Genomic DNA, 56203 nt, shown 5'->3' on the forward strand with positions numbered 1-56203 from the left:
CGGTCGTGGAACTCGCCCATGTCGATCTGCACCAGCGCGTCGTCGTCCCCGAACAGGAACTCCGCCAGCGCCTTCGACAGCTCGGTCTTGCCGACTCCCGACGGCCCGGCGAAGATGAACGACCCCGACGGCCGCTTCGGGTCCTTCAGGCCCGCGCGGGTGCGGCGGATCGCCTGCGACACGGCCTTGACCGCGTCGTCCTGGCCGATGATCCGCTTGTGGAGCTCGTCCTCCATGCGCAGCAGGCGGGTCGTCTCCTCCTCGGTGAGCTTGAACACCGGGATGCCCGTCCAGTTCGCCAGCACCTCGGCGATCTGCTCGTCATCGACCTGGTTCGCGGCCCCGGCGCGCACGCGCAGGCGGGCGGCCGCTTCGTCGATGAGATCCACGGCCTTGTCCGGCAGGAAGCGGTCGTTGAGGTAGCGATCCGCCAGGCTCGCCGCCGCCACGAGAGCGGTGTCCATGATGGACACCTGGTGGTGATCCTCGTAGCGCGAGCGCAATCCCTTGAGGATGGCCACGGTCTGAGCCACCGATGGTTCGTCGACCTGGATCGGCTGGAAGCGGCGATCCAGGGCCGGGTCCTTCTCCATGTGCTTGCGGTAGTCCGCAATGGTCGTCGTGCCGATCGTCTGCACCTCGCCGCGCGCCAGCATCGGTTTGAGCATGCCGGACGCGTCGATCGAGCCCTCCGCCGCACCGGCGCCGACGAGCGTGTGGATCTCGTCGATGAACAGGATGATGTCGCCGCGGGTCTCGATCTCCTTGAGCACCTTCTTCAGGCGTTCTTCGAAGTCGCCGCGGTACCGCGCGCCGGCGACCAGCGAACCCAGGTCCAGGATGTAGAGCTGCTTGTCCGTCAGCGTTTCCGGCACCTCGCCCGCGACGATCTTCTGCGCCAGCCCCTCCACGACCGCCGTCTTGCCGACGCCTGCCTCGCCGATGAGCACCGGGTTGTTCTTGGTGCGCCGGCAGAGGACCTGCATGACCCGCTCGATCTCCTTCTCCCGGCCGATCACCGGGTCGAGCTTGCCCTCGCGGGCGCTCTGCGTCAGGTTGCGCCCGTAGTCGTTGAGCCGGGCGGGGAGCTGCGGCCCTTCACCGGGGTGGTCCGGCGCGGCATCGGGCTGGTTGCGGTCGAGAAGACTCTCGACCTGCCGGCGAACCCGGTCGAGGTCTGCGCCGAGGCTGACGAGCACCCGGGCCGCTGGGCATTCGCCCTCGTCGATCAACCCGAGCAGGATGTGCTCGGCATCGATGCGGTCGTGGCCGCGGCGCCGCGCTTCCCGAAGCGACAGCTCCAGCACCTCCTTCGCCTGCACCGTGAACGGGATGTGCCCGCTGGGCGCGATGTGCCCCCGGCCGAAGAGGTGTTCCACCTGGCGGCGCACGCCATCGAGCGTGATCCCGAGCGACTCCAACGCCTCGGCGACGACGGGATCGCCCTGGTCGACCAATCCCAGGAGGATGTGCTCGGTGCCGATGCAGTTGTGGTCGAGCGTCCGGGCCTCTTCCTGGGCTAGGACGATCACCTGCCTCGCGCGGTCGGTGAACCTCTCGAACATCGGGCACCCCCGGCCTTCCGGTACCGAGCTAGTACGAGGGTGCCCGCTGCGGAGCGACCTCACGCAGCGGCCGCGGGAGTCGTGCTCGCGAGTCTCCGGGTGCGTTGACCGAAACCCGGGCGGGTACCCCTACCGATGTGCGCAGGCGATGACGTCGGAATGACATGTTCCCCGCTGGGGAAGGCCGTGCTCGGCGCCGCACGGACTGGCCGGAGTTCGGCGACCTGGACTGGTCGCGGCCGGCGGAACTCGCCGAGCAGTCGGAGCTGATCGACACTCGCAACCAGCTCACCCCTGGCGTTCTCCGGCGGGCAGGCCTGCAATGGCGCGGCACCGGCCGCGCGGCACGGGCATAGCAACGCGTTCTCGCGCGCCGACCGGTCCGGCGCATCGAACTCCGTTTAGAGACCGGCTGCGGGGGAAGGACGAGAGGAGGACAACGACCGATTTCTCTTGGAAGGACTGCACGATGACGCGCGCAACGAGGCATTCCGGGGGCATGGTCGACGTTTTGGTGACGGATCATCGCGAGGTGGAGCAGGCGTTCGCCGACTACGAGCGCGGTGGTCTGTCCGACGAACAGCGCCGCGAACTCGTGGATCACATCATCACGGAACTGGTGCGGCACTCGGTGGCGGAGGAGCAGTACCTCTACCCCACGGCGCGGGAAACGCTGCCGAACGGTGACGAGGTGGCCGACAAGGAGATCGCCGAGCACGCCGAGGCCGAAGAGGTGATGAAGCGGTTGGAGAGCATGGACGTCGCCGACGCCGGGTTCGACGACCTGATGGCGCAGTTGATCCGCGACATCCGCCAGCACGTCGAGGAGGAGGAGCGAGACCTCTTCCCACGCTTGGAGCAGGCTTGCAACGCCGACGAGCTGATGGACCTCGGGAAGAAGATCCAGGCGGCGAAGAAGACCGCCCCGACCAGGCCGCACCCCTCGGCGCCGGACCGCCCGCCGGCCAACATGATCCTGGACCCGGGCGTCGGGATGATCGACCGGATGAGGGACGCACTGTCCGGTCGGAATCGTTGATCGCGGCTGCGGCGGCTGCCGTTCAGGCGGCGTTGGAGGTGTCGACGTCCAACGCTTCGAGGAGCACGCCGCGGTGCAGGTCCGCCACTGGGGCCAGCAGGTCCGGGTGGCGGAGGAGGGTCGCAGCGCCCAGTTCCCGGTCGCCAGGGCCGGTGAGGCGGCGGAACTGGTCCGGCGAGGCGGAGCGGTGGCGGTCGACCAGCACGTCGACCGCCGCCGCGGCCAGTGCAAGGTCCCCGAGCAGGCAGGCGGCCCAGCTGGCGACCACCTCGTCGACCCAGGTCCGCCACGCCTGGTCCGCGTCGTCGTGCGCCGTTGCAACGCCGCCGACCAGCGCGTCCAGGCGGCCCGCCCCGCCGGGGCCGGCGATCAGGACGAGGTCGGCATCCACGGTGGTCGGATAGCGAAGCAGGGCAGCCACGGTTACGGCCTGCACGGCCTGGGCCTCCACCAGCGCGCGGCTGAAGGCGCCTCCGCTGGACGCGGGGTAGGCGGTGGTCAGCCAGCGGGCGGTGGCCGTGATCATCGGGGCAAGGGCCGAGGACAAGTCGGGGTCTCGCTTCCTCGCTGCTCGGGACGGCTGCCACCACGGTATCCCTCGCGCGGGGCCGGCTGAAGGCCTCGCGCGCAGGTGAGGCGTAGCGCACGGCAGTAGTCGACCCGACCGGAGCGAGGTCCGAAACTCACCAACCATCGCCCAGTTCAGCTCCCTGACGGGGAGTTACGGCGCTTCTGCGCTCGTCGAGTGCCGACTACGGCTACGGCGGTTGCTGGTCGGCCGGGGGCAGGAGAGAACGCTCGTCGTTGGCCCATCGGTCGAGCAGCAGCGTTTCGAGTTTGCTGCCCAGGTGGGTGCTGGCGCGGATGCCGAACACGACATCGGAGGCGAGTTCTGGCTCGGCTGCCAGCAGGGGGGTGAGGACGCTCCGCCTCACCAGTTGTTCGTGGACAGCGTCGGCTTCGACGTGCTCGGCGTAGAACTCGATGGCGTCCGGGCCGCAGCCGAGCCGTCGCATCGCCTGGACGAGCCGGTCGGAACCGGGCGAGGAGGTGAGCTCGACGGTGGCGAACTGCCCCAGCAACGCGCCTCGAAGACCGCGGTGCAGCCCGCACATCGACATCAGGTTGACTTCGGCGAGCGCTTCCGCCGGGGCGGAATCGAGGTAGGCCCCGTACCGGTCGTCCAAGCCGAGAGCGCGCATCATCCTGGCGAACAGGTGGGAATGCATGCGTTCGGGGTTACCGGCACCGTATTCGTCGTGTTCGATCGTGACGAAAGCGGATTTGGCCGCCCCGGAGAGCCGGGGGATCACCCAGGCCTGTGGGTCCGCTTCCTTGAGGTGGTACAGCGACCGGTGCGCTACGTACTCGCGCAACTGCCACAACTGCCCGTCGCGGCGGAGGTGGTGCGTGACCCCCCACGCATCGGCGGGCTCGACGAGGACCCTTCGCAGTTCGGCCTCCACGTCATCGCCGGCCGGGACGTCATCGCGCAGGGCGGTCAGGAACACTCGTTCAAGCCCGTGGCGGAGCACCAACAGCGTGGGGTCCCATTCCCGCTCCGGTTCGACACTGCGGAAGCCGCGGTAGTGCAGTTCGTAAAGGCAGTAGAGGGCGAGTTGCAGGTCTTGCCCGTAGGGGTCGGTCTCGTTCGGGGGCGCAGGCGGGGCCGGGTTGCCGCGGAGCGTTTCGAGGACTGCGGATGACAGCGGGCCACGTGGGGACGGTAACTCTGCTTCCTCAGTGCTGCCGATCATCTCTGGAGGTCCCGTTCTGGTCGTCATCGGTCTTCCTCCGGCGGTTTGGGGCGCAGCGGCGGTGGCTGGTGTCGCACATCGGGTAGCGGCGACTCCGGCGGCACGTGCACAGGGCGGTCACCGCACGTTCGGAACACACGCGACGTCCGTCTGGCATGATCATTTCGACCGGGTCGTGGATGAGCACGGGCCCCTCGCCGGTGATCTCGATGCGGGTGGGAGAGCGGTCAGCCACGGCAACCCTCCACGACGACGAGTTCCTCGTCGCGGCGGCCTGACTTCAACAGACCACGAGATTCGAGAAGCTCGGCACGAGTTCGCATCACCGGGCCGAACGGCACGATCGATCGCGCGATCACCTGTGACCGAATGCCGACTCCCTCCAGGCGCTTCAGGGTCGCGCGCTCGTCGCACACCTCGGATTGCACGATCAAGACCGTGCCGCCGCTCCTGAGCGCTTTGGCAGACCCCGAACAGATCCGGTCGAGGACTTGCCTGCCGTCGATGCCGGCGTCCCAGCAGCGAGCAATCCGGTGGCGGGGGAGCATCGATGTGGGCGCGGGCATGTAGGGCGGATTGGCCAGCACGAGATCGAACCGTTCGCCCCGCACCGGCTCGAAGAGGTCACCGCGACGAACATCGACCGAGGCTCGATGGGCCCGGGCGTTGAGCCACGTTGCGACTGCGGACCGCAGAGATAGGTCGACCGCCATGACCGATGCCGCCCCGGCCCGGGCCGCCTCAAGGGCGAGCGCACCTGTACCGCAGCCAACGTCCAGCACGCGCCGTCCGCGGGCGTACCCGCCTTGGTGCATGACATCCGCCAGCAGCGAAGTGTCGTGAGCTACCCGGTAGACGCCGGGAGGCCGGATGAGGGGCACTCCGCCCTGATACCCCTTGTCCGGCGGTCGAAACATGGGCCCCTGGATGTTTCCGGTGACGCTGGCCTTCAGCGACGGCAGAAGAGGAAGAGGCCGTACTGCCAGCGCTCGTCCACCCAATGAGTGCGGGGGACGAGGCCGAAGGCGCGCATCTCATCGATGAAGCGCCCGGGTTCGAACTTCGCGGAGAATCCGACGTTGATCGAATCGCCTGCCCGGAACTTCAGCCGGATGTCCAGTGCTCGCAGTTCCGCCACGTGCTCCGCGGTGGCGTAGAGGTGGCCTTCGACCGTGCGGGTGTGCTCGTTGTAATGGGCCCGCGCCTGGAAGCGGTCTAGCAGGAAATCACCGTCGAAGCGACGGTTGAGGTGGGCCAGGTGGTTCAGGCGGAACCGCACGAACGCGGAGCCGCCCGGCGGATCGTTGTAGCAGGTTTCGAGGACGTGCTTGGGTTTGACCAGGTCTGCCGAAACGAGAAAGCGGTCGCCAGGTGCGAGTGTGCGCTCGATCTCCGCGAGCAGCGCGTGGCGTTCTGCGACGGTCGCGTTTCCCAACGTGCTCCCCAAGAACATCATCGTGACCGGCGCGCGACGTTGCCGGCGGATCCAGCGAAGCCCCGCTTCGTACCGGCCCCACAACCCGCGCACGGTCACCTCGCGGCAATCGGCGGCCAGCGCGTCACCGCTGGAGACGAGCATTTCGCGGCTGACATCGATGGGAAGGAACGTCGTTCGACGCCGAGCAGCGCACGCGGCGAGCAGTACTCGTGTCTTCTTGGCGCTGCCGCTGCCCAGTTCGGCGACCCACGGTGTTCCGAGCTCGTCCGCGATCGCCCCGGCATGCCGCTGCAGCAAACCGTCTTCCACGCGGGTCAGGTAGTAGTCCGGTAGCTCGGTGATCTCCTCGAAGAGTTCTGACCCGAGCGCGTCGTAGCCGAAGTGCGGCGGAACCCGGGGCGGTTTCTCGCGCAGAGCGGCCTCCAGCGCGTTGCCATCATTCCAAAATCCGGTGTCGCCATCTATGGCTTCGACCTTGGCCCGGCCTTCCAACTCCGTCCACCAACGTTCATCGCTCGGCGTCTGGAACGTGTCTCGCTCTCGTTCGACCAACATTCGCGGGGCGGCCGCAAGGTCTCTCGTACAATCGAGCGTTGCTGACGTCGGCGCACACAGCCCGCGTTTCGTGCCGCGTACTTCTGCCTGTCAGTCGGAGGAGAGCGTGTCCACCAGCTCGCCCACCTCCGTGTGGGGTAGCGATCGTGCGACGTCCTCGATTCTGACCGTCTGGACGCGGCAGAACGTTGGGAAGATTTTAGTTCCTGGGCCATCGAAGCCTGTCGCCTCCTGAGAGGGACGACCTCTGCCAAGGAATCCGTGGATGACCAGTTCGCCGCCGCCGTCGCGGACGAGTAGTTGCTCGTGTGCCGTCGAGACCGCTTCGTCCTGGGTGGTGGTGCGCGTCGGCGAGTCACGCCCGACCGGATCGGTCACCTGCCAGCCACCGTCCGGGTGCGGAGCCACATGGCGGGTCGCCATCACTGATCCCTCCCGTTCGCATGCGGAAGCCTGTTTTCGGCTACCCGGTCGTGGTGGCGGTAGAAACGCGGCCGATCGGACGTGGGGCCTGCCCGCGGGGCGGGTCGTCGTCCGTTGTCGGTGGACTGACGGGCCAACCGCGCAGCCCACTGGTGGCCCTTCCACCCACGCGAGCTTGGCAGGACCGCCGCTTTCGGTAGCCCTCCGCACATCGCGGGCATCTCACCCCAGGCTTACGCTGAATCGCGTGCGGGAAGCTTTTCACAATGAGCTAATACAGCTGGGAAATCAGCTGTCCGGCATGTGCGAGCTCGCCGCCGACACCATGCGGCGCGCCACCGCGGCCCTGCTCAACGGCGATGTGGGACTCGCCGAGCAGGTGATCGAGGAGGATGCCACGTTGGACCAAGCGGGCAAGGCCTGCGAAGGGCTCGCCCAGTCGCTGCTGGCCCTGCAGACACCAGTGGCCAGCGACCTGCGCACCGTTCTGGCCGCGCTCTACTGCGCGGTGAAGGTCGAGCGGATGGGTGGTCTCGCCGTCAACATCGCGAAACTCGTTCGCCGCAACCATCCGGCCAGGGTCGTGCCACCGGACTTGGAAGATCAGTTCAGGGAAATGGGAGAACTCGACGTGCGCATGTGCGAGCACTCTGCGACCTCGTCACCGGCAGTGCGGAAGGCCGGTTCGCCGAGCTCAACCACACCGACGACGCCGTCGACGCCCTGCACGCGAGAATTCTCGAGACCGTTACCGATGGGGACTGGCCGCACGGGATCCCCGCGGCGGTGAACGTGGCGTTGCTGGCCCGGTTCTACGAGCGCTTTGCCGATCAGGCGGTCTCCGTGGCCCGACGCCTGGAGTTCGCCGCCACCGGCACTCTCCCCACCCAGCCCAGTTAGCAAGATCATGGAGCAGTCCACACGGCCCCGAACACGGGCCTCGGTAGCGGCCGCGACTCTTCCGTGCGAACTCCGCGGATGCACGCTGCTGACCGAGCAGTCCGGGTCTCGGGAACTGGTCGCGCACTACGGGTCCGGACTCTGATGATCTCAGGAAAGCTGACCCAACGTGCGACCGATGTTCTGCTCCACGATGCCGAGCATTGCCGCTCGATGCGGGAAGTCACCGTCGAGCAACCTCAAGGGGCCTGCCACGAGTGACAAGTACATGGCAAGGCGATAGAACCGCATGCGGTCGTCGTCCAGGTCGTCACCGCGGAGATGGTGATAGTTGTCGCCGAAGCGCAATTCCAGAAAGACGTGCTCCCATTGAGCCTTTTTCATCCTGGTCGGTCCGCAGCCGCGGGTCGCAAAGCCACACGTCGATGAGGTGTCGCATGCGCCGCAGGCGCATAGCCCACCTACGACGCCGGCACCGCCGCGGGTTCTCAGAGGCTTCCTGGCGAGGACGGCCCCTCCGCCGTGTATTGGACATACATCAGGAGGGGCACCCACAGTCCAGGGAGCCTCTGAGGTTCCGCTACCCGCACCGCCACGCAAATCGAGGTTGGAAAAACCTCATTCGATGTCGAAGAGCATCGCACTCTCGATATCGATGAGCACCGGCTGGTCGTGATCATCGATGAGGACGTGGTCGGCGCCCAGCTCGCCATGGATCAACCCGTATTCTGCGCGTGTTGCCACGGCAGCGTGTCGCTCGTCAAGAAGATCCGCGAGGCGACGTTCGACGGCCGCGATCGCCTCGACGCGAGCGGCGGCTTGGGCGAGGTGGTCCAGCGCACGGCGCAGCACGACGTGTTCCACCGGGTCGGTGCCACCGGGCCGGTCGGCGCCCAAGCGGCCGTATTGATCACGTTGAGTGTGGTGCATCGTCCGGACGACATCACCGAGACGAGCCAGCACGTGTTGAGCACGGTGCGGGTCGTGTTCCCACAGGGCTTCGAGCGTGCCACCGCGTACGTCCTCCACCACGGCCACGTCACCGGCGAGGAGCCTCTTGCTGCTGTCCAGCATGATCACCTGGGGGACTCGGACTCCGGTAGCGGAGAGCGCGGCGTGAGCGGCCTCGAACAGCCCGAGGCCAGTAGCATGACCGAACGGGTCGTTGTGGTCCTGCGGCGCTGCGTCCGGCCAGTAGTCCTCATCGGCGCTCCACACATAGGCGATGCTTGTCGTGCGGTCGTCCGGCATCAGCCGATAGACGCCCTTTTTCGAGCCGCCGCGCAGTCGTTCCACCGAGACCAACTCGCGCGAGCCGAACGCCGCTCGCACGACACTTGCCAACTCTTGACTGCCGAGCCGCCCCCGAGCAACGGTCATTTTCGCACCCTACCAACCGAACTCGCCCCCAACGCGTGACCGGAGATCAGCTCCGGGCGGCGCTGAAACCTGTTTCGCGCTCACCGACCGAGGGCGCTTGCCGATCCGTCGTGGACGTGGCGGTGCAAGGTGCGCAACACTGCCTCGGTGCCCCAGCACCCGACGGTTTTCGTCTCATATGCCTCGCACGACCGTGCCGACGCTCTTGCGCTTCGCAGCCTGCTCGCTGGGCGCGGCTGCGAGGTCTGGCTCGACGTCTTCGACATCAATCCCGCAGGGCGGTTGCATGCCGAACTCGTCGACGCGCTTCATCGGGCCGACCTGATCTGCGTGCTGCTGTCCCCGTCGTCGGTTGCCTCGAAGTGGGTACGGCTCGAACTGGATGAGGCGATCGCGGGTGGGCAGCGGCTGTTACCGATCCTCCTCCGTCCGTGCGATCTTCCTGACCGGCTCGACGGACTGGTGTGCATCGACGCGGAGGACGGCATCGACACCGAGCACGTGGGTCTGCAGATCCTCCGGGCGGTCCTCGGCAACGAGGCCGCGTCCGGCCGGGAAATCGACGAAGCCTTCCGCCGGATGCTCGCCGGGCGTGAGCAGGTGCTCGCCGCGTCGGAGGCGATGCGGGACATCGCCGAGCAGCTCAGGCGGTTCCGCACGGAGCCGATCCGGAAGGTCGGCATCGCGCTGAATCCGTGGGCTATCCCGGCGTCACAGACACTGGAGATCCGGTTCGTCGTGGAGCAGGACAACCTCTTCACCCCGCCGATGTCCTTCTTCTTCGCGCACTTTCGGGAGGACGCTGCGACCTGGCCGGCCGAGTTGGCGTTCGAGCAGCCTTCGCGCCGTGACTTCCGCACCGGCCAGGCCGAGGTTGACGGGAAAATGCGCTGGATGGAACGCGTCGCGCCGCTCAGCCAGGCGATCAGGGCGCCGGCCTTCGCGGGTGACCCGGCCCAGTTTCACCTCGAGTTCGACGGGGCCGACTGGACGCCCGGAGGACTCAACCTGCGCCGGAACTTCGAGCTCCCGGCCCTGGCCGAGCTGGCGGGGAACCGGGCGTGCTTCCAGGTAGTCCTGCACGATCAAGCGCGACGTGCCAGTGAATTGGTCGATTCGGAGAAGACCGACCTCGACATCGAGATCACGGCGACGCTGCCCGGCGAGGCCCGTCATCAGCACATGCATCTGCGGCTGTTCAAGACCGGCCATGACGCGCTGGAGCGGCTGTTGCTCGGCTCCGGCTACTTGTCCATGCGCGAAAGCCCGGTGGAGCGCGAGGTTCTGCTCGGGTGCTACCCGCCTGTTCGCGGACGCCCGCGACATGGCGAGGAAGAGCGCGGCGCACGTGAAGGACGGCTGCGTGCAGGGGCGGTGTACGACGAGGCCGACCTTCGCGATGCCGCTCGTGTCGCGTTGCTCGACGCCAAAATTTTCCGCAACCGCGGAGACGTTGCGGCTGCGGACACGGAGTTGTCCAAGGCCATCGACCGCATCTCGCCGTTCGTGCTGGACGGCGCGGAGCCGGGCCCTGATGACGCCGAGCTGGTCTGCGAGGCTTACTTCGGCAAGGCCGAGCTCATGGCGAGCATTCGGCGGTACGACCAAGCGCAGGTCTGGGGTGAGCGGGTCATGGAGGTCCGCAGGCGTCAGGCGGAGAGGCACCCGTACGACTCGGCCAATCACAGCCGGCTTGCCTTCATGCTGGGGCTGCACGCGGAGGAGAAGCTGAATTCGGGCGACTCTGCCGACGCGGCCCCACTGCTGGTGGAGATGGCCGGCCATGCGCGGCAGGCATTCGCGGTGACGCGAGATCCGCGCGACGCGCGCGAGCTCGTGGAGATCCTCGGGCACGCGATCAGGCTGGCGGAGCGTGCGTCGATCGTTGGTCTGCCGGTCGCCGAGTGGAAGGCCGAGATCGAGCGCTTGCGCGTGGAGGGGCCCTGAACGGCGTCAGCCGCGCTTGGCACGCACGCCGCATGGTGTGCTTGCGGAAGATGGCCTCCTCGGCGGCAGCGATGAAGTCGGCCACCGAACGCATCACCACCGGCTACGGCTATGACGCGGCGGGCAGCATCACCCGTGCCACCGACGGAAACCGCTGCGCCGCACGGTGATTCCCCGGGGTCTGGCGGAATCGACGAGCGAACCCGCCACCGCACCAACCCCCAACCCAGCCGACCGCACCTGCCTTGCGGCCTATGCGGCCAGCTCGGGTGTGGCTGCGAGGATCTGATTGCCCTGCGTGCCGTCGATGCTGATGTTGAGGGTGTTGGGCAGGCGTTGTGCCGGGTGGCCGTTGAGGTGCACGCGGCAGGGGAGTCGCTGGTCGAGCTCATCGTGGAGCATGTCGCGCAGTTGTTCCAGCCGCACGAACACGATCTCCTCGGGCGTGGTGTCGAGCAGCCGCGCGGGCGCTGCGGCCGTAGTGGTGGCCGCTGGAGGGGGTGCCGAAGTGCTCGGTCAAGTACGGCCGGCACGCCTCGGCTACGCGGGGGTCGATGGCTGTGGTGGCGTTGTAGTCCAGGTAGATCGGGTTGTCGTGGAGTCCGGCGGGGATGTTCATGGGGTGTCCTCGGCAGCGCGGTGGGTTCGGGGGTGGGTTTCGTACATGCGGATCGCGATGCTGACCGCGGAGGCGAGGCTGAGGACGGCGGCGGCCCAGACGGCGGCGCGCAGGTCCCAGAGGTCGGCGACGATGCCGCCGAGGACGGCTCCGGCGGCGTAGCCGCTGTCGCGCCAGAGTCGGTAGACACCGACGGCGCGGGCTCGCCAGCTGGGGTGGGCGACGTCGCCGACGGCCGCCAGCAGTGTCGGGTAGACCATCGCGGTGCCGGCCCCCAGCAGGACAGCGGCGATCGCCCACGCGGGGAAGCTGTTGGCTGCGGCGATGAGGGCCAGCGCGGCTGCTTGGGTGAGCATGCCGGTGGCGATGAGGTGTTTGCGGCCCCATCGGTCGGACAGTGCTCCGGTGGCGAGTTGCCCGATTCCCCAGACCGCGGGGTAGAGGGCTACCAGGAGTCCGACGCGGTCCACGGCCAAGCCGGCGCTGGCGAATAGCAGCGGGAACAGCCCCCAGGACAGGCCGAAGTTGAGGTTGTTGACCAGGCCGGCCTGGCTGGCCGAGGACAGGGCCGGGTCGGTGAACGTGGTGCGGGCGAAGACCTGCCGGTTGGTCAGGTTGGTGTGCCCCGTGGTGGGGCTGGTGGTGGCGTGCTGGGCGGCTTCCAGGTGGGCGTGATCGCGGGTTTCGCGAACTGCCAGGGCCGAGAGGCCGAGGCCGAGCGCGACGTAGAACGCCCCGAGCAGGAACGGTGTGGGGCGGAGCCCGTATTGCTCGGCGAGATGGCCCGCGAGTGCGGAGGTGATGGCGACTGCCCCGTATCCGGCGGCTTCGTTGAAGCCCATGGCCAGCCCTCGTTGCCGGGGACCGACGAGATCGACCTTCATGATCACGGTCGTCGACCAGGTCAAGCCCTGGTTGATGCCCAGGAGGAAGTTCGCGGCCACGATCCAGGCCCAGTCTGGTGCCCAGATCAGCACCAGGGGCACGGGGATCGCGATCAACCACCCGGCGACCAGGACGGGTTTGCGGCCGAAGCGGTCGGACAAGGTGCCGGCGAAGTAATTCGTCGCAGCTTTGCTGAGTCCGAACACGAGCACGTAGGTCAGCAGGAAGGTGTAGCCGACCAGGTGGAATTCCTGCTTTGCCAGGAGCGGGAGCACGGTCTGCTCTTGGCCCACCATCCCGCCCACCAGGGCGTTGACCGCCACGAGCAGGCTGAACTGCGCGAGGTTGGCGCGCAGGCCCAGCCGCAAGCCGGTGGTGCTCATGCTCAGACCTCCAGCGACCGGCCGGTGACCTCGCCCCAGTCCTCCGGGCCGCCCTGCAGAACCGCCAGATCGCGGTGCCCGGCCCGTTCCAGGAGGCTGGCCCCTCCCATCGCCCGCTCGCCGTGCCCGCACATCACCACGGTCGGCGAGGCGGGCAGTGCCTCAGCATGATCGGCGAGCGTGCCGAGTTCGATGTGGGTGGCACCGGGCAGGTGTCCGGCGGCGAACGCCAGCGTCAGGCCGCGCCGCTGTGCGGCCCGACGCACGCCCCGCAGGTCCAGGCTCACATCGACGAGCGGAACCAACTCCACCGTGCTCATCGCGGTACCTCTCCCAGGCAGTGCTTCATCGCCCTGACCTTGTTATACACTATTCCACGGAAGATTGGAGTACCGATGGGTGATCGAGACGCGAAGACGGCCCTGTTCGATCAGTTCGCCCGCGTCGGCAAGGCACTGGCCAGCGGGAAGCGGCTGGAGCTGCTCGACCTGCTCGCCCAGGGCGAGCGCACGGTCGAAGCGTTGGCGCGCGCGGCGCAGCTGGGGATGACCACCGCCTCCGCGCACCTGCAGACCCTCAAGCAGGCGAACCTGGTCGCCACCCGCCGGGAAGGCACCAAGATCTACTACCGCCTCGCCGGCACGGACGTCGCAGCCCTGTACGCGCTGGTGCGCACCGTCGCTCATGCTCACCTGCCCGACGTGGAAGCGGCCCGCGCCGCCTACCTCGGCCCCGATGATGCCGAGCACGTCAGCCGCGAGGAGCTGCTCCGCCGGGCCCAGCTCGGCGACGTGGTCGTGCTCGACGTGCGTCCGAGCGAGGAGTACGAAGCCGGGCACATCCCGGGCGCGGTGTCGATCCCGGTGGACGAACTGGCCGACAAACTCGGCGACATCCCGGCCGATCAAGAGATCGTCGCCTACTGCCGCGGCAGCTACTGCGTGCTCGCCCACGATGCCGTGCGTCTGCTGACCGCCCACGGCCGCAACGCCCGAAGGCTCACCGACGGGATGCTCGAATGGCAACTCGCCGAGCTGCCCGTGGAAACGGAGGCGCGGTGACCGTCGCTCTACTGGTCCACCCACGTCCACATCGGACCGTGAGCGGTTCGGGGCGCTATAGCACCCCGAACCGCTCACGGGCCTGACCTCCAGGCGGGAGTGCCGGCGCGCCCGGCCCGGCGGCACCGGGTCAAGGGCGTTGGTCCGCTGGCCACGGCTGCTCGACGAGCCGCGTCGCGTCCGCATCGTCGAGGTCGATGTCGAAGGTCTCGGACAGGATCTCCGGCAGGTCGGCTCGGTCCACGCCGCGGGTTTCACCGGTTCCGTCCGGATACTGGGTGTTCAAGGTGACGCCGTCGAGCAGGTGGTGGACCTCCGGGTGGAATTTCTGGGCGATGGGTCGCGTGGTGAACGGCGAATGGGAGGACGTCGACACGTAGTGGCTGCCGACCTCGTAGTCGATCCGGTACTGCGGGGTCATCGTGAACGTGCGCCGGTTCAGCCAGCCGTTGCGGGAGAAGTGGTGCAGCGCCCCCACCTGCGCGCCGAGTTCGTCCGCGCCGAGTTCGAGCCGGAACCGCCATCCGCCGATGGTGAGTTCGCCATCGCTCGGGGTCAGCTCGACCGGTTCCGCCGGGCCCGAGCCGAAGCCGACGTCGCAGAGCCAGGCTCGATCGTCCTCGGCGGTGGTCACGCGCAGCACCGCGTGCGTGGCGGGCAGCGGCCCGTTGTCCGGGCCGATGGAGATCCGCCCGCCCATGCCGATGACACCGAAGCCGAGCCTTTCCAGCACGGCCGCGAACAAGGCGCTGTTCTCGTAGCAGTATCCGTCCGACGGCGGCAGCCTGGCCAACCGAGTCCGGCTGGCACTGCGCATCGTGGGCGCGGTGAACGCCGTCGGCGACCGGATCGCCATCCTGGTCACGCTCTACCTGGATGACGGTGTCCCCGGCGGTTTCTGGCTGGACGAGGCGATGACCGTTGCACGCGAAACGGGGATGGCAAATCCTCAGTGGACGGATTTCAGCGTGGAATGGCGGCCAGGAGTGGCGTGGGGTCGAACACTGGTGCGTCCGGTGTGTACTCGCCGTCGAGCTGCAGCCGGAGGTAGCGCCCGGCGTTGCCGAGGTACTCGCCTCCCGACTCGGCCGCCGCGTCGATAACAGCGCGGTACGGGCGCACCCGGTCGAGGTCGAGGTGGGTGAGAGCGTTGATCGCCTCGAGGCGCGCCCACGGTGCGCTTTCCAAAGCGGCGACGCGGGCGAGAGCGGCGTACGCGTCTTCGTCGCCGGCGATCCGGGCAAACGCTTCCGCGGCGGGGACGACGACGGACGGCTCGGAATCGGTGAGCGCGATGCGCAGTCCGGCTGCTGCGCCGGGAGCGGCGGGCGCGAGCCAGAGGATGCCGATAGCGGCCCAGCGGCGAACGGTCGCGTCGTCGTCGGTCAGGGCGGTCAGGAAGTCCGGGAGCGCAGCGGAGTCGCGGTCCAGCCCTCGGTCGGCGAGGGACAGGATCCGGTCCAAGGGGTAGGCGCCGGGCTCGCGGGTCGCGTCCCAGCCCAGGAGGGGCGAGTCCTCCGGCAGGAAGCCGTTGTCGTTGCCGGCGAGGATGCGTTCGCGCAGTGCTTCCCGCAGTTCGGCCTCGACCGCGGCGAACTCGGGGCGTCCGGCCAGGTTCTCGACCTCATCCGGGTCGGCATCCACGTCGTAGAGCTCGACCGGGTCGGCGGGCAGCCACCAGCGCTCCTGCTCGGGTGTCAGCCGCCCGGCGGTGTGCTCCTGCTCCCACGAGCGGAAGCCGGCCGCGTTCCAGGCGAAGGCCTGGTGCTGGATCACCGGGCGGTGCGGCGTGTAATTGCGCAGGTAGCGGAAGCGGCGGCTGCGGACCGTGCGAACGAGGCTGAAGCGCTCGTCCATCCGGCCGCGTTCGCCGAACGCGAGCGCTGGGGCAGTCGGCGCCGTGAGCGCGGGCTCCCGCATCTGATCGGGGACCGGTAGGCCCGCGAGTTCGAGCAGGGTCGGGGGGATGGCCAGCGTCGAGACCGGGTCGGGGTGCCGGGATCCGGCGGCCGTCAGGCGCTCGGCCAAGTGCGGCGGTGCGGACACCAGGAGCGGCACGTGCAGGCCTTCTTCGTAGAGGTACCGCTTGCTCCTCGGGGTGACGCCGCCGTGGTCCGAGGTGAGGAGCACGACGGTGTTCTCGATGAGGTCGTCCTCGGCCAGCTGGTCGAGCAAGTTGGCGACGAACGCGTCCAGCCGGGCGACGATGGAGTAGTAGCGGACGAAGTCCGCGCGCACCTCGGGGGTGTCCGGCAGGTAGCGCGGGACGCGGATCGCTTCGGGCGGCACGGTCGGACCCGGCGGCTCGGGGTTCGGCTTCCCAACGAGCTGCGCGATAGCCCGAGCGAGGCTGGAGTTCTCGTCGAAGATCGACGACTCGTGCGTCGGGTCGTAGTTGAACACGGCGAAGAACGGCGACTCGGCGGGCCGGTCCCGCCAGTGCGCGGTGCGGGACGACTCGTCCCAGACGGCGTTCGCGTCGACGTCGAGGTTGTAGTCGGTCTTCGCGTTGTTGGTGCAGTAGTAGCCAGCGCTGCGGAAGAGCTCCGGGCAAGTTGCCATCCAGTCCGGGCGAGCCGCGGCGGCGCGCATCCGGTCGGCGGGGGAGTGGCTCTCGGGCGCGACACCGGTCAGCAGGGCGAAGCGCGATGGTGCGCACACCGGGGCGGGGGAGTAGGCGCGTTCGTAGAGCACACCGCGGGCGGCGAGGGCGTCGATGGCCGGGGTCGATGCCCTCGGGTCGCCGTAGCAGCCATACCAGGGCGGGCAGTCCTCCGCGACGATCCAGAGAACGTTCGGCCGTTCTGGGGCAGTGCGCACGCCGCACCTCCTATATTTACCGAGTACTCGGTAGATATAGCAGAGCGGTAGCGGGACGCGCTATGCCTGGGCTTGCAGCGGGGCGATGGCCTGCTCGAACGCGTCGAGCAAGTCCATCTCGGGCCGGAAGAGGAACTGGAGCTGGAGCCCGTCCATCAGCGCGATCAGCTTCGCGGCGGCGGCGTCCGGATCAACGTCCTCGACGAGCAGGCCCTTCGCCGCGTCTGCCCGCACGTGCTGCGCGAACCTGGCGTGCACGGTCTTGTAGCGACGGATGAAGTACTCGTGTGCGGGATGGTCGGGATCGGTTGCTTCTGCGGAGAGTGTGACGAAAAGCCGCATGAATCCGGGGTTTTCCAGGTTTCGCCGCAGTATGGACCGGCAAGCCGCGAGTCCGCCGTCCGTCAGCGCTTCTTCTTCGAGTGCGCGCTGCATGAGCCCGTTGCGGTGCTCCAGCGCCGCGAGGAGGAGCTCTTCCTTGGTGGGGAAGTAGTGCAGCAGGCCCTGGATGGTCAGGCCGACCTCGTCGGCGACGGTCTTGAGCGAACCCTGCCGGTAGCCCTGCTGGCCGAAGACGGCGACGGCCGCCTCGATGATCTGGGCTCGGCGCTGTTCGGGTGAGGTGCGTCGCGCGCGTGGCCTCGGGCGAGCAGTGGGAGCGGCATCGGTCATACCTGGATCGTATCGCCGCCGACCGTTGCGTTACTTACCGAGTACTCGGTATATATGCGGTTGCTCCTCGTCCCCTCGAGGACGACGCCGGAGAAAGGCCACGCCGTCGTGGACCACCAAAGCTCCTCCCAGCCAGTGCAAGCGCCGCTCGACGAGCGTGCCCGGCCCGTCGGCGCTGCCGAACCCGGGCAGCGCCCGGACAAGCCCGTATCGGCCGGCTTTCAGACGTCGCTGTTCTTGGCCTTCCTCGGAGCCTGGACCGCGCTGCTGCCGGCGACCGGCATCACGCTGGCCCTCAAGGTGAACCAGATCGATCCTGGCGGGAAGGCGACCAGCCTTTCTCTCGTGCTCGGGGTCGGTGCATTCGTGGCCCTCGTCGCGCAGAACGTGTTCGGTGCGCTCAGCGACCGCACCACCAGCCGGTTCGGGATGCGCAAGCCGTGGATCTTCGGCGGCATGATCGCCGGCGCGGCCAGCCTGCTGCTGCTCGCTGCGGCCGGCAACATCCCGCTGCTCGTGTTCGCCTGGGCGCTGACCCAGTTGACCTTCAACATCCTGCTCGCCGGGCTCAACCCGGTCCTCCCCGACCAGGTGCCGAGGCGGCAGCTAGGCAGCGTCTCCGGCCTGATCGGCATCACCCAGGTGCTCGCCGGCGTCGGCGGCGCCTTCCTGGCGCAACTGTTCCTGCCCGACCTGACGACCGCCATCCTCATCCCCGGGGTCTTCCTGCTGGTCTTCGGGACGGTGTTCCTGTTCGTCCTGAAAGACCGGCGTCTCAGGCGCGAGGACGTGCCGTCGTTCAGCCTGCTGACCTTCCTCAAGGCGTTCTGGACGAGCCCGCGCGAGGCCCCCGACTTCGCACTGGCCTGGGTCTCCCGCCTGCTGGTCTTCTTCGGCAACATGACGCTGGCGAACTACCAGCTGTACTTCCTGCTCGACCGGTTCGGCTACACACAGGCGAACGTCGGCCCGGCGGTGCTGCTGCTCACCCTGATCAACGCGATCACGGCCGTTCCCACCAGCATCCTGCTCGGTCGCGTCTCCGACCGGTTGGGCCGCCGCAAGCTCTTCGTGCTCATGTCGGCGGTCATCATCTCGATCGCGCACGTCGTCGCCGCCCTCGCGCCGACCTTCAACGTGTTCGTCATCTCCGCCGTGGTCGCAGGACTCGCGATCGGCGTCTACTTGGCCGTCGACCAGGCCCTGATGGTGGAGGTGCTGCCCTCCCGCGACGACGTCGCCAAGGACATGGCCGTGCTCCACCTCGCGAACGTGCTCCCGCAGACGCTCGTGCCGGTCACAGCGCCGCTGTTCCTGATGATCGGCGGCGGGACGAGCAACTACACCGCACTGTTCGTCGGCGGCGCCATCATCTCGATCATCGGCGCCATCGTGAACCAGTTCATCCGAACCGTCCGCTGAGCCCGAAAGGCCGTCCCCGAATTTCGACTGCACAGCGGTGCCCGGTACCCGCCAGACGTGTCATGACTCAGCGGAAAACACGGATACGGAAGAGGAAATGATGGCAGACAGCACCGCACCCGTGACGGGGTTGCCCGACTCGGTCGCCGATCTCACGCTCGAGGAGAAGGCATCGCTGACCAGCGGCGCGGACTTCTGGCACACGCAGGCGGCCGAGCGGGTGGGTATCCCGTCGATCATGGTCACCGACGGCCCGCACGGTCTGCGCAAGCAGCGCGCGGGCGGTGACCACCTCGGTCTCGGTGACAGCGTGCCGGCCACGTGCTTCCCGCCTGCGGTGGGGCTCGGTTCGTCGTGGGACGCCGAGCTCGTGCAGCGCGTCGGCGAGGCACTCGGCACCGAGACCTCGATCGAGGACGTCGCGGTGCTGCTCGGTCCGGGCGTCAACATCAAGCGTTCGCCGTTGTGCGGCCGCAACTTCGAGTACCTGTCCGAGGATCCTGTCGTCGCCGGTGTGCTCGGCGCGGCGATGGTGCGCGGCATCCAGTCGAAGGGAGTGGGCACCTCGCTCAAGCACTTCGCCGCGAACAACCAGGAACACGACCGGATGCGGGCGAGCTCCGACGTCGACGCGCGACCGTTGCGCGAGATCTACCTGCGCGGCTTCCAGCGCGTGGTCGAGGACGCCCAGCCGTGGACGGTCATGTGCTCGTACAACCGCATCAACGGCGTGTACGCCTCGGAAGACCCGTGGCTGCTCACGCAGGTGCTGCGCAACGAGTGGGGCTTCGAGGGGCTGGTCGTTTCGGACTGGGGTGCGGTCAACGAACGTGTCCCGGGCCTGGCGGCCGGCATGGACCTCGAAATGCCGTCGTCGAACGGCATCACCGACGCCCAGATCGTGGCGGCGGTGAAGGACGGAACGCTGGACGAGTCGGTCCTGGACACCGCGGGAGGGCGCGTGCTCGACCTCGTGCGCAAGGCCCAGGCCGGTGCGGGTGCGGTCGCGGGCCCGCTCGACGTCGATGCGCATCACGCGCTCGCGCGCGAGGCCGCGGGCCGGTCGATCGTGCTGCTGAAGAACGACGGCGATCTGCTCCCGCTCGCGAAGGACGAGTCGCTCGCCGTCATCGGCGCGTTCGCAGCCGAGCCGCGCTACCAGGGCGCCGGATCGTCGTTGATCAATCCGACGCGTCTCGACAATGCGCTGGACGAGATCCGCGCGCTCGCGACGAGCGACGTGACGTATGCGAAGGGATTCAGCCTCGCTCTCGACGTATCGGCCGGCGAAATCGCGGCGCTGCGCGAAGAGGCCGTCGCCGCCGCGTCCGCTGCCGATACCGCGGTCGTGTTCCTGGGGCTGCCCGCACGTCTGGAGTCGGAGGGCTACGACCGCGAGGACATCGACCTGCCCGCCGAGCAGCTCGCCCTGCTCGACGCGGTGCTCGCGGCCAACCCGCGCACGGTGGTCGTGCTCTCCAACGGAGGCGTCGTGGCACTGCCCTTCGCCGAGAAGGTGCCGGCGATCCTCGAGGCGTGGCTGCTCGGCCAGGCCGGTGGTGGCGCGACGGCCGATGTGCTGTTCGGCGAGGTGAACCCGTCGGCGAAGCTCACCGAGACCATCCCGCTCCGGCTGGAGGACACCCCCGCGTACCTCGACTTCCCCGGCGATTTCTCGCACGTCCGGTACGGGGAAGGACTGTTCGTCGGCTACCGCTGGTACGACGCTCGCCGCATGGACGTCGCATTCCCCTTCGGCCACGGGCTGTCGTACGCGGAGTTCGCCTACGGGGGCGCCTCGGCTGCCGTGAACGCCGACGGCGACGTCGACGTGACCGTCACGGTGACCAACGTCGGTGACCGTGCCGGGCGCGAGGTCGTGCAGGTCTACACCTCGCTGCCGGGCACTGAGGTGCAGCGGCCGGTGCGCGAGCTCAAGGCCTTCGCGTCGGTCGCACTGGAGGCGGGCGAGTCGCGCGAGGTGACGCTCGTGGTGCGGCGGAAAGACCTGGCGTACTGGGACATCCGCGTCGACCGCTGGGTCGTCGAAGGCGGTTCGTACACAGTGGACGTCGCCGCCTCCAGCCGCGACATCCGCTCGACGGCGTCCGTCGAGATCGCCGGTGACGACGTGATGCTGCCGCTGTCGCGCACTTCCACGCTCGGCGAGGTCTTCGCGCACCCCGTCGTCGGCCCGATCATGCGGTCGGCGATGGCCCAGATGATGGCCGGTGTAGAAGGTCTCTCGTCGGTCATGCCGGAAGGCGTGGACGAAACCAAGATGCTGGAATCGTTCCCGGTCGGCCGGCTCGGTTTGTTCGGCCCGCAACTGGGTTCCGAAGGCGCCGCCGAGATGATCGACGGGCTCATCGCCACCGCCAACGCCGAGAACGAGTAGTGCGGGCGAGTCCCGATGTGACGGGGTGCCGTGGTTCGCCGAAACCACGGCACCCCGTCAGCATTCGCTCACAGCGCAGCTAGTTCGGTGCCGATCTGCTGCAGCACCGGGGTCGGCACCAAGCCGGCGGCGAAGGCGGCGAAGTCGTACAACCCCACCGTGCCCAGCATCTGCAGGAACTCCGTGCTGGTGACCTGGGGTAGGTGCCGACGCAGCACTTCGGCCGCGGCCGGATCGTCCACCAGCTGCTTCAGCGGCGTGCGCACCGACCACCGGCCGGTCGGGAAGTCCGCCAACGGCGGCAGCGGTTCGACCCCGATCTCGGCCCGTTCCCGTTGTGCCCGCACCAGCAGGTGCTCGGCCTCGACCGGCCCGTCCACCGGCAGTCCAAGGCGCTCGAACTGGCTTTCCGGCGCTTCGTTGGCGCGCATGAGCTCGACCAGCAGCTCCGCCATCCGCAGCTCCACCTCGTCGTCGACGATCGGCTTCTTCTGGTCGGGATCGGTGGCCAGGTCGAACAGCAGGGTGCCGTGGATGTGCGGGTTGAACAGGTTGTGCCCCGGCATGCGCAGGGTGCGCACACCTTTGGTGAAGCCGAACGGACCCGCGAGCTCAACATCGGCCAGCTCCTGCGGGCTGAACCGGCCGCGCATGTGGGTGGGCATCAGGGTGTGTTCCTGCAGAGGCCTGTTGGCCGACGTGGCGCACGCTCGCATGTAGACGTAGCGGCCGTCGGTCACGTTGACGTGCCCGCCGAACATGCCGAACAGGGCACCGTCGTGAATCGGCGCGTCATCGGCGAGCGGCAGCGGAGCGCCCTGCACGTCGGCCGGGCGGTCGACGCCGAAGTACTCCAGCAGCGTCGGCGCCAGGTCGATCGTCTGCACCAGCGCCTGCCGCCGCTCGCCCGCCGCGCCGACTCGCGGGTCCCAGGCGAACAGCGGCAGGTGGACCAGGTCGTTGTACCAGGGCAGCACCGACTTTCCCCAATAGCCGTGCTCGCCGAGCAGGAAACCGTGGTCGGTGTTGACGATCAGCATGGTGTCGTCCCACAGGTCCAGCTCGTCCATCATGTCGAGCACCCGGCCCAGCGAGCGGTCGCACATCGACAGCAGCGCGGCGTACTCGTACCGCGCGTGCTGCACCTGCTCGGGGGTTTCGGTGACCTGCTTGTAGTCCGGCCAGTCGAAGTGCGGACCGTCGTAGTCGTGCGGGTAGAGGTCCTTGTAGTTCTGGTGGCTGAAGAAGGGTTCGTGCGGGTCGAACGTCTCGATCTGGACGAACCACCGGTCGGCCTCGGCGTTGGTGCGGATGAACTCCAGCCCGGCGTCGAACGTCTGCTTCTGCGGGTGCTTGTCCTCGGTGGTCATGTGCTGCCGGTTCACCCAGTCCTGGATGTAGGGCGGTCGCCGCAAGGTCTTGAGGTCGTCCGGGATCTCCGGCGGGGTGATCTGCCCCTTCCACGGGTCGCCTTCCTGGCCGCGGAAGTACTCCCAGGTGCTGTAGCGGGTGTGGTACGTGGCCCCGCCGTCCTCCAGGTAGTGGTGGTGGTCGCTGGCCAGGTGGGTGTGCACGCCGTGCCGGTTCAGCAACTCCGGCATCGAGTCGTCGAACGGTTCCAGCGGACCCCAGCTGCGGTGCAGGAAGTTGTACCGCCCGGTGTGGATTTCCCGGCGGGCCGGCATGCACGGCAACGACCCCGCGTAGGCGTTGTCGAAGGTGACCGCGCGCTCGGCCAGGCGGGCGAAGTTCGGTGCGTGCGTCCAATCGCAGCCGTACGGCGGCAGCATCCGCCGGTTGAGGCTGTCGAACATCACCATGATCGCCTTCACAGGCATTCACCTTTCTACTGGGTTTTTCAACCTCGATTCGAGTGGCGGTGCGGGTGTCGTAGGTGGGGTATGCGCCTGCGGCGCATGCGACACCTCATCGACGTGCACCTTTGCGACCCGCGGCTGCGGGCCGACCAGCATGAAAGAGGCTCACTGGGAAACGGGGTTTTTGTCCGCGGCGCAGCGGAATCCGGCGTGGCCGGTGGAACTGTCCGGGGTGTTTGCCGAACGGGCGGCTACCCGGTAGCGGAAGCAGTACGACTCGTGGCACATGTGGGAACCGCCGCGAATGACCTTGTGGCTGCCGGTGGTGGGGCCGGTCGGGTCGGTGGACGGTGCGGCCTGGTGCGCGGTGTGCCACCAGTCCGCGCACCATTCCCAGACGTTGCCGCACATGTTGTGCAGGCCGAATCCGTTGGGCGCGAAGGCATCCACCGGCGCGGTGCCGCGAAAGCCGTCAGCGGCGGTGTTCTTGGCGGGGAAGCTGCCCCGCCAGATGTTGCACCGGTGCTGCCCGTCCGGGTCGAGTTCGTCGCCCCACGGATAGCGGGCGCCGACCAGTCCACCGCGTGCGGCGTACTCCCACTCCGCCTCGGTGGGGAGGCGTTTGCCTGCCCACCGGGCGTAGGCGTGCGCGTCGTTCCAGGACACGTGGACGACCGGGTGCCGACCGCGGCCGTCGAGGTCGCTGCCAGGGCCTTCCGGCTGGTCCCAGCGCGCGCCGGTAACCCCGCACCACCACGGGGTGCGTTCCAGCCGCGGGGAATCGCGGCGCAGCGCGGCGGGCAGGAACCCGGCGAACACGTAGGACCAGCCCAGTCGTTCGGCTTCGGTGCGGTAGCCGGTTTCGGTGGCGAAACGGGCGAATTCGTCGTTGCTGACCGCGCAGGCATCGATCAGGAACGGGGACAAGCGCACCGGTCGCACCGGGCCCTCGCCGTCGCCGGCATAGCCCTCCTGGCTGTCGTTGCCCATCGAGAACTCGCCACCGGGCAGCGCAACCATCCCGGTGGTGTCGGGGGGCCCGGCCGGTTCGGGAACGACGGCCACCTCTGGCGTGACCTGGGAGGTTCTGGAGGGCGCGCAGCAGCTCGGCGCGGTGGCGTCCTGATCGGGTAGGTTCATCGCATTCGGGCTTTCTCCGTCAACGGGTGTTCTTCACGGGCAGGACGGCTAGCGCCCCCAACGCGGCGATCAGCGCGAACGCCGGGTAGAGAGCGGCGTAGCTGCCGAAGGTGTTGATGATCAGCGCGGCGAGTGCCGGGACGAAGGTGTTCGGCAGCGTGGCCGCGATGTTGATGACGCCGAGGTCCTTGGCCGCGTCGGCGGTGTTCGGCAGCACCTCGGTCGCCAGGGCCTGGTCGACGGACAAGAACGCGCCGTACCCGATGCTGGTCGCGACGGCAGTGCAGAACATGCCGGGCACGGTGGGCCAAGCCAGCGGGATCAGCGCGGACGCCGCGACGATCAGCCCGCTGGCCACGACCACCGGCTTGCGGCGGCCGATCCGGTCGGACAGCGGACCGGCAATGGCGATGGCCACTAGAAACGCGGGCACGGCCACGATGGCGATGACCGGGGTGAGCTTGGCGGCCGCGTGGACGTCGAGGCCGATGTAGTCCTGCAGGATGTACAGCTGGTAGGTGTGCGTCAGCATGGAGCCGGCGATGATCAGGAAGCGGCCGAGGAACACCCAGGCGAAGTCCGGGTGGCGGACCGGGTTGACCCAGAACGATCGGGCGAAGGTCTTCAGCGAGAACGCTGGTCGCGGCTGCCCGCGGTTGTCTCCGTCGGGGTTGATCAGCACGAAAGCCAGCGCGGCGACCAGGATCCCGATGGCGACCACCGTGTAGCCGAGCGGAATCCGGGTGGCGAAGCTCGCGCCGATCACCGGGCCGAGGATTCCGGCGCCGATGGTGCCCACCGCGGCGAGCGAGGAGTAGCGCCCGCGCCGCTCCACCGGCACCCGGTCCGGCTGGATCGCGGTGAACGGACCGCCGAAGATGTTGAAGCCGACGTGCGAAATGGTCGCGGCGGCGATCAGCACCCCGACCGTGGGGGACAGTCCGGCAGCGATCAGTCCGGCGCAACCGATCAATGCCCCGACGACGAGGTACGGCGTGCGGGCGCCGAGCCTGGTGCGGGTGCGGTCGGACAGCACGCCGATGACCGGTTGGGCCACGACGGAGGCGATCGCGATGACGATGTGCACCAGGGCGAGCTTCGTGGCCTTGTCCGCGTCGTCCATGGCCTGGACCTGGAGCGCAGCGAAGTAGTTGACTGTCGCGAAGCTCAGCTGCGGGCAGGCAGCGGCGAACGGCGTGCTGAAAAAGAGGCGGCGCAACCCCGGGTTGGCCGCGCCGCGCTGGTGGACGGTCCCCGGCGCTTCGACGGATACGCCGTGCTCCGGGTCCCGCTGGATCTGTTCTTCCATGGTGCTCCTCGGGTCGAGGTGACCGGATTCCCCCTGTGGTGGCTCGATGAGCACGCTGTCGAACAGGTCGTCACCGCCAAAGATTCGAGGCCGGCAACGGGGTTCGGCGAATCCGTCGCGGCGGATCGACCCCAGGACTGCAACGAGTGGCGCGCATGGTCGGAAGGGCTGGACGGACGCCCCGTCAGCGAACTACGCTGACCGATGCTAGATGCATTTGCACTTATCGTAAAGTGGAATGGGTACTGTGCGATGAAGCTCGAGTTCCCGCTGCTGGGCATGCTGGCCATGGACCGGATGTCCGGCTACGAGATCAAGAAGTGGCTGACCACCGAGGGCCAGTTCCTGGGCCTGGACCGGCATGCCAGCCAGATCTACCGCGAACTGAACAAGATGCACGTCGACGGGCTGATCGACTTCGACGTCGACCCGCGCGGCGGCGGCCCGGACGCGAAGATCTACCGGCTCACCGACCAGGGCTTCGGGCGGCTGCGGCGATGGGTGGCCTCGCCCTACGATCCGCCTCGCCGCTTCCAGGAACCGGAGTTCACCTGCCGACTGCTGTTCACCGCCATGCTGGACCCGGTGCGGGCGCGTGAACTGGTCGCGCAGGAGCTGGACTGCAGGGTGCTTCAGGTGATGTCCAATCGCGACCGCGACCGGTCGATCGAGCCGCGGGCGCCGCGGCCGGAAGCCGACCTCGACCGGACCCGGTTCATCGCCGAAGAACTGCACCACAAGGGCGCGGCTGCGGTGGACGCCTGGATCGACTGGCTGCGGGAACTCGCGGCCAAGCTCGACGACGCCGGCTGGTCGGCCGAGAGGACGAGCGCCGGACGAGAGTGATCCTGCTCGACCCCGAGCCGGCGGTTCCGCCCGGGAGAATCGCAGTTTCCGTTGAAGTTTTTCATCCTGGTCCGCGGTGTCAGGTCAGGTCCCGGACGCACAGGGGTCGTGAGTGCCTGTGGTCGCCCCAGCAGCCATGACCACTCACGACCCAGAGACACAGGTATTCCGCACAGAGGATGAAAAAAGTCCGCCGAAACCGTGGTCCGAATCGGCGGCGGCTTCGGCCGTCGCCGGCGACGCCACGATCTCACCTCGACCCGTTGCGCGGATGGTTTCTGACCGGCGACTTCCTGCTGGTGTGCGTTCTGAAACACGGCTCTGCGCAACGGGTTTCCACACCAGATCGACGATATGTGCTGTCCAGCGCTCCATCGGATACCTCTTCGCTTGGCGGGAGCACGCCATGAACGCAGACGAAACCAGCGCACCGCTGACCAAGCCCGCAGCCGAACGAACCGGGACCGCGGCCGGCGGTGCCCCCATCGTGCCCCACAGGTGGCGCAAGCTCGCTTCGGTCTCCGCCGCTTTCTGGTCGGACAACAACGAGACGTCCGTTCTGAGCAGCCTGTCCCCGGTGATCATCGCCGCGCTCGCACTGCCGGTCAGTGCCGTCGGCGTACTGGTGTCGGTGAGCAAGGCGATCGGGATCGTCTTCGGTCCGGTGTGGAACTGGGTCGCGCACCGCACCAGTCGCAAGGGGACGCTCGTCATCACCACGGCGCTGGTTTCCGCCTGTACCGCGGCGACCGGCCTGGCGCAGAACTACGGACAGCTGATCCTCGCCTGGTCGGTGGCCGCGGTGTTCATCGCCGCGGGGCTGCCGATCGTCACCGAGATCATCGCCGACCTGTTCGACGAACGCTCCAGGGGCCGTGCCAACGGCTACACCTGGGGCATGATCGCACTGCTGAGTTCCGTGCTCGGGCCGCTGCTCGGACAGCTCGCCCGGGTCCCCGATGGCTGGCGGATCGGCTTCTTCGCCTCCGGGGCGATCGGCGTGCTGATCACCATCGGCATCATCGTCGGATTCCAGGACCCCGGGTTGGGGGCGAGCGAACCGGCGCTGCGCAACCGCACGGCCGCCCAGCGGGCCGCCGCCTCGAAGCTGACCTGGGCGAAGATCGGTCAGCTGGCCCGCATTCCCACCTTCGTGCTGATGCTCGGCCAGCGGTTGCTGGCCGGCCAACTGCTGATCGCCACGTTCGGGGTGTTGTTCCTGGTCCAGGAGCGCGGGTTGACCACGGAGGTCGCCACGCTGGTCATGCTGCCCTTCGGCGCCGGCTTCCTGATCGGCACGTTCGGCGGCGGTGTGGTCACCGACCTCCTGAACGCTCGCTTCCCGCAGCGCGGTCATGTAGTCGTGCTCCAGACCGCGCAGTTCGGCATCGGTACCGCAGCCCTGCTCGGCATGCAGATCGACTGGGGTTCGATCGCCATCTTCGCGATCTTCTGGACCACGATGGGATTCATGCAGGGCATCAACCCCAGCGTGAACCGTCCGATCGTCGCCGCCGTCGTGCCGCCGGAACTGCGCGGCGCCGCGTTCGCGCTGATGCTCTCGGTTTTCGAGGCCATCGCTTTCATCGCGTTGAACCTTTCCGCCGGTTTTCTCGCAGCAACGCTGGGGTTGAGCACGGTCATGCTGTTGTTCCCCGGCATTCTCATGATCGTCAACGGCCTGTACTGCACCGCGCTGTACCGCACCTATCCGCGCGACGTCGCCCGGCTCGAGGCTCAGCTGCGCCTGCGCGCCGCCGAGCAAGGCTGACCGCCGCGATGAGCAAGGGGAACGGGTCACCATGACGAAACAGCGCAATGTGCTGTGGATCCTGTGCGACGAGTTGAGAGCCGACGCGTTGAGCTGCTACGGCAATGCCCGGCCGGAAGTCTCGACGCCGCGCATCGACGAACTCGCGCGCGAGGGAGTCGTGTTCGACAGCGCCTACAGCGCCGCGCCGGTCTGCGTGCCCGCACGGGTTGCCATGCTGACCGGTCGCAACCCGGGTGACACCGGCATCTACGGCAACGAGGCGCAAGTACCGGGCCACCCCGTGCCGGATGCTCTGGTGACTTTCCCGGAACTGCTCGCCGACGCGGGTTGGGCCACGCACACCTACGGCAAGGAGCACATCCCACCAGCCCTCACACCCTGGCAGCGCCATGATCCGGCGGGTAGCAGCATGCCGGACCTGATGCGCGACGTTCAGCGGGTCGGCGCGGACATCCTGAGCACACCGGAAGTCGGGCACCTGGTCGGGTCGGTGCTGCCCGAGCACGCCGAGTTCAGTGCGAACGCAGTCGCCCGCAACGCGGTTCGGGCGCTGGACGAGCTTGGTGACGGCCCGTTCTTGCTCCGAGCGTCCTTCCTGCAACCGCATACCCCGGTGGTCGTGCCCGAACCGTGGGCCTGCCGGTACCGCGACGTGCCGTTCGGCGCGCCGGCCGACGGCACGATCAGCTTGTTCGAGCGGGAATTCGGGCGCATCAACGGCGGAACCGAGATGTCCGACGACGAACTGGCGACGGCCCGGCGCCTCTACTACGGCGCGGTAGCGTGGCTGGACGAACAGGTCGGCGCGTTGCTCGACGCCTTGACCGCGCGCGGTCTACGGGAGTCCACTGTGGTCGTGCTGACCTCCGATCACGGCGCCTACCTCGGTGAAGACGGCGGATTCGGCAAGCACACCTTCGCCCCGCACAGCCACCGCGTGCCGCTGATCGTGTCCTGCCCCGAGCTGCTTCCCGGCGGACAGCGACGCGGCGACCTCGCCTCCAGCGAGGACCTCGCCCGCACCGTGCTCGGCCTGTGCGGCGTCGAGCCCGCCGGCATGCGGGGCCGGGACCTGTTCCGCGATCCGGCACCGGACCACATCGTGAGCGTGATCGGTTACGGCGCACCGGAAAGCCGAGCCTTCCCGAACCTGGCCGCGGGCCTGTGGCGAGACAGCAGCGGATGGCCGCAGCGACTGTGCGTGCGCACCAACCGCTACCGGCTGGACCTCAACATCCGCATCGACGGCGCCCCACCAGCGGAAGGAGAACGAGACGTCTTCCTGGCCGACCGCACAACGGACCCGGGGGAGCGGATCAACCTCGCCGACGACCCGGCCTACCAATCGGTCCGGGACCAGCTGCTCGCCCACGCCCTCGCCGCCGCAGACAACCTCGTCGTCCCCGACGCCAAGCGCATCTACACCGCGTTCGCCGAAGCCCTCGAGCAGTATCGAAGGCACACCGCGGTGAACTGAGATGGACGGTGGTCAGCTCAGGCGTTGATCGCGGTTTCGGGTGGGGCGCTGCGGTCGCGTTGCCACATCGATCACCCTGTCGGCCTACTCCGAGACCGTCCTCACCCCGACCCTGACTAGGAACAGCCATGCCTCCATTCAGCACTCTGGCCCGCTCGGCGACGGCAGCGGTTGTGGCGGTCGTCCTCGGCGCCGATGTGGCCGCTGCCGAGACCCCGGCCGCTGCGTGCGCACGCGCCGTGACCACGGCGGAGTCTTCGTACCCGACCGACCACGGCCCGCAAGCGATGACTGTGTACTTTCCGCCCGACCCGCAGCCAGACGCCCCCGCCGTGGTCATGGTGCACGGCGGCGGCTGGGCGCGCGGGTCGCGCACGCTGCTCGACTCCGAGGCCCGCCAGGCCGCCGCGGCCGGACTCGTGGTGTTCAACATCGACTACGAGCTGTCCGCGCCGCGCTACCCGCGAGAAGAGCAGGACGTGCAGGCCGCTATCGCATACATCCACGCGAACGGAGCCCGATTGGGCATCGACCCCGACCGGATCGGCGGCCTGGGCACCTCGGCCGGCGCGCACCTGATCATGCAAGCCGTCACCTCCGGGCACGCCCCTCTCAAAGCCGTCGTCGGCTGGTCCGGCCCCTACGACCTGACCGTCCACGGCGGCCCCAAGAACCACTTCCTCGCCCTGACGATGGCCCCGATCTACCTCGGCTGCTTCCCGCTCACCAGCGTCTGCGCCAGCACTGCCGAAAAAGCCTCGCCCGCCCACAACGTCACCGCCGCCGGCCCGCCCACCCTGCTGTTCAACTCGGCCGACGAACTCGTCGCCGAGGACCAGATGACCGACTTCGCCGGCCGCCTCCGAGCCGTCGGCACCCCAGTTGAGACACGACTGCTCCCCGGCAGCCGGCACGCGATCGCCTACACCGACGACGCCACCGCCCCCAGCGTCTCCTTCCTCCGGCAGCACCTGCTGTCAGCTGACTAGCACTCCGCCCGAACCACGCACTCGACATCGGCTCGCGGTCCAGAATCTCGTTGAGCCTGGGCAGACCGGGCCACGGCGGCTTGCCGGGGGGAAGTGCAGCGCTGTCTTCCTCACGGCCATCGACGAGGGCCGGCTGCTTCACTACGCGGCGAACAGTGCTGAGTAGTCGCCTGAGCATCGGCGCACTACGAGAGACGTTCTCGCCTCGACCACTCACCCATCGAGATCCAAACGGGATGCTCGCTGGCGTGCGGCAAGGTGTCAGGCGCGTGGCAGGAGCCACAACTGCGGGAATGCCAGCATGTCGTCGAACAGGTTGAACGCGGCGGGTTCCAAGGTCATGGTCGAGGCTGTGCCGGTGAAGAGCCGGGTCATTTCCGCGGCGATTTTCTCCATCGGACGTGTGTCGGAGGGCAGTGGCTTGACCAGGCGGTAACCGATCGTCGAGTGGAACTGGTACGTGTCGAAGTTCGCGGCGCGGATGTCGAGCAGGTCCCGTAGCTCCCGGCGAGCCGTCCACAGGGTGGTGAACGTGGCGTCGTCGGCCGGGGTGAGGTCCATGGTGAAGTTCGCGTCGAATGGGCGGAAGCCCTTGGCTTTCATGGTGATCGGGCCGAGCGGCGTCAGACGGGACTTCTGCAGGCGGGCCAGAACTCGCTGCGAAACCTCGGTCATGTCGTGGCAGTCCGCCAACCACGGCGGCAGCTGCTTGTTGATGATGGTGTTCTGGGTGGTCACGTCGAACACGGTCATGTGCATGCTGTTGTGCGGCAGACAGACGTACTGGTCGGCCAACGACGACCGCTTCATGATGTCCTGGGCCTGTTTCTGGGCGTTGAAGAAGGCCGAGTCCTGAGGCACGGGGCAGACGACCGTGTTGCCGCGGAAGCGCTGGGCGTTGCCGTCGAGGTCCCACTTCTTACCCGGGCCGGCTTGAAGGGGCTCACGCTTGCCGCCGTTCGGTGTGGCTTCAGCGGGGCCGGCGAGGGCCAGGCCCGCAGCAGCGGCACCAGCGGCACCGAGCAGCATGCTTCGACGATTGATTGCGGTCATGACGCTCCCGCGGGAAAAGGGTTGGTAGGAGAGAGCTACAGACTCAGCCGTGGATGTGAACGGTCGGAGAATCTTGCATGAGCAAGAACCGCTATGTTTGAGAATTCCTTCGCGGCCTCAAGACAAGTAGACGGCGAGCTGCGGTGATCGCTGATGGAGCCTTTCGCGCGGTTGTCCGCAGAGATGGCCACGCTCCGCGATGTTCGCTCATGGCTGCGACTTCGTGCGGGCGACGGTGCGGAAGCCTGCGTTGCCCATCGATGAGTCGGGAGTGTTCTGCGACCGGGCCGAATTGCGGTAGCGGTTGCAGTACGAGTTGTGGCAGAGGTAGCTGCCTCCGCGCAGCACGCGCACCGCGCCGGTGTCGGGGCCTGCGGGGTTCGTCGCAGCTCCGCGCGCGTAAGTGCGCGGGTCGAACCAGTCCTGGCACCACTCCCACACATTGCCCACGGGCTGCCACAGGCCGTATCCGTTGGCCTCGAACGTGCGGACGGGAGCCGTCGTGAGCCAGCCGTCTTCGAGCGTGTTCTCGCGGGGGAAGACGCCCTGCCAGATGTTGGCGCGCCAGCTGCCGTCGTCGACCTCGGCGTCGCCCCACGGGTACTTCGCGCCGTCGATGCCGCCGCGCGCCGCGTACTCCCACTCGGCCTCGGTTGGCAGGCGTCGGCCCGCCCACGCGCAGTAGGCGATCGCGTCGTTCCAGCTCACGTGCACGACGGGATGGTCGTCGAGTCCGTCGAGGTCGGAGCGGGATCCGCCTGGGTGCCGCCAGTCGGCGCCGCGCACGCCGAGCCACCACGGGGTGCCCGGCGGTTGGCCGACGATATCGTCGTCGGGTGCGGCCACCGCGAGGTGGAACACCGCGGAGAATCCGAAGGTCTCGGCCTCGGTGCGATACCCCGTCGCATCGGCGAAGCGCGCGAAGGCGGCGTTGGTCACGGTGGTCGCGTCGATCTCGAAGCCGTCGAGCGTCACGCGGTGCAGCGGCGTCTCGCCATCCGCCGGATTGCGGTCACCCGATGAGTCGCCCATCGTGAACGACCCCGCTGGGATCCGCGCCTGCTCGATCGCGTGACCGCCCGCAGCCTCCGTGGGAACGGCCTCGCCCGTGCCCGGCCCAGGCGGCGCGAACGCACTACGCCCGGGAGCCCCGCACCCGCAGCTCATGGAATCCCTGGAGCTCTCGTTCACATCTCCTCCATATCGGCGATCGGCGTCAGTCGGCTCACCAGTCGGCACAGCGCCCACTCGGACGTACTGCGCGAGCTCGTCGGTTCTCTGATGGCCCCGATATGGTCGTTCAGCACAGGCCGTGGCGCGGAGTTGGATCCTAATCCTGGTTCCGCAGCTCACCTGCGAGCAGGGCGGTCGCGACGCAGGCCGAGATCCCGTCCTTGTCGCGGACGGCGTCCGGGTCGATGCGGTACCCGGGAGCCCGTTCGCGGCCGAAGATGAGGTTGTCGACCTGGACATACATAAGTCAGGGCACCCACAGACCAGGGAGCCTCTGAGGTTCCGCTACCCGCACCGCCACGCAGAACGAGGCTGGAAAAACCTCATTTGAATCCGGTCAGCGTCGTGTGGTGCTTGAGCCCGTGGGCGTGCGCGATCTCGGCCAGCAGCCGGGACGAACGGGCCACGATGCGGGAAGCGCTGGTCGCGGCTGCGCGCGGGTCAGGCTGGTGCGTCGGTCTCCGCTCCGCGGGCGAGGTTTTCCGCGACCTCGCGCTCCCACGCCTCGACGGCCTTCGTGGTGTCGATCTCGAACTCGAACCGGTTCGTCATCTCCGGTGCGACGTCGGCGATGTCGACGTAGAACTGCTCGTACCACCGCCGGAGCTGGTAGACGGGCCCGTCCTCCTCGCAGAGCAGCGGATTGTCGATGCGCGTCTTGGATTTCCAGATCTTCACGTCCTCCAAGAACCCCTTCAAGACCTGCCGCGCCGACTTCTCCGCCACCTCGGCGGCGTTGGCGTCGGTCATACCGGCATGCTTCTGCATCCGCACACCGAAGTGGAGCAGAAAGCTGTTCTTGTCGATGGGGTAGTGCGCATTGATCTGCACGATCGGACGCGGGCCGTCCTCGAAGACCTGGTTCAGCCAGTCGATCATGAAGGACGGACCGAAGTACGAGGCCACCGATTCACTTCCGGTGAACTGCGGCCCGTCCGTGGGGACCACGTCGTTCAGGTACTGCACCACGTCCTCCCGCGCGGTGCCGTCGAAGTACTGGGTGGCGATGTGCCCTTCGAAGATGTTCTTGAAGTACCGGGGAAACGCCTTGTGGACGTAGAAGAAGTGCGCCATGTCCACGACGTTGTCGATCACCTCGCGGCAGTTGGTGTGGACGACCATCGAGCTCCACCACCAGTCGGTCCAATCGCCCTCGGCGAACTCCTTGATCGCCGGGATCGCCTGTTCCTCGATCGGTGGGTTGCCCTCCGGGTCGTTCCAGACGAAGAGCATGCCGTCCTGGACGAGGGTCGGCCAGGCCGCGGTGCGGGCGCGCACCGGCACGCGGCGGGCGTAGGGGATCTGCTTGCACCGGCCGTCCCCGCCCCAGCGCCAGTCGTGGAAAGGGCAAGCGATTTCATCGCCCTTGACGGTGCCCTGGCTCAAATCCCCGCCCATGTGCCGGCAGTAGGCGTCGAGCGCGTTCAGCGTGCCGTCCTGGCCTTCGAAGACGACGAGCTTGCCGCCGAACGCGGCTACGGTGTGCGGTTTGCCGTCGGAGAAGTCGCGAGCCAGCCCCAGGCAGTGCCAACCGCGAGTGAACCGGGCGTTGATCTCGGCGGCTTCGATGTTCCTGATCTCGTCCTCGTCGACTTCCGCAGCGGACATGGCGGCATCAGACCCTTCACGATGGCGGGCGAACCGAATTGGTCGCCCATGAACGGCAATCCTGATTCCGAAATTAAGAACCCCGAAACGGTGTGATCAACGGCTGTCCCAGTGAGTGGTACGACCGGATTCGCCGGAGGGGCTCGGTGTCCGCACCGGTGCGGACACCGACTTCTACCGCCTGTTCCGGTAGCCGGGACTGAGGTGTTCCGCGCGGGACACGGACCGGAGGATCGATCGCGGCACCGTTTTCGGATTCCGGGAGGCAGGAGGCTGAGATGGGACGCGTGGACGGCGGGATCGTGATCGTCACCGGTGGGGCGCGAGGTATGGGCGCCGAATTCGCCCGCAAGTTGGTTGCGGAGGGCGCTCGGGTGGTGCTGGACGACCAGGGCGAGGAGCTCCCCGACGAACTGGGGGAGCGGGCGGTTCTCCACCGGCTGGACGTCACCCTCGAACAGCAGTGGACGGACGTGGCGGTCCGCGCCGAGGCGATGTTCGGCCTGGTGAACAACGCTGGCGTGGTGCACGCCGAGCCGATCGAGGCACTGTCCGAAGAGGACTTGCGGCGGATGATCGGCGTCAGCCAGTGAACCCCAACCTCGACCCCCCACTCGGAGGTGCATGGAGATGACGTCTTCCCCGCCCGCGGATGATTCGCTCACGGCTCCCCGGCAGGTGGCCGGATCCGACCGGAAACTGCGACACCCCCTGTTGGTCCTCATCCTCCTCGTCCTGATCAACGAGGTCTTCGCGTTCGAGTTCACGGTGGTCATGCCCGGTCTGCCGGACATGGCCGCGGTGTTCGGCTCCGCCCACATCAGCCTGGTGATGTCGGTGCCGCTGCTGTTCGCCGCGGTGATCGTGCCGCTGCTGGCGAAGTGGGGCGACATCCACGGCAAGAAGCGCGCGCTGCTGATCGGGTCGCTGTCCTTCGTGGTCGGCACATTGGTGTGCGCGCTCGCCCAGTCATATCCGCTGTTCCTGGTCGGTCGGGGGCTGCAGGGCCTCGGCCTGGTCGGCCCGGTGATCACCTACGGCATGATGCGGGACCTGCTGCCACCTCGCTGGGTGCCGATCGCGATCGGCGGAATGGGCGTCGGCCTCGGGGTTTCCGGTGTTGTGGGGCCGTTCGTCGGTGGAGCGTTGATCGACTCCGTCGGTTTCCGCGCAGCTTTCTGGTTCCTGCTCGGCTACATCGTCGTCACCGGATTGCTCGTGCTGGTGTTCGTGCCCGAATCGCCGGTGCGGATCGCCCAGCGCCTCGATCTCATCGGTGCGGCCCTGCTGGGGTTCGGGGTGGTCGGACTGGTCGCCGCCGCAACGATCCCCGGGTGGCGACTTCCGGCAGTCGTGCTCGGGATCGTGCTGCTCGTGCTGTTCGTGCTGGTGGAGCGCCGGAAGAGCCAGCCGCTGATCTCCATGACGTTGCTCGCCCGTCCGGCCGTCGCCATGACGTTGGCCAGCGCCACCGCGATCGGGTTCCTCGTGGGTGCCCAGGCGGTGCTCATGCCGCTGCTGTTGCGCAACCCCACGGGTCTCGGCCTGTCCGCCATGCAGTACGCCGTCAGCTTCGCGATGGTGTCCGGCGTGTGCAATGCCCTCTTCGGTTTCCTGGCCGGTTTCGTGTGCCGGTGGGCGAACCCGCGGGCGGCGCTGCTGACCAGCTGCGTCGGCTGGACACTCGCGATGGCGCTCATCGCGTCCGGGTTCGTCGATGAGCGGTGGAAGGTCGCGGTGATGGCGGCCTTGCTGGGTGTGGGGCAGGGTTCCTTCTTCGCCGCGGCGGCCAATCTGATCGTCGAAGCCGTGCCTGCGAAGGTGCAGGGCGTGACTGCGTCGATGAAGTTCACCGTCGAGCAGGTCGCGGGATCGATCGCCGCCGCGGTCGGCGGGGCGGTCATCGCGGCCGACGTGGTGCGGATCGAGCCGAGCACGGGTGCGGTTGTCTACGGATTGACCGGATTCCGGAACGCCTTCCTGATCCTCACCGCGGTTGCGGTCGTGGGACTCGTCCTGACCCTGCTCATGCGGCACGGACGGCAGCCCGCGACCGGCGGTGTCCAACCCGATTCCGCGGATCGGTGATCTTCCGCCGCAAGCGGAGCACCCAGCGAGCGCAGACCCTGGTGGCCTGCGCTCGCATGGGCGCGCGCCGAGAACTCCCCGGCCACATCCGGTGAGGTTTTCCAACCTCGATTTGCGTGGCGGTGCGGGTAGCGGAACCTCAGAGGCTCCCTGGTCTGTGGGTGCCCTGACTTATGTATGCCCAAATACACGGCGTCAGGGCCGTCCTCGCCAGGAAGCCTCTGAGAACCCGCGGCGGTGCCGGTGTCGTAGGTGGGCTATGCGCCTGCGGCGCATGCGACACCTCATCGACGTGCAGCTTTGCGACCCGCGGCTGCGGGCCGACCAGGATGAAAAACGCTCAGTGGAACCGGCGGTACGCACCGCGCCTGCGCGCCGCGCGCTGCGTCGGCTGGGCGCCGTGGGCATAGCTGAAGACGCCGAACACCGTCGCTCGCAGAGCCCCTCGTTTTCACGGGACGTTCGGCATCCCTCCGGTGGCTGGAGCGCGGCCATGGCGCATGATCAGCGCGATGACGAGCGCAGCGATGCAGCCACCCAGCAGCACGAGGTAGGCGATGCGGAAACCATCGGCAGTGACGACAGTCAGGTGGTGGCCGGCCCAGTTCAACGGCACCTGGTGGCTCGCTGTGATGGCGCCGACGACTGCGGTGCTGACGGCATTCATGACACCCATCGCCGTGTAGAGCAACGACGTGCTGACACCTTGCACCGTGGCGGGCACTGCTTCGATGATGAGATTGTTCGCACCTGCGTACAGGAAGCCCAGGCCGACGCCCATCAGAGCGGCCGTGACGGCGATGGGTGCTGGGCCGGTCACCCAGCCGGTCAGGATCAACGCAGTCCCCGACGCCAAGGCGGCGATCGACACCAGCAGCGCTGTGCGTGGTGAGTAGCGACGGCTCGCCCAGCCGGCCAGGAAGCCGCAGATGGCGCCGACGATGCCGAACACGAGGCCGAAGGACGAACCGTATTGCAGGGCGCTCATGCCCATCCCGTAGTCCGCCAATCCCGGTACGTGGGGTGTGCGCAGCATCTGCGGCATCAGCACTGAGCTGATCCCGGTGGCGCAGAAGGCCGTCATGCCCGCGGCGACGAGCGTCAGCCACACGCTCGGCCTGGTCAGCAGTGGCAGGCTGATCAGCGGCTCTGGATGGCGCCGCTCGACTGCGATGAACAGGGCCAGCAGCGCCAGACCGGCGAACACGGAGATGATCGCAGACTGGTGGTTCACCGCGGCGAAGACGAAGGCACCCATGCTGAGGCCGAAGAGCGCGCCGCCGAAGAGGTCGAGGCGGTGGCGGATTCGCACCGGGCTCTCCGGCACGAGCAGGAAGACCAGGGCGGCCACCGTGAGGTCGTAGCAGAGCAGGAACCAGAAGACGCTTCGAAACCCGTAGTTGTCGATGAGGAACCCGCCCAGGACCGGGCCGATCACGGCTGAGACGCCGGTGCCCACCCCGATCGTGCCCACGCCGAGCGGAACGAGCCGAGGCGGGAGCAGGTCGCGGACGAGGCCGTAGCTGACGACGTAGACGATCACGAACGTCGATTGCAGCGCGCGGCCGACCAGGAGCTGCCAGAAGGATGGTGCCAGCGCGCACAGAGCACATCCTGCGGCGAACACGATCGACGTGACCACTAGGATGCGCTTCTTGCCGTGGATGTCGGCGAGCTTTCCCATGATGGGCAGGCACACCGACGACACGACGAAGACGGTGGTCATCACCAGCGCCACGTGGGCGGTCTGAAAAGACGAGGCGATGTCCGGCAAGCCCGGGGACACCATGGTGAACTCGAAGTTCGCGTTCTCGCAGATCAGGATCAGCGCTACCACGATGACCGCGCACTGCCACCGGGGACGCTCGGTCCCGGCCCCTCGATCCGCTGGCCGGGCGGGGTGATCGTGTTCCATCGGCTCTGTCACGGGAATGCCTCCGCAGTTGGTGGGGATCGAGTCGAGCGGCTTCGTCGCGGCAGTGGGAAGGAACTGCCAGGTGCAGGATTTCCGCCGAGCTGGGCGGCGCTCGTGCGAGTCGGCAGTGTCCACTCTCGACGGATCGCATCCGTTGAGCCTCCGCTGCGACGACTGCGCCATCGGGAATATCCCGATGGGTGAGACAGGTGCGCACCTCGGGGGTTTCGGATCGCAAGCTGTTCTGGGGAGCACGGACGGCAGAACGCTTGGAGGTGGCGGATGATTCACGTGGACAACCGGCTCGACGACGCGCCGATGACGCCGGTGTCGTGTCGGCGTTGCGCGGCCGCGGTCGGCGTGCGGAAGTCGAGTTGGCAGCAGACGAGCATCCAATGGGACGAGGATGCGGTAGCCCTGTGCGCGGAACGGGATGGCCACCGGCCGGCGACCGGCGCGGTCGCACCGAGCTGCCAGGCGCTGCGCGAATCGATCAGCGAAGCGGCCGTCTCCGGAGCAGTCCCGGTGCAGGCGCGAGTGATCTGAGGAATCGACGAGCGATGGGCCCCGACCGCACCAGCGAAGCGAAGTGAATTCGCTGGTGCGGTCGCTGCTTCAATGCACCCGGAGCGCGACCTCCCGCTGCGATGCGGGGTCGACGGCGACGCTGTCCTCGCCCAAGGTGATGAACACGTCGCGCAGGGTTCCCTGATAGGCGTTGCCGATGCCTTCGCAGTACTCCTCGGAGACCGGAGTCCCGCGATCCCGCCCCACGTCGAGCGTTTCGTCCATGGAGAACTTGAAGCCGACCGTCCGGGGCAGCCGGCCTTCGGCGGTGATCTCCCCGTCCACCAGGATCGTCGCCGTGCCACCCTTGCCGATTCCGCCGCCGTCGTAGGTGAAGCGCAGCTCGACCTCCCGGCGGCCGGGCCGCAGGGGGTCGGCGCCGTGGACGTAGATCCGGTCGCCGCACATGTTGTAGCAGTAGACCGGTCGCCCGTCGTTGACGTAGAGCGACCAACCCGCGAATCTGCTGCCTTGCGCGACCAGCACTCCGTCCGCAGGCTGGGGTGGCACGTCGACCGTGGCCAGGAGGGTGAAGGACGTGTTCTTGAGGTTCGGCGCGCAGTCCTCGGGCAGTCCGCGCATGCTCGGGTGCAACACCATCGACTTCCGGTCGCCCAGCAGGTCCGGTCGCGGGGCGAGGTTCGGGATGAAGCGTTCGAACAGCCTGTCATCCAGTGGCAGGACCCCGTGCTTCACCGCCTCGATCAGGAACTTCTGCTGCAGGGCTGCGAGCTTCTCGGGGTGCTGGTCGGCGAGGTCGCGCGCCTGCGTCCAATCCGAGCGCGTTTCGTAGAGCTCCCAGACGTCCTCGGTGAAGGACGGCAGGGGAGCGCGGGACGTGCTCGCCGGGGAGTCCCGGTGCCTGGCGACCGCGGTCCAGCCGTCGTGGTAGATGCCGCGGCTGCCGAGCATTTCGAAGTACTGGGTGATGTGCCGATCGGGCTCTTCCGGGCCGTCGAAGGTGTAGTGGAACGAGGTGCCTTCGACGGGGGACTGCCGGACCCCGTCGACGATCTCCGGTTCGGGCAACCCGGCCGCTTCCAGGATGGTCGGCGCGACGTCGATGCAGTGGTGCCACTGGGAGCGGATCTCGCCGCGGCTGGTGAACCCGGCCGGCCAGTGCACGATCATGCCGTTGCGGGTTCCGCCGTAGTGCGAGGCGAACTTCTTAGACCACTGGTACGGGGTGTCCATGACCGTGGCCCAGGCGATCGGGTAGTGCGGGTAGGTCGAAGGCCCGCCCAGCTCGTCGAGCTGAGCCACGATCTCGGCGGCCGAGCTGGGCACCTGGTTGAGGTTCTTGGCCAGGTTCGCGGAGCCGTCCACGCCGCCTTCGGCCGCCGCGCCGTTGTCGCCGAGGATGTAGAACACCAGCGTGTTGTCCAGCTGGCCGAGGTCGTCGAGGGCGTCGATCAGCCGCCCGACCTGGCTGTCCATGTGCTCGGCGAACTCGGCGTAGAGCTCCATGAGCCGCTCGGCCGCGACCCGCTGGTCGTCGTCCAGCTCGTCCCAGCGCGGCATTTCGGGGTCCCACGGAGGCAGTTCCGCATCCGGTGGCACCACGCCGAGTTCCTTCTGGCGCTGGAAGATCCGCTCCCGCTCGACATCCCAGCCGTGGGCGAACTCGCCGCGGTAGCGGCCCCGCCAGCCGTCCGGCACGTGCAGCGGATCGTGGCAGGCGCCGAAGCTGAGGTGGCAGAACCAGGGGCGGCCCGGTTCGAGCTCGCCGAGGTTGGTGATCCACTCGGTGGCCCGGTCGACCAGGTCTTCGGACAGGTGATAGCCCTCCGCCGCGGTCTTCGGTGGCTCAATGGGCGTGAGCCCGTCGTGAAGCCGCGGCGTGAACTGGTTGGTCTCGGCGCCCAGGAACCCGTAGAAGCGGTCGAACCCCTCGTTGGTGGGCCAGCGATCGAACGGCCCGGTCTCACCGAGTTCCCAGCCCGGAGTCTGGTGCATCTTGCCGAAAGCACCGGTGGCGTAGCCGTTGCAGGACAGCACCCTGGTGATCGTGGCCATCGACGCCGGGCGGATGCAGTTGTACCCAGGTGCCGAAGTGGCGAGCTCGGGCACCGTGCCCATCCCGGTGCTGTGGTGATTTCGTCCGGTCAGCAGCGCAGCCCTCGTCGGGGCGCAGATCGCCGTGGTGTGGAACCGGTTGTACTTCAGGCCATCGGCGGCCAGCCGTTCGGCCGCCGGCATCCGGCACGGACCGCCGAAGGCGGAGGACGCGCCGAAGCCCATGTCGTCGACCAGGATCAGCAGGACGTTGGGCGCGTTCCCGGGTGCCGCGGCACGTTGCGGGACCGGGTAGGCCGGTGTCTGGTCGCGAACGTCGAGCGCCGGTGGGATGTTCGACGGATCGGGTTGGATGGGCAGGACGTATCGGTTGACCATGTCGCCTCCACTTCCTTCTGTGCGTTGCGAGCGTCGCGCGCACGGTGGTGGGGCGAGGGGGGCGTCCCGATCACCGGGACGTACCGGGACACCCGCGCTGACGATGCTGATCTGCCGAGGATGCGGGCTCGTGCGTCAACCGGCGCGGGCGCCGAGTTCGGCCAGCCGCGCTTCGGATCGGGCAATTGCCTCCTTGTAAATTCCCCTTGCCTGGTAAGCGGTTTCGCCGGCAAGTCGTTCGGCGAAGACTTCCACGAAGCAGCGGTGCGCCTCGACGTCGTCCGGTGCGCCCAGAACAGCCCACTCGGCCAGCTGGCAGGCCAGTGCGAGGTCTTCCGCGGCGAGCGCTCGGGCGCGCGTCACGAACGGTGCCGGGCCACCGGCGAGCGCGACGAGTTCCCGCGCGTGGTCGAAGGTCGGCGGGGGCAGCAGATCCGCGGCGCGGCCGTTCCACCAGCCGCCGTAGCGCCGGATCACGTTGCGCACCGCGAACTCGGGCCGGTCGTGCAGGGGCTGCAGGTGGGGTTTTGCGGCGAGTTCGGCGGGCGGGCGGAACTGCGTGACGATCTCGTTGTGGTCCTTGCCCGCGTTCAGCGCGTCGATCGTGTAGGCGACGATGTGCTCCAGGTAGGTGGCCAGGTCGTCGAACCGGCTGCGGATGGCCGCCGCCTCCGTGACCGGCATGCCGTGCCCCGGGATCATCGCCTTCGCGCCGGTGGCTGCGATTGCTCGCGCGGATTGCGCCCACTCGTCGGCGTAGCGCTGGACCTTCTGCGGGTTGCCGGCGTTCGGGAAGGCGTCGATCCACAGGTCGCCGACGCAGACCAGCTCGCGGCCGGGAACCCACACCCAGGTGGCGTCGTCGGTCTCGCCCGCCGCGTGTCGCAGCACGATCTCCTCGCCGCCGATCTTCAGCACCAACGAGTCCTGGTAGACGGTGTCCGGCCAGAAGAACTCGTGCTCCTGCTGCGGCCACCACGTGGCGGGCCGCCCGGGGCCCGGACCACCGGACTGCCTGGTGTTGGCCGCTGCGTTGTACCCGGCGGTGCGGGAGTACCTTCGGAACCGTTCCGCGACCTTGGCATGCGCGACGATCCGCGGCGGCCGCTCGGCTTCCTCGAGGAATGGGCCCAGGCCGAAGGCGTGGTCGATGTGGCCGTGCGTGAAGATGACGGTGTGCAACGGTGCGGAGGTCACCGAGCGCACCAGCTTCAACAGCTCCGGACCGTCCTTGGGCAGACCGCAATCGATCAGGACCAGCCCCGCGTCGGTCTCGATCACGCCGACGTTGACCACCCTGGCGCAAACCTGCCAGGACCGCGGTGCCACTTCGATGGCCTGCCCGGCCGGTGCGGTCCACGCGGCGAACGCGCCTCCCATGGAGTCCCGCTGGGTATCGGGGATTTCTGCCGTTGTCGCCTCGTTCATGGCCACGGTGCGGTCACATCCTTCGTGCGTGCGGTCGTTGCCGAATGAGCTCGATGAGCGCCACGACGAGAATGCGGCCGGTGCGGTCCGGCTCAGAGGCGGATCCTGTTGAGCGGGACAGGAGGCCACCGGGTCCGGTCGGGTGGCCGGCATGTTGAAGCCGGGGAGAGGGACGACGTGGGCGGGACTACAGCAGCGCGTCGTCGTTCAGGACCGCGAGAATGCGCGCCATGATGCTGTCCGAGAGCTCGGGTCCCGCAGCGGATTCGGCCGGTTCCTGGTTCAACCGAAGCGAAATCCGCTTGGCGACGTCGAGGAGCAGTGGCGCCCACCGTTCCATCGACTCGACGTCCGTGCCATCGCAGAGGCTGATCCCGGCGATCATCCGGTCTGGACCGCGGATCGCGGTACCGATACCGGAAACGCCGATGAAGTGCTCGTCGCGTTCGAAGGCCAATCCGTGCCTGCTGCGGATGCGCCGCAACTCCTGGTGCATGACCTGGAGCTGCGTGATGGTGGCGTGCGTGCACGGCAGCAGACCGTCCTTGAACAGCGCATCGACCTCCTCGGGCGACAACTGGGCTAGCATCGCTTTGCCCAGGCTGGTCGCGTGCGCCGGGACTCGGGCACCCGCGTGCGAAAGCAGCGTTCCGGTCGCGGTTCCGCTGAACCGGTCGAGGAGGACCACGCCGCCGAATTCGAGCACTCCGAGATAGATGGTCTTGCCGGTCAGGGCGTGCAGCTTTTCCAGCAGCGGCACCGCTGCGGCGCGCAGTCCGGGCCGGTCGTCCAAGCCGCCGCCGAACTGGAGCGCGCGTTGGCCGAGGGCGTAACCGCCTGGCGTGTGCGTCAGCCAGCCGAGCCTGGCGAGCTGGTCCAGGATGCGGTGCGAGGTCGAGCGGGGCAGTCCGGTGATCTCGGTGATGTCGTCGAGTCGAAGCCGACTCGCCCGGCCGTCGAAGGCGTCGAGGACCAGCGTCATCCGCTCGACCATCGAGGCCGGTGTGGAACTTGCGTCCTGCGGAGTCTGCCGGGTGGGAGCTTCGTCGCTCGTCAATGCTGACACCTCTGGTTCTGCGCTGGTCGACCAGGTTTTCGGTTCCACTCTCCGGGACATCGGACGGCTCTGATGCATTTCCGCCGTAAACACTAGACACAGCTCGCGATCGGCGGCAAGAACGCGCCGCTCCGGCAACGCTCAGCGAGCGGATGTCCGATCGTCGTCACCGAGTTCAGGGCATGATCATGCTGTCGTCCACGGTGACTCCGTGTCGCCAGCGCCCGTACAGCGTCAGCGGGTGCTCGGCGTTGTTGGCCATGTGCGCGGCGGCGGTGTGCGCATCGCGCCAAGCGCGTTGGATCGGTGCGTCCATCTGCACGGCGTGCCCACCTGCGGCCTTGAACAGCAGATCCAGTGCCTCCAGGCCTCGTTCCGCGGCCCGCACCTGGTTGCGGCGGGCCCGCAGGCGCAACGGCAGGGGGACCGGCTGATCGCGGTTCGCGTGCTCCAGGTGGTCGTGCAGATCGCGTTCGATCTGCAGGACGGCGGCGTCCAGGTCGCTCTCCCCGCGGGCAATCGCGAGGTAGGCGGAACCGTCCTCGGTCTGCTGCTGCCCGCCGTGGCTGAACTTGTTGCGGTCGCGCATCCGGTTCAGGTGGTATTCGTAGGCGCCTTCGGCGGCGCCGATGATCGGCATCGTGGCCGCCGTGCAGTGGATCAGGGAGAGCGGGATGCGGTACATGGGAGGCGCTTCGAAGTCTGTCCGCGGGTTGGCGGGCTTTTCCCGGCCAGCGGCCCCGAAAGCACGATGTGCGGGCACGAAGGCGTCCCGCACCGAGACGTCCTTGTTCCCGGATCCCCGCAAGCCCACCACGTTCCACGCCTCTTCGAGGCAGAAGTCGGAACGCGGCACGAGGACCGTCAGGTAGTCGACCGGGGATCCGGCCGGGCCCAGCAGCAGGCATCCGAGCAGGCACCACGAGCAGTGGTCCACACCGGGTGCTGCTTTCCACTCGCCGGAGAGCCGGTATCCGCCATCAACTGCGACCAGCCGCCCGTTCGGTGCGTAGGACGTGGACACCAGCGCGGTGCGATCCTCCCCCCAGACGTCGGCCCGAGCTTGCAGTCCCAGCAAGGTCACGTGCCACGGGGCGGCACCCAGCAGCGATGCGGTCCACCCGGTCGATGGACATGCCGCGGCCAGCGTGCGGATCGCTGCGAAGAAGTCGACCGGGGATTGCTGGGTGCCGCCGGAGTCTTCGGGCTGGAGCATCGTGAAGAGCCCGCAGTCGACCAGCGCTGCCATGGTGGAGTCCGGGAGCCGGCGGTCGGTCTCGGTCTGCTTGGCGCGCTCGCGGATGCCCGGTGACAACTCGCGGATCGCTTCGACGATGTCGTTGCCCATGTGCTCGGCCTCCTCGCCGTGTTCAGCCAGGACGAGGGCTGCCCGCGCTGAACAGGTCCAGGATTACCAGGTCTTGTTCAGCGGGATCAAGTCCGTTCGCCGGCGCTCCGCGCCGTCGTCGCAGGTGAGCGGATTGCGGGCCGTCGATCAGGCGCAGTTCTGAGATGGGGCGGTCAGGCGTGGGAACGGGTGCTGAGCGGGGGCGGTGATAGGTCCGGCCGAGGCGGTGGAGCTCGCTCGCACCACCGAGGCGCGATGCCGGAGCTGCTGATCGCCCGGCGCTGACCGATCCACAGCGCACCTCCGTGGCCGATCCCGGGTCTCGCTGATCGAGACGGGAGGACTTGCCCTGCGCGGCTGCGCGCAGACTCGGCCGTCTGAAGCACCTTCTGGGCGAAGGCGATGCGCAACGAGGTTCTGGCGGCAGTGCGGGCGGCGTTGCGGAAACCGGGTGCGAACGGCTGAGCGAAGTGGAGCAGGCAGATGGACACCGTGAACCAGACGTCGCCGCGCGCGGCTTGGAACCGGCAGGCCGACGTCGTGGTGCTGGGTATGGGCGCGGCCGGCTGCGCGGCGGCGATCGAGGCGCACGATGCCGGTGCCGAGGTGGTGGTGCTGGACAAGATGCCCGCTGGGCGAGAGGGGGGCAACACCCGGGTCTCCGGTGGCGCGTGGTTCCACAACCTCGACCCGTCCCGGGCCGTGGTGTACCTGCGCAGCCTGTGCGGTGGTTACCCGGTGCCGGAACCGGTGGCCGAGGTGTGGGCCGCCGAGACCCAGCGGATCACCTCGTGGATGCGCCAGGCGGTCGGCGCCTCCGTCGACGTCGTCGGGGACTACCGGCCGGAGTTCCCGGAGCTGGACGGCAGCGACTCCTACGGCGGCTATCTCGCGGTCGGCGGCCGGCTCGGCGATCAACAGCTGTTCGATGCGCTCTCCAGCGCTGTGCGCGCGCGGGGCATCGAGGTGCTGCTGGAAACGCCTGCGCTGGAGCTGGTGCAAGATGCCACCGGCGCCGTGCTCGGCGTGGTAGCCGCGGACCGCGACGGCACGCCGCTGCGAGTCCGGTCGCGGCGCGGCGTGGTGCTGGCCACCGGCGGATTCGAGGCGGATGCCGGGATGGTCCGCGACTACCTGCGCCTGCCGGAGGCCACGGTCTGGGGCACTCCCCACGCGACCGGCGACGGACACCGGATGGCGCAGAAGGCCGGTGCCGGGATGTGGCACATGGACAACATGATGACGATCAGCGGACTCCGCGTTCCCGGCTACGACAGCGGTTTCTACGTCGCCTTCCCCTTCGCCAAGGGCTTCATCCACCTCGGTCCGGACGGCGCCCGGTGCGGTGACGAACTGCCGCGCAGCGGGCACGGCCACGCGTTGCTGAACGGGGCTTACGAGCACTTCCCGACCCGCCGCACGCATGTGGTGTTCGACGAGGCGACCCGACGGGCCGGGCCGATCTCGCCCGGGCGCCAACTGCTCCCGGTCGGCTGGAACCTGCTGGTGGAGCACTACGAGTGGAGCGCCGACAACAGCGCGGAGATCGCCAAGGGATGGATCCGCGCCGCAGACACCCTCGAAGAGCTGGCCGCACAGCTCGAGGTCGATCCAGCAGTGCTGGTGCGCACCGTGGCGGAGTACAACGCGGCGTGCGCAGCCGGGGTGGACACCAGATTCGGCCGCGCACCCGAAACCCTGGTGCAGCTCGGCGAGGGCCCGTACTACTCCTTCGTCTCAGAGCCGCTGCTGGCCTGGAGCAACGGCGGGCCGCGCCGCGACGAGCAGTGCCACGTGCTGGACGCCTTCGGCGCGGCGATCCCAGGCTTGTACGCGGCGGGCAGCGTCAGCTCCACCTACAGCTGGTGCAAGGACGGCGGGATGCACATCGCGGATGCGCTCGCCTTCGGTCGCGTCGCCGGGCGGAACGCGGCTGCCGACGGTCGCGTCCGCGAGATCGGCCCGTACCTGACGGGTTTCGACGACGTGCGCTAGCACCTGCGCCAGCTGCGTAGCCCTCCTCTTCGTCGTGAGCTGCCCCGCAGCTCGTCGGCGCGATGTGCGATCCAGCCGGACAGCCAGAAGTTTCCGGCGCTGTCCGGATCCACGGCGAGGCTCTCGGGTGCCTCGAGGAGGACCTGGACCCCATCGGAATCCGAAGTCTCGCTGATCGAGATGCCAGCCCACCGGTGCCCGCGCGGTTCGTACGTTGTGCCGGAGCAGACAGTGAGGAGTGCTCCATGAGCCGTCGCCAGATCGTTGTCACGGGAGCAGCGTCAGGAATCGGGGCAGCAACCGCGCAGATGGTGCGGGAAGCCGGCGATCAGGTCGTCGGTGTCGACCGCCACGGCGTCGACGTCATCGCGGACCTGTCCACAAGATCGGGCCGGCAGTCCGCGGTTGCCGGGGTGCTGGACCGAACAGGTGGCCGCGTTGACGCGGTCGTCGCTTGTGCCGGCACATCCTCCCTCACACCCCTGGACATCAAGGTCAACTTCTTCGGGGTCGTGGACCTGCTGGACGGCCTTCGGCCGGCGCTCGCGACCGCCGCCGCACCACGTGTCGCCATCACATCGTCGATTTCGGCGACTCAGCCGTTCGACCCTGATGTGGTGGCGGCATGCGGTGCCCGTGACGAGGCGCGGGCACTTGCTCTGGCGGACGAGGCCGTGGCCGGTGGTCGTGGCAGCCAGCTCTACGCCAGCTCGAAGCGAGCGGTCACCCAGTGGGTGCGTCGTACGGCCATCACCGACGAGTGGGCGGGTGCCGGCATCGCGCTGAACGCGGTGGGGCCGGGCGTGGTCCTCACGCCGATGACCGAGCAGTTGCGGTCTTCCGAAGAAGGCGTGCACTTGATCCGGCAGTCGGTGCCGTCCCGCTTCGGCGGGTGGATGCGCCCCGAGGTGGTGGCGGACGCACTGGTGTGGTTGATCCGTCCCGAAAACACCCATATCACCGGGCAGATGCTCTTCGTCGACGGCGGGGCCGAGGCCGTCGTACGAGGCGAGAACGCGTACTGAGGACACCGGCGATCGGAGGAGACCGCCATGAAGTGGGCGCTGTCCGGGGCCGTGCTTTCGATGTCCGACCTGATGGCGCACGCGCCAGCGGCAGAGGACGCCGGGTATCACAGCATCGGCGCCGGACTCGGTCTTCCACCCCGAGGAGGTCTCCGCCGACCATCCCCATGCGCCTGACGGCAAACGGATGTTGGCGGCGGAGGTGCCGATGCCGGATCCCTTCATCGCGATAGCTGCGATGTCCGCGATCACCTCCCGGCCGCACTTCTCGACCAACGTCCTGAAGCTGCCGCTGCGGGACCCGCTGCTCACCGCCAAGCAGATCGCGACGATGGCGGTGCTGTCCGGAAATCGGGTCGGCATCGGCGTGGGCCGCATGAGTGATCACGGTACTCGTCGCGGCTCGAAATCTAGATCAACGCTGCCCGACAAGGCATTGGACGAGCGCCGGATGGTTGCGGCGGTCGCGCCGCCCGACCGCCGGATGGTTGCGGAGGCCGGGGCGACGCGGGCATGCGGTCAAGCCGCTTTCCGAGGCTCAAGCCGCTTTCCGAGGCTCCGGCCGCGCTCAGATGTGCCAGGAGTTCGTCGTTGAACCGCTGGCCGATCCGTTGCACGGCGTGTGGGCTACCGTCGAAGAGGACGCGCTTGCCACCCATCGCCTCGGCCAGGGCGTCGGCCACGTCCTCGAATCCGGGAGTGCCTCCACCGGTCACAACGAGCTTGGGGAACGGCGCTTGCGCCAGCGCTTCCGCCGGAACACCTGTCTCCCATGGCCGCTCCGTCGTGAGGTTGCGGGCCGCTTCGAACAGCGGCGGTGAAAGCGGTGTGGGCAACTGCAGGTCGATGTTCAGGACCTTGAGGAAGCCGGCCACGAAGGATTCGGGATCCCCGCTGTCGGCCTCTGCCCAATGGCGGCGAAGGGCGGTTGAGAGCCGGTCGGCCGCCGGCCGGCCCGAGCCGTTGGGCAGGGCGGGCGGCTCGATCACCGTCAGCGACCAGACTTTCTCCGGCGCGATTGCCGCAGCGCGCATGGCGACAACACCGCCCATCGAGGTTCCGAGGAGGTGCGCCCCATCGCCGAGCAGTCCGGCGATCTCGGCCGCATCGCGATCCGGATCGATTCGATCGGTGCGAGGGCTGGGGTGGTAACCCCGGCGGTACGGGGCGATGATCCGGAACCGGTCCGCGAGCACCCGCTGCTCGCTGAATGCCGCCGCAGCCGAACTCAGGCTGCCGTGCACCATGACGATCCGCGGCCCGGACTCTCCCCACTGTTCCACGGCGAGCTCAGCCATTGGCCGCCCCGTTCGCAGCCGCCTCGGCCTCGGCCCGCGCGAAGACGCCGTTGTCGATGTCCAGCTGACGCGACTCGAACCGCCATCCCCCCGGGGTGCGTACCACGACGTCCTGGTAGATCCCCGTGGCGATGATGAACGGCGGCTTCTCGACCTGGAGCTTCGTGACCGCACACCGCGCGGTGCCGCGGTCACCGTGCCCGTCGACGACGTAGTTCGTCAGCAGGTGCCGGACGCCGTCCTCCTTGCCCGCCGCGATGTGGCCCTTGATGAACTCGCGGATCGCGTCGTGTCCGGCGAACGTGCCGTAGGTGGCGATGAACTTCCCGTCGGGGACCCAGGCCCCCACCGAGGCGGCGCCCGGTTCAAGGATCGCGGTCGTGTCGCCGTAGGCGAATCGCGCCCGCCCGCCAACGGGCAGTGAGAGCAGGAATTCGCCCTGCTCCGGAGTGATCTCCGAGATGGTGACGTTCGCGCCGTGGTGGAGCCGGTTCAGCGAGACCGAGCCGCTGTCGAGGTGATCCAGGCGCGCGGACAGGCGTTCACCGCGATCGCGAACCCGAAGGGCATGCGGCCGCAGGTTCGAGGTGACCACGTGGACGACTGCGTCGACGTCGTCGGTGGTCGCCAGCAGCTTTCTCCCCGCGCGCACGAGCTCGGCGATACCTGCTACGGACACGGCTCACCCCCCGTCCTGAACCAGCGTAAGCCACATCCGGCGGCTCCCGGAGATCAGAGCGAGGGCGCGGATCAGCGTCTCCGCTGCCATGCCGGCGAGATCACTTCCCGCTTGCCGGACAGCTTCAGGCCCGCCGCCTCGGCCAGCGCCGTCGAAGCGCGGTTGTCGAGCTGGCAGCTGAGGTCTTCGCGCTCGACGAGCTGGGCAAGATCACCCTCGCCGCCCGTGGTTACCATCGCACCGTCGTCACCGACAACAGTGCGTCAGTGGCGAATTGCTCCCGTCCCCGTCGGCGGCCGCTCGGCGTACTCGTCGGCTTGACCTTGACACTAGCGTCAGGGTTCTAGCGTCCCCACCATGTTGAGGAAGATCGAGATGCGAATCGGAGAGCTGGCCGACCTCACCGGCGTCAGCCCCCGATCCCTGCGCTACTACGAGCAACAGGGTCTGCTGGCCCCGCAGCGCGCCGACAACGGCTACCGCGCGTACGACCCGTTGGATGCCGTGCGGGTCGCGAACATCAAGGAGCTCCTGGACGCGGGGCTCACCCTGGATGACGTCCACCCCGTCCTGGAGAAGGGCTGCCTGGACGCGCCGCTGCGGCAATCCTCCTACTGCGCCGAGGAGTTGAATCTCGCCACCAACCGGCTGGCCACGCTCGATGACCGGATCGCCGCGCTCCATGAGCTCCGGGGACGGCTGGCCAAGCACATCGACGAGACGGTGGCCACGCGCCCGGTGGTGGGCGAGGACTGATGAGGAGCACCGCAGCGCGGTCCGGAACCCCGACGCCGCGCCGATCACCCGTGCCCTGCCGCCGGCTCTCGCCGCGTTCGCGGCCGGCCCGACGAAACTCCAACACTTCCCAGGGCAGCCATCGGAGTACGAAGTGACACTTCATGACACGGAATCACAGACGGCAGCGCCGGATACCGGCCTTCCTGAAAGCCGACGCCGGTGGGCGCTCATCCTCCTTGCCGGAGCGCTGGCGCTGGACACCGGTGGAGTCGCGGTCATCAATGCCGCCTTGCCCTCCATCGGTGATGAGTACGACATCGACAGCTCCACGCTGCAGTGGACGATGACTGCCTATTCCATTGCCTTTGCCGGGTTCCTCCTGTTCGGGGGCAGGATCGCGGACGTCCTGGGCCGCAGGAAGATCTTCGCAGTGGGCGTAGCGCTCTTCGCCGCGGCCTCGCTGGGCGCCGCGCTCGCTCCGACCGCTGGGGTGCTTATCGCGGCTCGTGCACTGCAGGGGATCGGTGCAGCACTGTCCGGCCCCGCGTCGCTTGCTCTGCTCAGCCAGATCTTTCCAGAAGGACCGCAGCGGAACCGGGCGCTGGCGGTCTATGCGGCGACCGGCGGGTCCAGCTTCAGCGCCGGGCTGGTTGTTGGCGGGGCTCTCACCGACTTCCTCGGCTGGCGCTCGGTGTTCGCAGTCAGTGTCCTCGCCGGAGTTCTGATCCTGGCAGGAGTCCGGGCGCTGCTTCCTGGGGGCCGGCGCCAGGCTCGCGCCCTGGACATCCCGGGCGCGATCCTGGTCACCCTGGGTATAGGCCTGGTCGTGTACGGCGTGAGCGAGGGCAGTGAAGTCGGCTGGGGGTCCGCGCAGGTCCTGATCTCACTGGTGTTGGCCGTGATCGGGCTGGTGGGCTTCGTAGTGTGGGAGAAGGGGCGTGCGGAGCCGCTGCTTCCGATGAGCATCTTCCGCAGCCGCCCGGTGAGGGCCGCCTCCCTCACCGGTGCTGTCTTCTACACCGGTGCCGGCGGGCTGCTGTTCTTCTCGCCGCTGTACGCGCAAGGGATACTCGGTTACTCGCCGTTCGAGTCTGCACTGGCCGTTCTGCCCGTGGGCGTAGTCGTGATCATCAGCTCGCAGATCGCCGGACGTCTGATGTCGCCAGCGGCTTACAAGCCCCTGATGGCTGCCAGCCTGCTTCTCATCGGGACCGGCGTCGCTCTGTGGGTGGGCACACCTGAGGACGGCTCGTACTGGGCGCACATGCTCCCCGGCATCGTGGTCATGAGCACCGGCCAGGGTTTGGGTTTCGGCGCGATGACGGCCGCCACGCTGGAGGGCCTGCCGCTCCACCAGCACGGAGTCGCTGGTGCGGTCAATGTGACCGCGCAGCAGATCGGCAACAGCATCGGTTTGGCGATCTTGGTTGCTGTTTCGACCGGTGTCAGCGGCGGTGCCACAAATCCAGCCGATCAGCTGTCAGGTTTCCACGCGGCATATTGGGTGGCGGGCGCCATCGGGCTCCTGGGTGGGCTGACCGTTCTGCTCACCAGGTTTCCCAAGGCGGACACCGCGCCACGAGCTTCCGAGGAGGAGGCCGTGACGGTGTAGGCCGGAAGGACCTGAACATGCCCGGCGGCCGTGTCCCTGCCCCCCGATGAGGGCAGGGACACGAGTCGTACCCCCTTCGGCATCCCGGGAGGGACACGGCTACACCGGTGCGGTCCACGGGACGGGGTTCACGACCTGGGCGTCGTGGCGGGTGGTTCGTCGACCTGGTCGCGGCCGCCGTGCTGTGCCGTCCGCCCCGGGACCGCGGCCGGTGAAGTGGCGGGTCCGGGCTGGTTGCGCGCGGCGCGGAGCATGGTGGCGATCAGGATGGCTCCGCCCGTCGTCAGGACGACGCTGACCACCGCGGCGATCCGCATCTCGTGGGTGAAGGCGTCGAAGGCCACGCTCCGCAGCGCCTGCGCGGTCTGGTGCGGTAGGGCGGCGGCGGTGTCGACGGCGCAGCCCAGAGTTTCCTCCGCTGCCGCCAGCTCCTCAGGGGTGAGGCCCGCGGGGGCCTTGGACTCCATCTGCAAGCGGTAGACGGCGGTGCCGATGCTGCCCAGGACCGCGATGCCCAGCGCGCCGCCGAACTCGGCGGAGGTCTCCGCCAGAGCGGAAGCCGCCCCGGCCCGCTCCGGCGGGGCGGCGGACAGGATCACCTCGGTGACGACGGCGGACACGCCACCGATGCCGATGGAGACCACGGTCAGGGCGCTCACCAGGTAGACGATGCCCGAGTCGGTCCGGATCAGGGACAGCGCGACGTATCCGGCGGCCGCCAACAAAAGCCCGGCGGTCATCACGTTGGGCTTGCCGATACGCGGCGCCATCGCGGTGGCCAGGGCGATGCCCAGGGGCATCACGAGGAACGTGGGCAGCGACCACAGTGCCGACTCGAACGGGCTCATTCCCAGGACGAGCTGCATGAACTGCCAGTTGAACAGCGAGAAGCCGATCATCGCGAAGGTCGCCAGGGCGTCGATGAGCAGCGGCACGTTGAACCGGCGGGTGCGGAACAGCGCGAGGTCGATCATCGGGTACACGGCCGTGCGCTGGCGACGGATGAACAGCGCTCCCACGACGAGTCCCGCGACGATCCAGGCAGCCGGGGTCCGCCCGAAACCGTGCTCCGCCGCCATCTTGACGCCGTAGATCACGGCGAGGACAGCGACCAGGGACAGCAAGGCGCCGAGCAGGTCGAAGCGGCCCGGCTCGGGGTCGCGGTACTCGGGCAGCAGCAGCGGCCCGAGTACCAGCAGCAGGATCATCACGGGGACGTTGATCAGGAAGACCGAGCCCCACCAGAAGTGTTCCAGCAGCAGGCCGCCGATGATGGGGCCGACCACGGCGCCGCCCGCGAAGCCGGCCGTCCAGACGCCGACGGCGGTGGCCCGCTGCCGGTCGTCGTGGAACATGTTCCGGATCAGGGAGAGGGTGGAGGGGGCCAGCGTGGCTCCGGCGATGCCCATGAGCGCGCGGGCCGCGATCAGTACCTCCGGACTGGACGCGTAGGCCGCCAGGGCCGAGGCGAGGCCGAAGGCCGCGGCACCGGTCAGCAGCACCCGCCGCCGTCCGAACCGGTCACCGAGGGTACCCATCGTGATCAGCAGGCCGGCCAGCAGGAAGCCGTAGGCGTCCATGATCCACAGCAGTTCGGAGCTGCTCGGCTGGAGGTCGGCCGTCAGGGACGGGAGCGCGACGAACATGACGGACAAGTCCATGGACGCCAGCACGCACGGCAATACCAGGACGGCGAGCCCGACCCACTGCCTGGCCCCGGCTCTCTTGCTTTCTTCGGTCATGGCCTTCGCTCCTGCTCCTTCGGTTTGGCTGCGGCATGTCGACCGGGGACGGATTCCGTCACCCGCGCGTACTTGATACGCATCACGGCGTACAGGATACACATACGCGTTCGATCCGCTGCAAGCGCTTTTTCTTGGTGTTTTCCTTGCTTTATGTCCTCGATTCCATGGTGGGATAGAATTTCGACACGCCTTCATCGGGTGTGACGAAAAGGAGTGTGGTGATGTCGGAGCAGCCGGTCTGCGCGTCCTGCGGAAAGACGCTGGAGCCCGCGGAACGGGGGCGGCCGCGGCGCTACTGCTCCCGCGCCTGCCAGGCGCGGGCTTACCGGGCGCGCAGGGCGGACGCACCGGCCGGCGTCCCGGAGGACGGCGACAGCGCGCCCCACCTCAGCGTTGAGCGCATCGTGCGGGCCGGGATCGACGTCGCGGACGCGGGGGGACTTGATGCGCTGTCGATGCGCCGGGTCGCCACGGACCTCGGAGCGAGCACCATGGCCCTGTACCGGCACGTGGCGTCCAAGGACGATTTGGTGGCCCTGATGGTGGAGGCCGCGATGGCCGACGTCCCGCTGCCCGATGCGCCGCCGCGAAACTGGCGGCACGGCCTCGAACGAGCCGCCTACCGCGACTGGGAGCTGTACCACCGCCACCCGTGGATCCTGTCGAGGGTCCTGGTGACGACCCGCGCGCACTTCAGCCCGGCTCTCGCGGCGGACAGCGAGAGCGCGTTCTCCTCCTTCGACGGACTCGGCCTCGAACCTGCCGACGCCTTCCGGTACATGTTCATGTTCGCCTCCTACGTGCAGGGTGTGGCGCTGACCTACGTCAGCGACGTGGAGGCGGAACGGCAGGCGGGGCAGCGGATGGCGCACGTCCCGGACGACGAACGCGATCGGCTCTTCGAGCCCGGCGCGTACCCGCGGCTCGGCCCCGCGATGCGCGCGGGCGCCGACCCCTGGGACCTCGAGGCCCTGTTCGCCTCCGGCCTCGCCGGTGTCCTGGACGGCATCGCGGTCGATCTCGCGCGGCGGGGCATCGAGGCCTGAGTCGCGGCGGGCGGGCCGTCACGGCAGGGTGCGCGGCGTGCATCTCCGGTCAGTTCGATATCAGCCATGAACCAGCTGCGCCCACCGCAGACTCGATAGTTCGGCGTCCTCTCCTTTCCGCGGCGAGCACGAAAGGGAGGTAGGTGCCGGGGCGGGGCATCCGCCCCGGCACTACGTGGGTCGCGGTCGCGGTGTCACAGTGCGGCGAGCAGGGTGCTGCCCGTGGCACGGTTGTCTTGAAGCGGCCTGAGAGCCAGGCGTATCAGGGCGAGCGCGTTGTCGTCACCGGCGATGCGGTTGGCGCTGAGCTCGGCGCAGGACAGGCACTGGTGGATGATCATCCATTCGCCGTCCGCGCGGACGGTCAGGCTCAGGGCCTCCATGCGCCCGCGGCAGCCGGCCGCTCGATCGCCCGGGATGCGGTGGTCGACGTGCCGACTGGCCAGGCAGTGCGGGCAATGGTTGCGGTGCGCGGTACCGGGCGCGACGAGGGATACGTCGAGCCGGCAGCCCACGCACCGGAAGTCATGCGCCCGGTGACCGCCATCGCCGTGCAGCACGTCCTTGTGCCGCTGCGGGCGGCGCCGCTGCCTGCGGCCGCTCGGTTGTGTGCGGCGTGGCATGGCTGAACTCTCCTTTCCACAGCGGGCGTTCAGAGCGTGCCGAACGCTTCGAGTGGGAACGGAGGCTGCGCCAGCGGCCGCACGGCCATGCGCATCAGGATGAGCTGGTTGTCGTCCGCGCACACCGGGCTCGAG

At 68.3% G+C, this 56203-nt stretch carries 54 protein-coding genes and 1 pseudogene (1 of these 55 cut by a window edge); 22 read left to right on the forward strand and 33 right to left on the reverse strand.

The features are described from left to right. The coding region (locus ACWEV3_RS19540) for an ATP-dependent Clp protease ATP-binding subunit (RefSeq protein WP_452615238.1) at window positions 1-1565 on the reverse strand (1565 nt) is incomplete at its 3' end. 164 nt (window positions 1566-1729) lie between these two features. Here ACWEV3_RS19540 and ACWEV3_RS19545 point away from each other — a divergent pair. Further along, window positions 1730-1921, forward strand: coding sequence for a hypothetical protein (locus ACWEV3_RS19545; RefSeq protein WP_452615239.1), 192 nt, complete (start codon window positions 1730-1732; stop codon window positions 1919-1921). 113 nt (window positions 1922-2034) lie between these two features. Beyond that, the gene (locus ACWEV3_RS19550; protein WP_452615240.1) at window positions 2035-2604 is read left to right on the forward strand and encodes a hemerythrin domain-containing protein; all 570 of its coding nucleotides are present in this window, start codon (window positions 2035-2037) and stop codon (window positions 2602-2604) included. Between the two features lie 22 nt (window positions 2605-2626). Here the strand turns inward: ACWEV3_RS19550 and ACWEV3_RS19555 are convergent, their stop codons facing one another. The 6 genes from ACWEV3_RS19555 to ACWEV3_RS19580 all read right to left on the reverse strand — a co-directional run bounded on the left by ACWEV3_RS19555 (window position 2627) and on the right by ACWEV3_RS19580 (window position 6777). Then, window positions 2627-3130 (reverse strand): hypothetical protein, encoded by a 504-nt coding sequence (locus tag ACWEV3_RS19555; protein WP_452615241.1) that lies wholly within the window; start codon window positions 3128-3130, stop codon window positions 2627-2629. A 232-nt stretch (window positions 3131-3362) separates the two neighbouring features. Further along, window positions 3363-4388 carry an iron-containing redox enzyme family protein gene (locus ACWEV3_RS19560; RefSeq protein ID WP_452615242.1) on the reverse strand — a complete coding sequence of 342 codons (1026 nt, stop codon included), beginning with the start codon at window positions 4386-4388 and terminating at the stop codon, window positions 3363-3365. Next, complete coding sequence (locus ACWEV3_RS19565; protein ID WP_452615428.1) at window positions 4345-4524, reverse strand: CDGSH iron-sulfur domain-containing protein; 180 nt, start codon at window positions 4522-4524, stop codon at window positions 4345-4347. The genes ACWEV3_RS19560 and ACWEV3_RS19565 overlap by 44 nt, the downstream gene beginning before the upstream one ends. A 64-nt stretch (window positions 4525-4588) precedes the next feature. Next, the gene (locus tag ACWEV3_RS19570; RefSeq protein ID WP_452615243.1) at window positions 4589-5278 is read right to left on the reverse strand and encodes a HemK2/MTQ2 family protein methyltransferase; all 690 of its coding nucleotides are present in this window, start codon (window positions 5276-5278) and stop codon (window positions 4589-4591) included. A gap of 32 nt (window positions 5279-5310) precedes the next feature. Further along, complete coding sequence (locus tag ACWEV3_RS19575) at window positions 5311-6354, reverse strand: L-histidine N(alpha)-methyltransferase (protein WP_452615244.1); 1044 nt, start codon at window positions 6352-6354, stop codon at window positions 5311-5313. A gap of 90 nt (window positions 6355-6444) precedes the next feature. Continuing rightward, window positions 6445-6777 carry a DUF2188 domain-containing protein gene (locus tag ACWEV3_RS19580; protein WP_452615245.1) on the reverse strand — a complete coding sequence of 111 codons (333 nt, stop codon included), beginning with the start codon at window positions 6775-6777 and terminating at the stop codon, window positions 6445-6447. Window positions 6778-7024: 247 nt separating this feature from the next. On the opposite strand from ACWEV3_RS19580, the gene ACWEV3_RS19585 reads away from it, so the two are divergent. After that, window positions 7025-7567, forward strand: a complete 543-nt coding sequence (locus tag ACWEV3_RS19585; protein WP_452615246.1) for a phosphate signaling complex PhoU family protein — start codon at window positions 7025-7027, stop codon at window positions 7565-7567. Beyond that, window positions 7513-7677, forward strand: a complete 165-nt coding sequence (locus ACWEV3_RS19590; RefSeq protein WP_452615429.1) for a hypothetical protein — start codon at window positions 7513-7515, stop codon at window positions 7675-7677. The genes ACWEV3_RS19585 and ACWEV3_RS19590 overlap by 55 nt, the downstream gene beginning before the upstream one ends. A 150-nt stretch (window positions 7678-7827) precedes the next feature. On the opposite strand, the gene ACWEV3_RS19595 is transcribed toward ACWEV3_RS19590, so the two are convergent. Continuing rightward, entirely contained in the window at window positions 7828-8061 is a 234-nt protein-coding gene (locus tag ACWEV3_RS19595) for a hypothetical protein (protein ID WP_452615247.1), read from the reverse strand. Window positions 8062-8295: 234 nt separating this feature from the next. Then, on the reverse strand, window positions 8296-9057 hold the full coding sequence (locus tag ACWEV3_RS19600; protein ID WP_452615248.1) for a phosphotransferase family protein: 762 nt from the start codon (window positions 9055-9057) through the stop codon (window positions 8296-8298). A gap of 129 nt (window positions 9058-9186) precedes the next feature. Between ACWEV3_RS19600 and ACWEV3_RS19605 the strand changes: the two genes are divergently transcribed. Both ACWEV3_RS19605 and ACWEV3_RS19610 read left to right on the forward strand, forming a co-directional pair. Next, window positions 9187-11004, forward strand: coding sequence for a TIR domain-containing protein (locus ACWEV3_RS19605; protein ID WP_452615249.1), 1818 nt, complete (start codon window positions 9187-9189; stop codon window positions 11002-11004). A 32-nt stretch (window positions 11005-11036) separates the two neighbouring features. Continuing rightward, a complete protein-coding gene (locus ACWEV3_RS19610) occupies window positions 11037-11174 on the forward strand; it encodes a hypothetical protein (protein ID WP_452615250.1) in 138 nt (45 codons plus the stop codon). A gap of 82 nt (window positions 11175-11256) precedes the next feature. Here the strand turns inward: ACWEV3_RS19610 and ACWEV3_RS19615 are convergent, their stop codons facing one another. The 3 genes from ACWEV3_RS19615 to ACWEV3_RS19625 form a co-directional block, all read right to left on the reverse strand. After that, entirely contained in the window at window positions 11257-11436 is a 180-nt protein-coding gene (locus ACWEV3_RS19615) for a hypothetical protein (protein WP_452615251.1), read from the reverse strand. Between the two features lie 183 nt (window positions 11437-11619). Beyond that, complete coding sequence (locus ACWEV3_RS19620) at window positions 11620-12891, reverse strand: MFS transporter (protein WP_452615252.1); 1272 nt, start codon at window positions 12889-12891, stop codon at window positions 11620-11622. Between the two features lie 2 nt (window positions 12892-12893). Next, the gene (locus tag ACWEV3_RS19625; protein ID WP_452615253.1) at window positions 12894-13211 is read right to left on the reverse strand and encodes a rhodanese-like domain-containing protein; all 318 of its coding nucleotides are present in this window, start codon (window positions 13209-13211) and stop codon (window positions 12894-12896) included. Window positions 13212-13286: 75 nt separating this feature from the next. Between ACWEV3_RS19625 and ACWEV3_RS19630 the strand changes: the two genes are divergently transcribed. Beyond that, window positions 13287-13952, forward strand: a complete 666-nt coding sequence (locus ACWEV3_RS19630; RefSeq protein ID WP_452615254.1) for an ArsR/SmtB family transcription factor — start codon at window positions 13287-13289, stop codon at window positions 13950-13952. Between the two features lie 130 nt (window positions 13953-14082). On the opposite strand, the gene ACWEV3_RS19635 is transcribed toward ACWEV3_RS19630, so the two are convergent. From ACWEV3_RS19635 to ACWEV3_RS19645, 3 genes are all read right to left on the reverse strand, one after another. Further along, a complete protein-coding gene (locus tag ACWEV3_RS19635; protein ID WP_452615255.1) occupies window positions 14083-14808 on the reverse strand; it encodes an arylamine N-acetyltransferase family protein in 726 nt (241 codons plus the stop codon). A gap of 107 nt (window positions 14809-14915) precedes the next feature. Beyond that, the gene (locus ACWEV3_RS19640) at window positions 14916-16772 is read right to left on the reverse strand and encodes a sulfatase family protein (protein WP_452615256.1); all 1857 of its coding nucleotides are present in this window, start codon (window positions 16770-16772) and stop codon (window positions 14916-14918) included. 60 nt (window positions 16773-16832) lie between these two features. Further along, window positions 16833-17444, reverse strand: coding sequence for a TetR/AcrR family transcriptional regulator (locus ACWEV3_RS19645; RefSeq protein ID WP_452615257.1), 612 nt, complete (start codon window positions 17442-17444; stop codon window positions 16833-16835). Window positions 17445-17579: 135 nt separating this feature from the next. Between ACWEV3_RS19645 and ACWEV3_RS19650 the strand changes: the two genes are divergently transcribed. Continuing rightward, on the forward strand, window positions 17580-18866 hold the full coding sequence (locus ACWEV3_RS19650; RefSeq protein ID WP_452615258.1) for an MFS transporter: 1287 nt from the start codon (window positions 17580-17582) through the stop codon (window positions 18864-18866). 100 nt (window positions 18867-18966) lie between these two features. After that, the gene (locus ACWEV3_RS19655) at window positions 18967-21264 is read left to right on the forward strand and encodes a glycoside hydrolase family 3 C-terminal domain-containing protein (RefSeq protein WP_452615259.1); all 2298 of its coding nucleotides are present in this window, start codon (window positions 18967-18969) and stop codon (window positions 21262-21264) included. Window positions 21265-21332: 68 nt separating this feature from the next. On the opposite strand, the gene ACWEV3_RS19660 is transcribed toward ACWEV3_RS19655, so the two are convergent. The 3 genes from ACWEV3_RS19660 to ACWEV3_RS19670 all read right to left on the reverse strand — a co-directional run bounded on the left by ACWEV3_RS19660 (window position 21333) and on the right by ACWEV3_RS19670 (window position 25530). Continuing rightward, window positions 21333-23102 (reverse strand): sulfatase, encoded by a 1770-nt coding sequence (locus tag ACWEV3_RS19660; protein WP_452615260.1) that lies wholly within the window; start codon window positions 23100-23102, stop codon window positions 21333-21335. 144 nt (window positions 23103-23246) lie between these two features. Continuing rightward, a complete protein-coding gene (locus ACWEV3_RS19665) occupies window positions 23247-24221 on the reverse strand; it encodes a formylglycine-generating enzyme family protein (protein ID WP_452615261.1) in 975 nt (324 codons plus the stop codon). Between the two features lie 19 nt (window positions 24222-24240). Further along, the gene (locus ACWEV3_RS19670; RefSeq protein ID WP_452615262.1) at window positions 24241-25530 is read right to left on the reverse strand and encodes an MFS transporter; all 1290 of its coding nucleotides are present in this window, start codon (window positions 25528-25530) and stop codon (window positions 24241-24243) included. A gap of 252 nt (window positions 25531-25782) precedes the next feature. On the opposite strand from ACWEV3_RS19670, the gene ACWEV3_RS19675 reads away from it, so the two are divergent. From ACWEV3_RS19675 to ACWEV3_RS19690, 4 genes are all read left to right on the forward strand, one after another. Beyond that, the gene (locus ACWEV3_RS19675; protein ID WP_452615263.1) at window positions 25783-26376 is read left to right on the forward strand and encodes a PadR family transcriptional regulator; all 594 of its coding nucleotides are present in this window, start codon (window positions 25783-25785) and stop codon (window positions 26374-26376) included. Between the two features lie 136 nt (window positions 26377-26512). Then, a complete protein-coding gene (locus tag ACWEV3_RS19680) occupies window positions 26513-28147 on the forward strand; it encodes an MFS transporter (RefSeq protein ID WP_452615264.1) in 1635 nt (544 codons plus the stop codon). A 31-nt stretch (window positions 28148-28178) separates the two neighbouring features. Continuing rightward, window positions 28179-29627, forward strand: coding sequence for a sulfatase family protein (locus ACWEV3_RS19685; RefSeq protein ID WP_452615265.1), 1449 nt, complete (start codon window positions 28179-28181; stop codon window positions 29625-29627). Between the two features lie 128 nt (window positions 29628-29755). Further along, a complete protein-coding gene (locus ACWEV3_RS19690; RefSeq protein WP_452615266.1) occupies window positions 29756-30616 on the forward strand; it encodes an alpha/beta hydrolase in 861 nt (286 codons plus the stop codon). Between the two features lie 261 nt (window positions 30617-30877). On the opposite strand, the gene ACWEV3_RS19695 is transcribed toward ACWEV3_RS19690, so the two are convergent. From ACWEV3_RS19695 to ACWEV3_RS19710, 4 genes are all read right to left on the reverse strand, one after another. After that, on the reverse strand, window positions 30878-31669 hold the full coding sequence (locus ACWEV3_RS19695; RefSeq protein WP_452615267.1) for a DUF1868 domain-containing protein: 792 nt from the start codon (window positions 31667-31669) through the stop codon (window positions 30878-30880). A 207-nt stretch (window positions 31670-31876) separates the two neighbouring features. Continuing rightward, on the reverse strand, window positions 31877-32836 hold the full coding sequence (locus ACWEV3_RS19700; RefSeq protein ID WP_452615430.1) for a formylglycine-generating enzyme family protein: 960 nt from the start codon (window positions 32834-32836) through the stop codon (window positions 31877-31879). Between the two features lie 163 nt (window positions 32837-32999). After that, complete coding sequence (locus ACWEV3_RS19705) at window positions 33000-33146, reverse strand: hypothetical protein (RefSeq protein WP_452615268.1); 147 nt, start codon at window positions 33144-33146, stop codon at window positions 33000-33002. A 197-nt stretch (window positions 33147-33343) separates the two neighbouring features. Then, on the reverse strand, window positions 33344-34510 hold the full coding sequence (locus tag ACWEV3_RS19710; protein WP_452615269.1) for a Rieske 2Fe-2S domain-containing protein: 1167 nt from the start codon (window positions 34508-34510) through the stop codon (window positions 33344-33346). 278 nt (window positions 34511-34788) lie between these two features. Between ACWEV3_RS19710 and ACWEV3_RS19715 the strand changes: the two genes are divergently transcribed. Continuing rightward, on the forward strand, window positions 34789-35103 hold the full coding sequence (locus ACWEV3_RS19715) for an SDR family NAD(P)-dependent oxidoreductase (protein ID WP_452615270.1): 315 nt from the start codon (window positions 34789-34791) through the stop codon (window positions 35101-35103). Between the two features lie 37 nt (window positions 35104-35140). Next, window positions 35141-36598, forward strand: a complete 1458-nt coding sequence (locus ACWEV3_RS19720; protein ID WP_452615271.1) for an MFS transporter — start codon at window positions 35141-35143, stop codon at window positions 36596-36598. Between the two features lie 451 nt (window positions 36599-37049). Here the strand turns inward: ACWEV3_RS19720 and ACWEV3_RS19725 are convergent, their stop codons facing one another. Further along, window positions 37050-38696: an MFS transporter gene (locus ACWEV3_RS19725; RefSeq protein ID WP_452615272.1), complete on the reverse strand. Its 1647-nt coding sequence runs from the start codon at window positions 38694-38696 to the stop codon at window positions 37050-37052. A 99-nt stretch (window positions 38697-38795) separates the two neighbouring features. Between ACWEV3_RS19725 and ACWEV3_RS19730 the strand changes: the two genes are divergently transcribed. Beyond that, window positions 38796-39059, forward strand: a complete 264-nt coding sequence (locus ACWEV3_RS19730; protein WP_452615273.1) for a ferredoxin — start codon at window positions 38796-38798, stop codon at window positions 39057-39059. 69 nt (window positions 39060-39128) lie between these two features. On the opposite strand, the gene ACWEV3_RS19735 is transcribed toward ACWEV3_RS19730, so the two are convergent. From ACWEV3_RS19735 to hsaA, 4 genes are all read right to left on the reverse strand, one after another. Beyond that, window positions 39129-41474 (reverse strand): arylsulfatase, encoded by a 2346-nt coding sequence (locus ACWEV3_RS19735; protein ID WP_452615274.1) that lies wholly within the window; start codon window positions 41472-41474, stop codon window positions 39129-39131. 135 nt (window positions 41475-41609) lie between these two features. Continuing rightward, the gene (locus tag ACWEV3_RS19740; RefSeq protein ID WP_452615275.1) at window positions 41610-42902 is read right to left on the reverse strand and encodes an alkyl sulfatase dimerization domain-containing protein; all 1293 of its coding nucleotides are present in this window, start codon (window positions 42900-42902) and stop codon (window positions 41610-41612) included. A 187-nt stretch (window positions 42903-43089) separates the two neighbouring features. Then, window positions 43090-43959, reverse strand: a complete 870-nt coding sequence (locus ACWEV3_RS19745) for an IclR family transcriptional regulator (RefSeq protein ID WP_452615276.1) — start codon at window positions 43957-43959, stop codon at window positions 43090-43092. 175 nt (window positions 43960-44134) lie between these two features. Next, a complete protein-coding gene (gene hsaA, locus ACWEV3_RS19750) occupies window positions 44135-45307 on the reverse strand; it encodes a 3-hydroxy-9,10-secoandrosta-1,3,5(10)-triene-9,17-dione monooxygenase oxygenase subunit (RefSeq protein ID WP_452615277.1) in 1173 nt (390 codons plus the stop codon). 483 nt (window positions 45308-45790) lie between these two features. Here hsaA and ACWEV3_RS19755 point away from each other — a divergent pair, with 483 nt between their 5' ends. The 3 genes and pseudogenes from ACWEV3_RS19755 to ACWEV3_RS19765 form a co-directional block, all read left to right on the forward strand. After that, entirely contained in the window at window positions 45791-47302 is a 1512-nt protein-coding gene (locus ACWEV3_RS19755; protein ID WP_452615278.1) for an FAD-dependent oxidoreductase, read from the forward strand. A gap of 194 nt (window positions 47303-47496) precedes the next feature. Then, window positions 47497-48327 carry an SDR family oxidoreductase gene (locus ACWEV3_RS19760; RefSeq protein ID WP_452615279.1) on the forward strand — a complete coding sequence of 277 codons (831 nt, stop codon included), beginning with the start codon at window positions 47497-47499 and terminating at the stop codon, window positions 48325-48327. 187 nt (window positions 48328-48514) lie between these two features. After that, a pseudogene (locus ACWEV3_RS19765) lies at window positions 48515-48691 on the forward strand (LLM class flavin-dependent oxidoreductase); the annotation flags it as partial. Window positions 48692-48737: 46 nt separating this feature from the next. On the opposite strand, the gene ACWEV3_RS19770 reads toward ACWEV3_RS19765, so the two are convergent. From ACWEV3_RS19770 to ACWEV3_RS19780, 3 genes are all read right to left on the reverse strand, one after another. Continuing rightward, entirely contained in the window at window positions 48738-49625 is an 888-nt protein-coding gene (locus tag ACWEV3_RS19770) for an alpha/beta fold hydrolase (RefSeq protein ID WP_452615280.1), read from the reverse strand. Then, on the reverse strand, window positions 49618-50304 hold the full coding sequence (locus ACWEV3_RS19775; RefSeq protein ID WP_452615281.1) for a nuclear transport factor 2 family protein: 687 nt from the start codon (window positions 50302-50304) through the stop codon (window positions 49618-49620). The genes ACWEV3_RS19770 and ACWEV3_RS19775 overlap by 8 nt, the downstream gene beginning before the upstream one ends. Window positions 50305-50375: 71 nt before the next feature. Continuing rightward, on the reverse strand, window positions 50376-50540 hold the full coding sequence (locus tag ACWEV3_RS19780; RefSeq protein ID WP_452615282.1) for a hypothetical protein: 165 nt from the start codon (window positions 50538-50540) through the stop codon (window positions 50376-50378). 121 nt (window positions 50541-50661) lie between these two features. Here ACWEV3_RS19780 and ACWEV3_RS19785 point away from each other — a divergent pair, with 121 nt between their 5' ends. Both ACWEV3_RS19785 and ACWEV3_RS19790 read left to right on the forward strand, forming a co-directional pair. Further along, window positions 50662-51060, forward strand: a complete 399-nt coding sequence (locus ACWEV3_RS19785; protein WP_452615283.1) for a MerR family transcriptional regulator — start codon at window positions 50662-50664, stop codon at window positions 51058-51060. 133 nt (window positions 51061-51193) lie between these two features. Next, window positions 51194-52654, forward strand: a complete 1461-nt coding sequence (locus ACWEV3_RS19790; protein WP_452615284.1) for an MFS transporter — start codon at window positions 51194-51196, stop codon at window positions 52652-52654. Window positions 52655-52782: 128 nt separating this feature from the next. Here ACWEV3_RS19790 and ACWEV3_RS19795 read toward each other — a convergent pair whose 3' ends face one another. Then, window positions 52783-54396: an MFS transporter gene (locus tag ACWEV3_RS19795; protein WP_452615285.1), complete on the reverse strand. Its 1614-nt coding sequence runs from the start codon at window positions 54394-54396 to the stop codon at window positions 52783-52785. A 224-nt stretch (window positions 54397-54620) separates the two neighbouring features. Here ACWEV3_RS19795 and ACWEV3_RS19800 point away from each other — a divergent pair, with 224 nt between their 5' ends. After that, window positions 54621-55445, forward strand: coding sequence for a TetR/AcrR family transcriptional regulator (locus ACWEV3_RS19800; RefSeq protein WP_452615286.1), 825 nt, complete (start codon window positions 54621-54623; stop codon window positions 55443-55445). Window positions 55446-55639: 194 nt separating this feature from the next. On the opposite strand, the gene ACWEV3_RS19805 is transcribed toward ACWEV3_RS19800, so the two are convergent. Beyond that, window positions 55640-56068: an RNHCP domain-containing protein gene (locus ACWEV3_RS19805; RefSeq protein WP_452615287.1), complete on the reverse strand. Its 429-nt coding sequence runs from the start codon at window positions 56066-56068 to the stop codon at window positions 55640-55642. A gap of 29 nt (window positions 56069-56097) precedes the next feature. Continuing rightward, window positions 56098-56203 carry the final stretch of an RNHCP domain-containing protein gene (locus tag ACWEV3_RS19810; RefSeq protein WP_452615288.1) on the reverse strand. Its footprint extends 263 nt past the window's final position, so 106 of the gene's 369 nt are visible here — the last part of the coding sequence; the start codon falls outside the window, past its right edge — the gene reads right to left on this strand; it ends in the stop codon at window positions 56098-56100.

It is taken from the genome of Saccharopolyspora sp. NPDC003752 (genome assembly GCF_053605825.1).

Coding starts and splice junctions, on each gene's coding strand:
- ACWEV3_RS19545 (WP_452615239.1), top strand. CDS start 1,730: ATGTTCCCCGCTGGGGAAGGCCGTGCTCGGCGCCGCACGGACTGGCCG.
- ACWEV3_RS19550 (WP_452615240.1), top strand. CDS start 2,035: ATGACGCGCGCAACGAGGCATTCCGGGGGCATGGTCGACGTTTTGGTG.
- ACWEV3_RS19555 (WP_452615241.1), bottom strand. CDS start 3,130: ATGATCACGGCCACCGCCCGCTGGCTGACCACCGCCTACCCCGCGTCC.
- ACWEV3_RS19560 (WP_452615242.1), bottom strand. CDS start 4,388: ATGACGACCAGAACGGGACCTCCAGAGATGATCGGCAGCACTGAGGAA.
- ACWEV3_RS19565 (WP_452615428.1), bottom strand. CDS start 4,524: ATGATCATGCCAGACGGACGTCGCGTGTGTTCCGAACGTGCGGTGACC.
- ACWEV3_RS19570 (WP_452615243.1), bottom strand. CDS start 5,278: ATGTTTCGACCGCCGGACAAGGGGTATCAGGGCGGAGTGCCCCTCATC.
- ACWEV3_RS19575 (WP_452615244.1), bottom strand. CDS start 6,354: ATGTTGGTCGAACGAGAGCGAGACACGTTCCAGACGCCGAGCGATGAA.
- ACWEV3_RS19580 (WP_452615245.1), bottom strand. CDS start 6,777: ATGGCGACCCGCCATGTGGCTCCGCACCCGGACGGTGGCTGGCAGGTG.
- ACWEV3_RS19595 (WP_452615247.1), bottom strand. CDS start 8,061: ATGAAAAAGGCTCAATGGGAGCACGTCTTTCTGGAATTGCGCTTCGGC.
- ACWEV3_RS19600 (WP_452615248.1), bottom strand. CDS start 9,057: ATGACCGTTGCTCGGGGGCGGCTCGGCAGTCAAGAGTTGGCAAGTGTC.
- ACWEV3_RS19610 (WP_452615250.1), top strand. CDS start 11,037: ATGGTGTGCTTGCGGAAGATGGCCTCCTCGGCGGCAGCGATGAAGTCG.
- ACWEV3_RS19620 (WP_452615252.1), bottom strand. CDS start 12,891: ATGAGCACCACCGGCTTGCGGCTGGGCCTGCGCGCCAACCTCGCGCAG.
- ACWEV3_RS19625 (WP_452615253.1), bottom strand. CDS start 13,211: ATGAGCACGGTGGAGTTGGTTCCGCTCGTCGATGTGAGCCTGGACCTG.
- ACWEV3_RS19630 (WP_452615254.1), top strand. CDS start 13,287: ATGGGTGATCGAGACGCGAAGACGGCCCTGTTCGATCAGTTCGCCCGC.
- ACWEV3_RS19635 (WP_452615255.1), bottom strand. CDS start 14,808: ATGGCGATCCGGTCGCCGACGGCGTTCACCGCGCCCACGATGCGCAGT.
- ACWEV3_RS19645 (WP_452615257.1), bottom strand. CDS start 17,444: ATGACCGATGCCGCTCCCACTGCTCGCCCGAGGCCACGCGCGCGACGC.
- ACWEV3_RS19655 (WP_452615259.1), top strand. CDS start 18,967: ATGGCAGACAGCACCGCACCCGTGACGGGGTTGCCCGACTCGGTCGCC.
- ACWEV3_RS19660 (WP_452615260.1), bottom strand. CDS start 23,102: ATGCCTGTGAAGGCGATCATGGTGATGTTCGACAGCCTCAACCGGCGG.
- ACWEV3_RS19665 (WP_452615261.1), bottom strand. CDS start 24,221: ATGAACCTACCCGATCAGGACGCCACCGCGCCGAGCTGCTGCGCGCCC.
- ACWEV3_RS19670 (WP_452615262.1), bottom strand. CDS start 25,530: ATGGAAGAACAGATCCAGCGGGACCCGGAGCACGGCGTATCCGTCGAA.
- ACWEV3_RS19675 (WP_452615263.1), top strand. CDS start 25,783: ATGAAGCTCGAGTTCCCGCTGCTGGGCATGCTGGCCATGGACCGGATG.
- ACWEV3_RS19680 (WP_452615264.1), top strand. CDS start 26,513: ATGACCACTCACGACCCAGAGACACAGGTATTCCGCACAGAGGATGAA.
- ACWEV3_RS19685 (WP_452615265.1), top strand. CDS start 28,179: ATGACGAAACAGCGCAATGTGCTGTGGATCCTGTGCGACGAGTTGAGA.
- ACWEV3_RS19690 (WP_452615266.1), top strand. CDS start 29,756: ATGCCTCCATTCAGCACTCTGGCCCGCTCGGCGACGGCAGCGGTTGTG.
- ACWEV3_RS19695 (WP_452615267.1), bottom strand. CDS start 31,669: ATGACCGCAATCAATCGTCGAAGCATGCTGCTCGGTGCCGCTGGTGCC.
- ACWEV3_RS19700 (WP_452615430.1), bottom strand. CDS start 32,836: ATGAGCTGCGGGTGCGGGGCTCCCGGGCGTAGTGCGTTCGCGCCGCCT.
- ACWEV3_RS19705 (WP_452615268.1), bottom strand. CDS start 33,146: ATGTATGTCCAGGTCGACAACCTCATCTTCGGCCGCGAACGGGCTCCC.
- ACWEV3_RS19710 (WP_452615269.1), bottom strand. CDS start 34,510: ATGTCCGCTGCGGAAGTCGACGAGGACGAGATCAGGAACATCGAAGCC.
- ACWEV3_RS19715 (WP_452615270.1), top strand. CDS start 34,789: ATGGGACGCGTGGACGGCGGGATCGTGATCGTCACCGGTGGGGCGCGA.
- ACWEV3_RS19720 (WP_452615271.1), top strand. CDS start 35,141: ATGACGTCTTCCCCGCCCGCGGATGATTCGCTCACGGCTCCCCGGCAG.
- ACWEV3_RS19725 (WP_452615272.1), bottom strand. CDS start 38,696: ATGGCGCAGTCGTCGCAGCGGAGGCTCAACGGATGCGATCCGTCGAGA.
- ACWEV3_RS19730 (WP_452615273.1), top strand. CDS start 38,796: ATGATTCACGTGGACAACCGGCTCGACGACGCGCCGATGACGCCGGTG.
- ACWEV3_RS19735 (WP_452615274.1), bottom strand. CDS start 41,474: ATGGTCAACCGATACGTCCTGCCCATCCAACCCGATCCGTCGAACATC.
- ACWEV3_RS19740 (WP_452615275.1), bottom strand. CDS start 42,902: ATGAACGAGGCGACAACGGCAGAAATCCCCGATACCCAGCGGGACTCC.
- hsaA (WP_452615277.1), bottom strand. CDS start 45,307: ATGGGCAACGACATCGTCGAAGCGATCCGCGAGTTGTCACCGGGCATC.
- ACWEV3_RS19755 (WP_452615278.1), top strand. CDS start 45,791: ATGGACACCGTGAACCAGACGTCGCCGCGCGCGGCTTGGAACCGGCAG.
- ACWEV3_RS19770 (WP_452615280.1), bottom strand. CDS start 49,625: ATGGCTGAGCTCGCCGTGGAACAGTGGGGAGAGTCCGGGCCGCGGATC.
- ACWEV3_RS19780 (WP_452615282.1), bottom strand. CDS start 50,540: ATGGTAACCACGGGCGGCGAGGGTGATCTTGCCCAGCTCGTCGAGCGC.
- ACWEV3_RS19785 (WP_452615283.1), top strand. CDS start 50,662: ATGTTGAGGAAGATCGAGATGCGAATCGGAGAGCTGGCCGACCTCACC.
- ACWEV3_RS19795 (WP_452615285.1), bottom strand. CDS start 54,396: ATGACCGAAGAAAGCAAGAGAGCCGGGGCCAGGCAGTGGGTCGGGCTC.
- ACWEV3_RS19800 (WP_452615286.1), top strand. CDS start 54,621: ATGTCGGAGCAGCCGGTCTGCGCGTCCTGCGGAAAGACGCTGGAGCCC.
- ACWEV3_RS19805 (WP_452615287.1), bottom strand. CDS start 56,068: ATGCCACGCCGCACACAACCGAGCGGCCGCAGGCAGCGGCGCCGCCCG.